This is a genomic window from Pseudomonas sp. RC2C2, assembly GCF_018390435.1.
Classification (GTDB): Bacteria; Pseudomonadota; Gammaproteobacteria; order Pseudomonadales; family Pseudomonadaceae; genus Aquipseudomonas; species Aquipseudomonas donghuensis.
The window spans coordinates 1,694,529-1,750,495 of record NZ_JAHBAX010000001.1 but is presented as its reverse complement, the minus strand read 5'-3'; the positions used below and the strand labels follow the sequence as shown (position 1 = coordinate 1,750,495).

Here is a 55,967-nt window from a genome sequence, read left to right as displayed (position 1 = left end):
GTGAAGTCGTTGGCGTCGGCTTCCCAGGCAATGGCTGACAGGCTCTCGATCAGGCCGCGGTAGTGGTACTCGCTGCTGCGCAGTTCCTGTTCCAGGGCAATGCGCCGGGAAATCTCCGAACTCAGGCGCCGGTTGACGCGGATCACGGCCGCCAGGACCGCGATCAACAGCAGCAAGGCAGGCAGGCCGTAGATCAGCAGGTCGTACCAGAGCGTGCGGTGATCGAGCACCTTGCCGACCCAGCGCTCCTGGATGTTGCTGATTTCGTTGGGGCTCATGTCGGCCATGACTTTGTCGAGGATGCTGACCAGGATTTTCTGCTCCCGCGGCACGGCCATGGCCAGCTGATAGCGGTAGGGCGTTTCGCCGCTGACGTACAGGCCTTCGAGCTTGAGCTGGCGCAGGCTCCAGATGCTCGAGGCGAGGTCGCCAACCACTGCATCCACCTCGTCGGTGGCCAGGGCCTGCAGCGCCGAGCTGACATTGGGCAGGGCTACCAGGTTGAGGTCCGGGTGATGGGTACGCAGCAGTTCATGGGGCGCGTAGTTCTCCACCACGGCGATTTTCAGGCCGTACAGGTCCTTGATGGTGCGCGGTTGCGGGCCGCCGTCATGGGCGAGGATGACGATCGGGAAATCCAGGTAGGGGCGGGTGAAGGCCAGATAGCTCTGGCGCTCCGGTGTCGACATGATGCCTGGCAACAGGTCGAGGTTGTTCTTGCGTGCCTGCTCGAGTACAGCGGTCCAACTGATCGGTTCGATCGGCTTGAACTGCACATTCAGGCGATCCTGGATCAGGGCAATGTAGTCGGCGGCCAATCCCTGGTAGCGACCATCCTGGTCCCGGTATTCGAATGGTGGCCAGGATGCATCGACGCCCAGGCGCAGCTGCGGATGCGCGCTGAGCCAGGCTTGTTCTTCGTCAGTCAGGGTCAGGGCGCCGGCCGTTGCACTCCAGACAAGCAGGAGGGCCAACAGAAGGGCCGGCATTCGGGGCATAACGGCCTCGTCACACAGGTGGATTGATTCGAGTGTAGACGGGCATTCAAGTGGCGGGGTAGTGGGCAAAGGCTTAAAAGCACCGTTCGCCGGAAAAGAAAAACCCCGGCCTGGGCCGGGGTTTGTCGTCACTCGTCGAGGAAGGAGCGCAGATGCTCGCTTCGCGTCGGGTGGCGCAGCTTGCGCAGCGCCTTGGCTTCAATTTGACGGATCCGCTCACGGGTCACATCGAACTGTTTACCGACTTCTTCGAGAGTGTGATCGGTGTTCATATCGATACCGAAACGCATGCGCAGCACCTTGGCTTCGCGTGCGGTCAGACCGGAGAGCACGTCACGGGTCGCTTCCTTGAGGCTTTCGACCGTGGCCACATCGATTGGCGACTGCATGGTGGAGTCTTCGATGAAGTCCCCCAGATGCGAATCTTCGTCGTCACCGATCGGGGTTTCCATGGAGATCGGCTCTTTGGCGATCTTCAATACCTTGCGGATCTTGTCCTCTGGCATTTCCATGCGCTCACCCAGCTCTTCCGGGGTCGGTTCGCGACCCATTTCCTGCAACATCTGCCGGGAAATACGGTTGAGCTTGTTGATCGTCTCGATCATGTGCACCGGAATACGGATGGTGCGGGCCTGGTCGGCGATCGAACGGGTGATCGCCTGGCGGATCCACCAGGTGGCATAGGTCGAGAACTTGTAACCACGACGGTATTCGAACTTGTCCACCGCCTTCATCAGGCCGATGTTGCCTTCCTGGATCAGGTCGAGGAACTGCAGACCGCGGTTGGTGTACTTCTTGGCGATCGAGATAACCAGACGCAGGTTGGCCTCGACCATTTCTTTCTTGGCACGACGAGCCTTGGCTTCACCGATCGACATGCGACGGTTGATGTCCTTGATCTCGGCGATGGTCAGGCCGGTTTCGCTTTCGAGGTCGATCAGCTTCTGCTGGCAGGCCACGATGGCGTCGCTCTTCTCACCCAGGGCGGTTGCCCATTTGGTGCTGCGCTTGGCCAGGTCGCTGGCCCAGGTCTGGTCGATTTCGTTGCTCGGGAACAGGCGCAGGAAATCGGCACGTGGCATGCGCGCGTCACGGACGCACAGTTGCATGATGGCGCGCTCTTGCTGACGCAGACGGTCCAGGGCACTACGAACGCGCTCAACCAGGGCTTCGAACTGCTTGGGCACCAGCTTGATCGGCATGAACAGCTCAGCCAGATCGAGCATCGCCTTGAGGCTGTCCTTGTGGCTGCGGCCGTTCTTCTTCAGAACCTTGAGGGTGGCGTTCAGTTGATCCTGAACGGCACCGAAGCGCTGACGAGCGACTTCCGGGTCGGGACCGCTTTCGGTCTCTTCCTCTTCCTCGTCACCTTCCTTCTCTTCGTCTTCGTCGTCAGCTTCGGCCTTGGCCGGTGCTTTCGGGTCGATCGGCGGCGGTACTTCGGCCGGCGGCGCAATGCCGTCGTCCGGGTCGATGTAGCCGCTGAGAACGTCGGACAGGCGGCCACCTTCGGTGGTGACGCGATCGTACTCGGAGAGGATGTGCTCGACAGTACCCGGGAAGTGGGCGATAGCACCCATGACTTCGCGAATACCTTCTTCGATCCGCTTGGCGATTTCGATTTCGCCTTCGCGGGTCAGAAGCTCGACGGTACCCATTTCACGCATGTACATGCGCACCGGGTCAGTCGTGCGACCAATATCGGTTTCCACAGCCGCCAACGCTGCGGCGGCTTCTTCAGCTGCGGCTTCGTCGGTGTCGGCTTCGGCCAACAAAAGGGCATCCGCATCCGGAGCACTCTCGAATACGTTGATCCCCATGTCGTTGATCATGCGGATGATGTCTTCCACCTGCTCCGGATCTGAAATATCCTCTGGCAGGTGGTCGTTGACCTCCGCGTAAGTCAGGTAGCCCTGCTCACGACCGCGGGTGATCAACTCTTTGATGCGAGACTGCTGTTGCGCTTTTCCGGACATAACACCCTATCCACTGAAGGTCTTGGCGGGCAAAAAACAAGCCGAGGATTATACCCGAGCTAGGACCTCACGCGCCAGTTGAGGTCGGGGTTTGTGCGGGAACATTACGGCTTAACAGGTCACGCAGCTGATTTTTTTCCTCTGCGCTCAAGTCACTTTGACGTGCTTTCCTGAGCAGATGTTCCAGGCTGCGCTCGCGTTGGCGAGCGGACAAGCTAGTTATAGTGTCGAAAAACTGTTGTTCAAGGTTGTCGGCATCGATCAGCCATTCCTTTTCTGCCAAGGCCCTGAGCAAGCGGCCTTGTTCGGTGCCGTGCCAGCGGGCGATCAGCTGTAGTGAGCGTAGCTCAGGATTCTTTTGCAACGCCTCCAGCAGGGCCACCAGCAACTGGGCGTAGACGTGTTCCTCGGCCGCCAGCTGGCTGGCGTCCTCGACCTTTTTCGCCAGTTGCGGGTGGTGCAGGAGGGTGCGCAAGGCGCTCAAGGTCGGCGGTTCTACCGAGGTCGGCACCCGTGGCGGGGCATCCTGGCGCTGGCCGTTGCGCTCCCAGGGCTTGCCCTTCTTGTCCCAGGGCTTGCCTTCCCATTTTTTCTTGCCGCCCTTGTTCGGTGCCCACTGCTGTTGCGGTGGTGTGTACTCGGGCTGGTGAAAATCGCCGTAGTCCGGCGTGTAGTCGGGAATGGCATCGTAATCGATGCCCGGGTCATAGCTGGGCGGTGCTTCGACCGGCGCGGAGTGCGCCAGTTGTTCGACCTGCTGGTTGTCCAGCCCGGTGATTTCCTTGAGGCGATTGCGCATCAGTGCGCGCAGGTTGGCCCCGGGCACTTTTTCGATCAACGGTGCAGCGAGGGTGGCCATGTGCGCCTTGCCCTCGAGCGAGCGTGGGTCGGCTTCTTCGGTCAGTTGCTGGAAAAAGTAATCGGCCAGCGGTTGAGCATGCTGGTTGATTCGGGCGCGGAAAGCGTCGGTGCCTTCGGCGCGTACCAGGGTGTCCGGGTCTTCGCCTTCGGGCAAAAACAGAAAGCGCGCCTTGCGCCCGTCCTGCAGGCTCGAAAGTGTTGCTTCCAGGGCGCGCCAGGCGGCGTTGCGGCCAGCCTGGTCGCCGTCGAAACAGAACAGCACGCTGGGCACGACGCGAAACAGGCGCTTGAGGTGCTCTTCGCTGGTGGCCGTGCCCAGGGTCGCCACCGCGTTGCGCAGGCCTTGTTGCGCAAGGGCGATGACGTCCATGTAGCCTTCGACCACGATGATTTCATCGAGGTTGCGGTTGAATTTACGTGCCTCGTACAGCCCGTACAGCTCCTGGCCCTTGTGGAACACCGGGGTTTCCGGGGAGTTGAGGTACTTGGGCTTGTCGTCGCCCAGCACCCGGCCGCCGAAGGCGATGACCCGGCCACGGCTGTCGCGGATCGGAAACATCACTCGGTCGCGGAAGCGGTCGTAGCGTTTGCCGGACTCGGCGTTCTCGATCAGCAGGCCGGCGTCGATCATGGCTTTTTGTTGCAGGGTATCGCTGCTCAGGTGCTTGAACAGGTTGTCCCAGCCAGGCGGGGCGAAACCGAGGCCAAAGTCGCGGGCGATCTCGCCGGACAGGCCGCGGCCCTTGAGATAGTCGACCGCCGATTTACGCGTCGGGTGGCTACGCAGTGCCTGGCGATAGAACTCGGCGGCCGCTTCAAGCAGCGGGTACAGCGGTGAATCGACCGGTTGCCGGGGCTTGTGGCCGCGCCCGCTGTCTTCGCGGGGCACCTCCATGCCGGCGGCCTTGGCCAGTTCCTCGACAGCCTGGGGGAAATCCAGGTTGTCGTGGTCCATGATGAAGCCAAGGGCGTTGCCGCCCGCGCCACAGCCAAAGCAGTAATAGAACTGTTTGTCGGGGCTGACGCTGAACGACGGGGTCTTTTCCTTGTGGAACGGGCAGCAGGCCGTGAGGTTCTTGCCAGCTTTTTTCAGCTGCACGCGCGAACTCACCACATCGACGATGTCGGTACGGTTAAGCAGGTCGTCGATAAAACTCTGGGGAATCAGCCCGGCCATGGCACTCTCATCATCAGGCGATAAGCAAGTGTAATCGCTAATGCGGCGGGAACGGCTGCGCGTTCGAGCGATGTCGAATGGCGTAACACAAAATACGGAAAGACGTGCTCGTCTGCAGCCGGTGAGGGCTCGTCAGGAAGGACGTGCACAGCTGGCGTTGCGGCCAGTTCTGACGATTCAGGCAGGTTGTCCATGTTGCAGGGCAACAGGACGCCTTGGGCCCGAAGGCCAAAGGATCAAGCAACAACTGCCGGCAGCCCGGCTTTGGGCCGGGCGAGGCAGAAGCTTGCGACGGACGTCTGTATTAGTACAGACGAACGGCGCGGCGCTGTTCGCGCTGAACTTTCTTGGCGTGACGTTTAACAGCGGCTGCTGCTTTGCGCTTACGCTCAGAAGTCGGCTTCTCGTAAAATTCGCGGCTACGAACTTCAGCCAGAACACCGGCTTTTTCGCAGGAGCGCTTGAAACGACGCAGAGCTACGTCGAAGGGTTCATTCTCTTTAACTTTGACGGCTGGCATCCAGAGCTACCTTCATTCATTACCGGGGTCAACGAACTCGTGGCAAAAATGTGCGCTGGAGAACGTCGGTTTTTAAGGGTTGCGGATGTTAACCCTTAGCCGACCGGAATGCAAAGCCTCTGATCGAAAACCGCTGGTCGGCGTCGGGAGCGGGGACTATCATGCGCGCCTTCGAATTCAGCCTCAACAAGGCACGGACCCATGCTAGTACTGGGATTGGAAACATCCTGCGACGAAACCGGCGTCGCATTATACGACAGTGAACGCGGCCTTTTGGCCGATGCATTGTTCAGTCAGATCGACCTGCACCGCGTGTATGGCGGCGTTGTGCCGGAGCTGGCCTCGCGTGATCACGTCAAGCGTATGCTGCCGTTGATCCGCCAGGTGCTGGCCGAAGCCGACTGCGTCGCCACCGAGATCGACGCCATCGCCTATACCGCAGGCCCCGGCCTGGTCGGTGCTCTGCTGGTGGGCGCCTCCTGTGCCCAGGCCCTGGCGTTTGCCTGGGGTATTCCAGCGCTGGGCGTGCACCACATGGAAGGCCACCTGCTGGCGCCGATGCTCGAAGAGCAGCCGCCGGAATTCCCGTTCGTCGCTTTGCTGGTATCGGGCGGGCATACCCAGTTGGTACGGGTCGATGGTATCGGGCGCTACGAGCTGCTCGGCGAGACCCTCGACGACGCCGCTGGCGAAGCCTTCGACAAGACCGCCAAGCTGATCGGCCTGCCTTACCCGGGTGGCCCGGAGATCGCCCGGCTGGCGACCCAGGGCGTGCCCGGGCGCTTTGTCTTCCCGCGGCCGATGACCGATCGTCCGGGGCTGGACTTCAGCTTCAGCGGTTTGAAAACCTTCGCCCTCAACACCTGGCAGCAGTGCCAGAGTGCTGGAGACGACGGAGAACAAACTCGATGCGACGTATCGCTGGCCTTCCAGCAGGCGGTGGTGGAGACTTTGACCATCAAGTGCAAGCGTGCCCTCAAGCAGACCGGCCTCAAGCGCCTGGTGATCGCTGGCGGCGTCAGCGCCAACAAGGCCTTGCGCGCCTCGCTGGAGGACATGCTGGCCGGTCTCAAGGGCAATGTGTACTACGCCCGTCCGCAATTTTGCACTGACAACGGCGCTATGATTGCCTACGCCGGCTGTCAGCGTCTGGCTGCCGGCCAGCAGGAAAGCCTGGCAATCAGCGTGCAGGCGCGTTGGCCGATGGAGCAACTGGCGCCGCTGTGAAACTGAGCGTTGCTCATGCAGTGGATTCAGAAATGCCGTTCGCGTCCGGCGAAAAGGTCGCGTAGATTGCCGCGGTGACGCCAGACGATCAGCACCGTCAGCACGCTGATCGGCAGCAGCGCTTCCGGCTCGCGCCAGGCCAACAGCGGCAGGGTCAGAGGCGTTGCGACCAGTGCCGCGAGCGAGCTGGTGCGGGTCAGGTAGAAGGTCAGCAGCCAGGCGCTGATGGCCAGCAAGGCGGCTGGCGGGTAGAGCCCCAGCAGCATGCCGGCGGCGGTGGCGACACCTTTGCCGCCGCGAAAGCGAAAGTACACCGGGAACAGATGGCCAATCACCGCGCACACGCCGATCCAGGCCTGTTGCTGCAGGTCGAGGCCAGCAAGATTGGCGATCAGCACCGGCAGCAAGCCCTTGCACAGGTCGCCAAGCAGGGTCAGGACCGCCAGTTTGCGGCCGGCCAGGCGCAGCATGTTGGTTGCACCGGCATTGCCTGAACCGCTCATGCGCGGGTCCGGGCTGCCATTGAGGCGGCTGAGGACAATGGCAAAGGACAGAGAGCCGAGCAGGTAGGCGCACAGCGCCAGTAACCAAAACATGCTAACCATTCCGGGCGAGGACGCCCTGATTCTAACGGCGCAACGCGCCCTTGTCGTGCTGTGGAGAGAAGTGCTTGGACAGAGTGTTCATCGAAGGGCTGGAAGTCGATACCGTTATCGGTGCCTACGACTGGGAGCGCGGAATCCGCCAGTGCCTGCGCCTGGACCTGAGTTTTGCCTGGGACAATCGCCCGGCCGCGGCCGGTGACGACCTGACCCTGGCCCTGGACTACGCCAGTGTCTCGGCGCGCATCCAGGCGTTTGCCGAACAGTCCGAATTCCAGTTGGTGGAAACCTTCGCCGAGCGCCTGGCGGCGGTGTTGATGAGCGAATTCCAGATTCCCTGGTTGCACCTGAAGCTGACCAAGCCGGGTGCAGTACCTGCTGCCAGTGGGGTGGGTGTGGAGATCGAGCGCGGATGTCTCTGAACAGGGTTTACCTCGGGCTGGGCAGCAATATCGAGCGTGAGCGGCATTTGACCGCCGGGCTCGATGCCCTGGCCGACGTGCTGAGCGACATGCACTGTTCGGCGGTGTTCGAGAGCCAGGCCGTGGGCATCAAGAGCGGGCCGTTCTTCAACCTGGTGGTCACCGGCCTGACCACGCTGCCGCTGATGGAGCTGGACCGCCGGCTCAAGTTCATCGAGGCCGACAATGGCCGCTATGCCCCTGAGCGCAAGGGCCTGCCGCTGGATATCGATGTGCTGATGTACAACGATCTGCATGGCAGTTTCGATGGCTTGGTATTGCCGCGGGCGGAGATTCTCAAGAACGCATTTGTGCTATGGCCGCTGGCGTTGATCGCGCCTGAGCTGATGCACCCGGGCGCCGGTAAAACCATGGGGCAGCTGTGGTCCGAGGCGCAGATCAAGCAAGTGCTGGCGCCGGTGCCGTTCGACTGGCGTGGGCAACAACTAACCAGGATTTGACCCCATCGCTGGCAAGCCAGCTCCCACAAGGTCCGGCGTAGGCAGGCCCTGTGGGGGCTGGCTTGCCAGCGATGAAGGCGACACGCATTACCGCTTGGCGTCGTCCTTGTAGGCCTTCAACGCCTTCAGCCGCTCACCCTTGAGCGCCTCACCCAGTGCCTGCCCGGTCAACCCTTTCTGCACCAGCGGCTGCACCTGCACCGCCCGCGCTGCCGCTGCCGCACCGCGCAAATAGTCCGCCTGTGGGTAATCGCGCTGCTCCAGCCCTTTGCGGCCCCGGGCGTCCATCTCGCACGCGGCGATAAACTCCTCGAAGCGCTGTGGCCGTCGATACACGTCGAAGCTCTGCAGCAATTCCAGCAAGGTCGAGGCGCGTAACTCCAGTGCCCGGTGGCAGTGGGTGTGGTACTCGCCTACCAGCAACGCCAGCTCCTGGCATTCACGGGGCGCCTTGAAGCGCTGGTTCACCGCCGTGATCAACTTCAGGCCGCGCTGCTCGTGAGCGATGTGCCGTGGCCATTGCGCTTGCGGGGTAAGGCCCTTGCCCAGGTCGTGCAGCAAACAGGCCCAGCGCACGCTCAGGGGTTGTTGGTGCAGGGCGGCTTGTTCGAGTACCGAGAGGGTGTGGATGCCACTGTCGATCTCCGGATGATGGGCCTCGGGCTGCGGCACGCCGAACAGGGCATCGAGCTCCGGCATCAACTGCTTGAGGGCGCCGCAATCACGCAGAACCTGGATGAATACCTGTGGTTGATCTTCCATCAGCGCGCGGGCAATTTCCTTCCAGCTGCGTTCGGCGGTCAGCGCCTGCAGCTCGCCGGACTCGCTGAGTTCGCGCATCAGTTCGATGGTTTCCGCGGCTACGCTGAACCCCAGGCTGGCATAGCGCGCAGCAAAGCGGGCGACGCGCAGTACTCGCAGGGGATCTTCGGCGAACGCCGGTGATACGTGGCGTAAAATACGCGCTTCAAGATCTTTTTGACCGTTGTGCGGATCGCAGACATTGCCCTGGTCGTCTTCGGCCATGGCATTGATGGTCAGGTCGCGGCGGATCAGGTCTTCCTCAAGGGTGACCTCGGGGCTGGCATGAAAAGTGAAACCGCCGTAGCCACGCCCGCTCTTGCGCTCGGTGCGTGCCAGGGCATATTCCTCGCCACTCTTCGGGTGCAGGAACACCGGGAAATCGGCACCGACTGGCCGATAACCCAGGGCTTGCATCTGTTGCGCAGTGGCGCCAACCACCACCCAGTCGATATCACTGACCGGCCTGCCGAGCAGGCGGTCGCGTACGGCGCCGCCGACTTTGTAGATCTGCATGTAAAACCTCCGTTGATGCCACAGGATAACCTGTCTGGCAGCAACGGAGGGCGCGCTAGAGGTGTACTACAGCCAGGTCCAGGCGACCGTAGTCCGCTTCGCCGTGCTCGCCTCTGGGCGGCACGTGGTGGGTTTTCATCACCTGGTCGCCCTGCAGGGTCTCCAGGTGAATATCGAAGCCCCAGAGGCGGTGCAGGTGCTTTAAAACCTCTTCTGTGGAGTCACCCAGGGGTTTGCGGTCGTGTTGCTGGTGGCGCAGGGTCAGCGAGCGGTCGCCACGACGGTCGATGCTCCAGATCTGCACGTTGGGTTCACGGTTGCCGAGGTTGTACTGGGCGGCCAGGGTTTCGCGGATGATCCGGTAGCCACTTTCGTCGTGGATGGCTGGCACCAGCAAGTCCTCGCGCTGGTCGTCATCGAGAATGCTGAACAGTTTGAGGTCGCGGATTACCGTGGGCGACAGGTACTGGAGGATGAAGCTTTCGTCCTTGAAGCTGCTCATGGCGAACTTGATCGTCGACAGCCAGTCGCTGCCGGCGATCTCGGGGAACCAGCGGCGGTCCTCTTCAGTGGGGTGCTCGCACATGCGGCGGATGTCGCGGTACATGGCAAAGCCCAGGGTATAGGGATTGATACCGCTGTAGTAAGGGCTGTCGAAGCCGGGCTGGAACACCACGCTGGTGTGCGACTGCAGGAACTCCATCATGAAGCCTTCGGTCACCAGGCCTTCGTCGTACAGGTCGTTCATCAGGGTGTAGTGCCAGAAGGTCGCCCAGCCTTCGTTCATCACCTGGGTCTGGCGCTGCGGGTAGAAGTACTGGGCGATCTTGCGCACGATGCGCACGACTTCGCGCTGCCAGGGCTCGAGCAATGGCGCATGTTTTTCGATGAAGTAGAGGATGTTTTCCTGGGGTTCGGCTGGGAAGCGCGCGTTGTCGCGTTCACTGTTCTTGTCGGTACCCTTGGGAATCGTGCGCCACAGGTCGTTGATTTGTTTCTGCAGGTGTTCTTCGCGTTCTTTCTGCCGGCGCCGCTCCTCTTCGGCAGAAATCGGGTAGGGCCGTTTATAGCGGTCGACGCCATAGTTCATCAGGGCGTGGCAGGAGTCGAGCAGGTCTTCCACAGCATCGATGCCGTGACGCTCTTCGCACTGGGTGATGTACTGCTTGGCGAAGACCAGGTAGTCGATGATCGAACTGGCGTCGGTCCAGGTGCGGAACAGGTAGTTGCCCTTGAAGAAGCTGTTGTGCCCGTAGCAGGCGTGGGCGACCACCAGCGCCTGCATGCAGATGGTATTTTCTTCCATCAGGTAGGCGATGCAGGGGTCGGAGTTGATCACGATCTCATAGGCCAGGCCCATCTGACCGCGGCTATAGGACTTTTCAGTGCTGAGGAAGTGTTTACCGTAGGACCAGTGGTGATACCCCAGCGGCATGCCGACAGAGGCATAGGCATCCATCATCTGCTCGGCGGTGATCACCTCGATCTGGTTGGGGTAGGTATCCAGGGCATAGCGCTCGGCCAGGCGGCTGATTTCCCGGTCATAGGCCTGGATCAGTTCGAACGTCCATTCGGACCCGGTAGAAATGGGGTGGCGCTTCTGCTCTCTAGCGGTCATGTCACTAACCTGCGCTGGAAGAGTTCACGGAAGACCGGATAGATATCGCCGGCCGACACCAGCTGCTGCTGGGCGAATGTATCGACAAAGGCTTCGCCGATACGCTCATACTCGTACCACAATGCCTGATGTTCGCGAGGGGTGATTTCAACGTAAGTGTAGTACTGGACGAACGGCATGATCTGATTGGAGAGGATCTCGCGGCAAATCGGTGAGTCGTCATTCCAGTTGTCGCCGTCCGAGGCCTGGGCGGCGTAGATGTTCCATTCATTGGCCGGGTAGCGTTCGGCCATGATCTCCTGCATCAGTTTCAAGGCGCTGGATACGATGGTGCCGCCGGTTTCCCGGGAATAGAAGAACTCCTCTTCGTCCACTTCGCGGGCGCTGGTGTGGTGGCGAATGAACACCACCTCGATCTTGTCGTAATTACGCTTGAGGAACAGGTACAGGAGGATGAAAAAGCGTTTGGCGATGTCCTTGGTGGCCTGGGTCATGGAGCCGGAAACGTCCATCAGGCAGAACATCACCGCCTTGGAGCTGGGGTTGGGTTGCTTGACCAGCAGGTTGTACTTGAGGTCGAAGGTATCGAGAAACGGCACGCGGTGAATACGGGCGCTCAGACGCTCGATTTCTGCTTCTATTTCCTGAATATCGCCGAAGTTATCCGGTTCTTCTCGCTTGAGTCTCGCCAGTTCCTCTTGGGCTACGCGCAATTTCGCCCGGCTGCTGCCGGACAAGGCGATGCGCCGGGCATGGGCCGAACGCAGGGTGCGGATGATGTTGATGCGTGACGGGTTGCCTTCGTTGCTGATACCGGCGCGCACGGTCTTGAAGGTGTCGGTGCCGGTCAGATGGCGTTTGACCAGGTTGGGCAGTTCGAGGTCCTCGAACATGAACTCGAGAAATTCTTCCTGGGTGATCTGGAAGACGAACTCGTCCATGCCTTCGCCGGAGTTACCGGCCTTGCCACGGCCGCCGCCCCCGCCGCCCCCTTGCGGACGGGCGATATGCTCGCCGGCAGTGAATTCCTTGTTACCCGGGTGCACCACCGTTTGCTTGCCGCCACGGCCATGGTGCAACACCGGTTCGTCGATGTCGCGACCGGGAATGCTGATCTGTTCGCCATGTTCCATGTCGGTAATGGAGCGGCGGCTTACGGCCTCCTCGACGGCTTTCTTGATGTGTTCACGGTACCGCCGCAAAAAGCGCTGGCGGTTGACCGTGCTCTTGTTCTTGCCGTTCAGGCGTCGGTCGATCACATAGCTCATAGGCCCCTCCGGGAGTAGGCGGTAGCTGCAAGCTTCAAGTTGGATCACCGCTGCACCTGCAAGCGCGACACGCATTTGACAGCCGTGCGCGGCTTGCAGCTGACAGCTTGCAGCTTGCCGCTTATTGCGATTTTCTGACCCGCAGGTACCATTCCGAGAGCAGCCGAACTTGCTTGTCTGTGTAGCCGCGTTCCACCATTCGGGTGACGAAGTCGTTGTGTTTTTGTTGATCCTCTTTGCTGGCCTTGGCGTTGAAGCTGATGACCGGCAGCAGGTCTTCGGTGTTGGAGAACATTTTCTTCTCGATCACCACCCGCAGCTTTTCGTAGCTTAGCCAGGTCGGGTTCTTGCCGTTGTTGTTGGCCCGGGCGCGCAGCACGAAGTTGACGATCTCGTTGCGGAAGTCCTTCGGATTGCTGATACCGGCCGGTTTCTCGATCTTCTCCAGCTCTTCGTTGAGGGCGATGCGGTTGAGGATCTCGCCGGTTTCCGGGTCGCGGTACTCCTGGTCCTGGATCCAGAAGTCGGCGTACAGCACGTAGCGGTCGAAGATGTTCTGCCCGTATTCGCTGTAGGACTCCAGGTAAGCGGTCTGGATTTCCTTGCCGATGAACTCGATGTAGCGCGGTGCCAGGTACTCCTTCAGGTAGCGCAGGTAGCGTTCGCGCACTTCGGCCGGGAATTGTTCCTGTTCGATCTGCTGTTCCAGCACATACAGCAGGTGCACCGGGTTGGCGGCGATCTCATGAGGGTCGAAGTTGAACACCTTGGAGAGGATCTTGAAGGCGAAACGGGTCGACAGGCCGTTCATGCCTTCGTCCACCCCGGCCGCGTCGCGGTACTCCTGGATCGACTTGGCCTTGGGATCGGTATCCTTGAGGTTCTCGCCGTCATACACGCGCATTTTCGAGTAGATGTTCGAGTTTTCCGGCTCTTTGAGCCGCGACAGCACGGTGAACTGGGCGAGCATCTTCAGGGTGTCAGGCGCGCAATGGGCCTTGGCCAGCGAACTGTTGAACAGCAGCTTGTCGTAGATCTTGATCTCGTCGCTGACCCGCAGGCAGTACGGCACCTTGACGATGTAGATCCGGTCGATGAAGGCCTCGTTGTTCTTGTTGTTGCGGAAGCTGTGCCATTCCGATTCGTTGGAGTGGGCCAGCAGGATCCCGGAGTAGGGGATCGCACCGAGGCCTTCGGTACTGTTGTAGTTACCTTCCTGGGTGGCCGTCAGCAATGGGTGCAGGACTTTGATCGGTGCCTTGAACATCTCGACGAATTCCATCAGGCCCTGGTTGGCCCGGCACAGCGCGCCCGAGTAGCTGTAGGCGTCGGCGTCGTTCTGTGGGTATTCCTCGAGTTTGCGGATATCGACCTTGCCCACCAGGGCGGAAATATCCTGGTTGTTCTCGTCACCCGGTTCGGTCTTGGCCACGGCGATCTGGTTGAGGATCGACGGGTAGAGTTTGACCACCTTGAACTGGCTGATGTCGCCCCCGAACTCGGCCAGTCGCTTGGTCGCCCAGGGCGACATGATGGTGTTCAGGTAGCGCCGCGGGATGCCGAAGTCTTCTTCGAGGATGGCGCCGTCTTCCGCGGCGTTGAACAGCCCCAGGGGCGACTCGAATACCGGCGAGCCCTTGATGGCATAGAAGGGCACCTTCTCCATCAGTTGTTTGAGCTTTTCGGCCAGGGACGATTTACCGCCGCCCACCGGGCCCAGCAGGTACAGGATCTGTTTCTTCTCTTCCAGGCCCTGAGCGGCGTGGCGGAAATAGGACACGATCTGGTCGATGCATTCTTCCATGCCATGGAAGTCTTCAAAGGCCGGATAGCGGCGGATCACCTTGTTGGAGAAGATGCGCGACAGCCTTGAGTTGTTCGAGGTGTCGACCAGTTCCGGTTCGCCGATAGCCATCAACAGGCGTTCGGCCGCCGAGGCATAAGCGCTGCGATCGCTTTTGCAGAGCTCAAGGTACTCTTGCAGCGAAAGTTCTTCCTGACGGGTAGACTCGAAACGTTGTTGGAAGTGGCTAAAAATACTCATGACGTCACCTCGCTCGATACGTGGAGCCGACGCCGGATCAGTCAGCTGATGCTGGCATGCAATCGGCGCTACCGATTGCTGTATACCCCCCAGAACACCTAGAACTCGCTACCGATGACCCGCACGCCGGTGTACCGGCTCTCCCCTTTTTGGATGGCCTGCGCTTAAGGATAGTTCGTAATCGGGGAGGTCAAGGGTGGTTGTACATGAAGTTCGCCATGACCGTTCGTCTGGTCAGGCGCGAGCCCGCGCAGGACGCGGGCTGCGGGAGATGAAAAAAATTATTCGGCGCTGCCCTGGGCGGTTTCTGCCGGGTAGGTGCCACGCCACAGCTCGAAGCCGCCGTCGAGGCTGTAGACGTCGGAAAAGCCCTGGCTGATCAGATACGCGGCAGCACTCTGGCTGGAGTTGCCGTGATAGCAGACCACGACGGTGGGGGCGTCGAGGTCGGCAGCGCGGATGAAATCCGCCACCGAATGGTTGTCCAGATGCCGGGCGCCAGTGATGTGGCCAGCGGCATAGGCTTGGGGGTCGCGAATATCGACCACGACCGCACCTTGCTCGCGCAGCGCCTGGGCCTGCTCGGGAGGGATGCGTTTGAATTCGCTCATGGGTACGGTTTCCTTCAGGACTGGTCGTTCATTCTAGCCGGTTGTGCAGGCGCAGGCTGCGCTCTGGGGGTACCTTCGTCGGTGCAGTCGCAACGATGCATGGCGCCGGTGTCGACATTGTACAGGGTCATGGCGCCACCCCAGACGCAGCCGGTGTCCAGGGCGACTACCCCGGGTTCCTTGCAGCGGCCTTCAAGGGCCGCCCAGTGGCCGAAAATGATCTTCACATGCCGTGAGCGACGGCCTTTGTGGGCGAACCAGGGCTTGTACCCGGGCGGGGCAGTATCGGCGCCTTCCTTGCCTTTGAGGTCGAGCTTGCCTTCGCTGGTGCAAAAGCGCATGCGGGTGAAATAGTTGGTGATCACCCGCAGGCGGGTGACGCCGCTCAGGTCCTTGCTCCACTTGTTCGGCTCGTTGCCGTACATGCCATCAAGGTAGAGCTTGAAGCGGTTGTCGTCGCGCAGCGCTTCCTCCACTTCGCCCGCCAGCTCCAGGGCTTTGCCCAGGGTCCACTGCGGGGGGATGCCCGCGTGCACCAGTACTACGCCGCGTTGCTCGTCGTAGTGCAGCAGCTTTTGCCGGCGCAGCCAGTCGAGCAGTTCAGCGGCATCCGGGGCACCGAGGATCTCGCGCAGGGTGTCGCTCTTTTTCAGGCGCTCGATGTTATGCCAGGCGGCCAGCAGGTGCAGGTCATGGTTGCCCAGCACGCACACCAGTGATTGGCGGATCGAATAAAGGAAGCGCAGGGTCTCCAGCGACTCCGGGCCGCGATTGACCAGGTCGCCGACCAGCCACAGGCGATCGACTGTCGGGTTGAAGGCGACCCGTTCGAGCAGGCATTTGAGTGGCTGCAGGCAGCCTTGCAAGTCTCCGACTGCGTACACCGCCATCAGTGCAGGGCCCCGGGAACCGCCAGACGAAAGGGGGCGATGACGGCGTCGAAGCGCTTACCGTCTTCAGCGAACATCTGGTAACTACCCTGCATGGTGCCGACCTTGGTGCTGATCACTGCGCCGCTGCTGTAGGTATGGCTTTGCCCGGGCTCGATCAGCGGCTGCTGGCCGATGACGCCAGCGCCCTTGACCTCCTCGACGCGGCCATCACCGTTGGTGATCAGCCAGTGGCGTGACATCAACTTGGCTGGCACGGTGCCGTTGTTCTTCACCGTGATGGTATAGGCGAAGGCGAAACGGTCGTTTTCGGGGTCGGATTGTTCTTTGAGAAAGCGGGTCACGACGCTGACGTCGATCTGGTAACGGGGATCAGACATGCAAGGGGCCTTGGCAACAGACGCGGATACGGCGATGGCGTCAGTCTAGGCTATCGGCGGGGTAGCCGGCCAGTCATGTGGGCATGACTGGCCATTGCGGCAGGATTACGCGGCGCTTTGTTGCTCGGCCAGCTTGTCGGCCAGGCGCACGAAGGCGGCCAGGTCGAGTTGCTCCGGACGCAGGCTGCCATCGACGCCGGCAGCCTCGATGGCGTCGCTGCTGAGCAGGGCCTTGAGGGTGTTGCGCAGGGTCTTGCGGCGCTGGTTGAAGGCTTCGCGCACGATGCGCTCGAGCAGGCGGTGGTCCTTGGCCGGGAACGGCAGGGTTTCGTGCGGTACCAGGCGTACGATCGCCGAGTCGACCTTGGGCGGCGGGTTGAACGCACCCGGGCCGACATTGAACAGGTGCTCGACCCGGCAGTGGTACTGCACCATGATCGACAGGCGGCCCCAGTCACCACCGCCTGGGCCCGCGGCCAGGCGCTCGACCACTTCTTTCTGCAGCATGAAGTGCATGTCGCGGATCAGCTCGGCGTTGGCCAGCAGGTGGAAGATCAGCGGTGTCGAGATGTTGTACGGCAGGTTGCCGACCACGCGCAGGCTGTTGGGCGCCGCACCGAGGCTGGTGAAGTCGAACTTCAGCGCATCGCCTTGGTGCAGGCGGAAGTTGTCGCGGCCAGCGAACTGCTGGTTGAGAATCGGCACCAGGTCTTTGTCCAGCTCGACCACGTCCAGTTGCGCGCCGCTGGCCAGCAGGCCGGAGGTCAAGGCGCCCTGGCCCGGGCCGATTTCCAGCATGCGCTCGCCCGCCTTGGCGTGGATCGAGCGCAGGATGCGGTCGATGACGCCGGCGTCGTGCAGGAAGTTCTGGCCAAAGCGCTTACGCGCCTTGTGTTGGTATTGCTCGGTCATTTTCGGGTCTCGGCCATCTGGTAGGCGGTTTCCAGGGCGACCTGCAGGCTGCCGGTGTCGATCTTGCCGCTGCCAGCCAGGTCCAGGGCAGTGCCGTGGTCGACCGAGGTGCGGATGATCGGCAGGCCCAGGGTCACGTTGACCGCAGCGCCGAAGCCTTTGTACTTGAGTACGGGCAGGCCCTGGTCGTGGTACATCGCCAGCACTGCGTCGCAGTGCTCCAGATATTTGGGGGTAAACAGGGTGTCGGCGGGCAACGGGCCGTGAAGGTCCATGCCTTCGCTGCGCAGGCGCGCCAATGTCGGTTCGATGGTGTCTATTTCTTCGTGCCCCAGGTGGCCACCTTCGCCGGCGTGCGGGTTGAGGCCGCAGACCAGGATGCGCGGGTTGGCAATACCGAACTTGTGCTGCAGGTCGGCATGCAGGATCCGCGTGACACGCTCCAGGCGCTCGCTGGTGATGGCATCGGCAACATCGCGCAGGGGCAGGTGAGTGGTCACCAGGGCTACGCGTAGGCCACGGGTGGCCAGCATCATCACCACTTGCGCGGTACCGGTCAGGTCGGCGAGGAATTCGGTATGGCCAGAGAAGGCGATACCGCTTTCGTTGATTACACCTTTATGCACCGGCGCGGTGATCATCCCGGCGAAATGCCCGTCCAGGCAGCCTTGCCCGGCGCGGGTCAGGGTTTGCAGCACGAACGCGGCGTTGGCCTTGTCCAGCTGGCCGGCCACCACCGGGCTCTGCAGCGGCGTATCCCAGACATACAGGCTGCCCGCCGGCGCGGGCTGGTCGGGGAGGGCCGCGAGGCTGACTGGCAGCAGGGTGACGGCCACGCCCAGCTGCGCGGCCCGCTCGGCGAGCAGGTCACGGCTGGTAATGGCAATCAGGGGGTGCGGCTGGGCTTGCGTGGCAAGCAGCAGGCACAGGTCAGGACCTATGCCGGCCGGCTCGCCGGGTGTGAGGGCGAAGCGCTGAGGTTTCACTGCGCGGCCTGATCGGCGCCAGGAAGCTTGATTTCGACGTAGGCTTCGTCACGGATCTGACGCAGCCAGGTCTGCAGCTCTTCATCGTACTTGCGGTTACGCAGTACGTTCATCGCTTGTTGCTCGCGAGCCTGTTCGGTGCTGTCGGTGGCGCGGCGGCCCAGCACTTCGAGCACGTGCCAGCCGTACTGGGTCTTGAACGGCTTGCTCACTTCGCCTTGCGGGGCGCTGGCCATGACTTCGCGGAACTCCGGCACCAGGGCGCTCGGGTCGATCCAGTTGAGGTCGCCGCCATTGAGGGCCGAGCCCGGGTCTTCGGAGAAGCTCTTCGCAAGTTCAGCGAAATCTTCGCCGTCCTTGATGCGTTCGTAGAGTTTCTCGGCCAGTTGCTGAGTGGCTGCTTCGCTACGGATTTCGCTTGGCTTGATCAGGATGTGACGGACATGCACTTCGTCGCGCATGGTGGCTCCGCCACCGCCACGTTTCTCCTGCATCTTGATGATGATGAAGCCGGTAGGAATACGAAGCGGCTGAGTAATGTCGCCGACGTTCAGACTGCTGAGCAACTTGGCGAAGTCAGGCGGTAGCTGACCGGCTTTACGCCAGCCCATTTCGCCGCCTTCCAGGGCGTTTTCGCTGGCAGAGTTGGCAATTGCCATCTGGCCGAAGTCGGCGCCGCTCTTCAGGCGCGTGTACAGCTCGCCGGCCTTCTGGGCCGCCGCCTGGATCTGCGCCGAGTTGGCGCTTTCCGGCGTCGGGATCAGGATGTTGGCCAGTCGCCATTCTTCCGACAGTTGCATCTGGCCCTGCTCCGAGGCGAGGAAGTTCTTCACTTCCTGCTCCGAGACCTGGATGCGTTCGGCAACCCGGCGCTGCCGCACACGGCTGATGATCATCTCGCGACGAACCTGCTCGCGGGCATCTTCATACGACAGGCCGTCACGGGCCAGGGCCGCGCGAAACTGCTCCAGGTTCATGCCATTGCGCTGGGCAATGGTGCCGATGGCCTGGTTCAGCTCTTCGTCAGTGATGCGGATACCCGAGCGATCGCCGATCTGCAATTGCAGGTTTTCGACGATCAGGCGCTCGAGCACCTGCTGGTCCAGCACCCCGGCGGGCGGCACGGAGCCACCACGCTTGGCGATGGTCTGCTGGACTTCACGCACGCGGCTGTCCAGCTGGCTTTTCATCACCACGTCGTTGTCGACGATGGCCACAACGCTGTCCAGGGGTTGCACGGCGGCGTGCGCCGTGCCGGTCAGCAATACCGCGCCCAGCAACAGCGGGCGCAGACAATCAGTAAGCTTGGTCTTCACGAGTACGATAACCTTGAATGCCCTTGTCGAGGAAAGACTCGACCTTGTTGCCCACTACGCCGCCGAGGCCTTTCAGCACAATCTGCAGGAAGACGCCGTGGTCGCCTTTTTCGTTTTGCGGAGTTGCCTGGCTGAAATCGTCGACATCGATCCAGTAACGGTTGATCAGACGCAACTTCCAGCAGCAGTTGTCATACTCGAACCCACCGAAGGCTTCCAGCGTGCGATTGCGGTTGTAGTCGTGCTGCCAGCGTGCAATCGCGGTCCACTGTGGAACGATCGGCCACATGACCGAGAAGTCATGTTGCTGGATCTTGTAGTAGTCCTTGATGAAGTTCGGGTCGCCCGGTGTCCCATAGTCGCCACCGAACTTCCATTGACCGGTTGCCTGGTCGTAAATGACCAGGTCGTTACGGTAACGGTAACCCAGGTTGACCACTTTGTTCGGGTTGTCCTCAGGCTGGTAGTGGAACATCGCGCTGCCCGAGCGGGTGCTGCGGCTGTCCGGGTCCCAGTTGAAGTCCGAATTGAAGCGCCAGTCGCGGTTGAAGCGATACTCGTATTCCAGGGCATAAGGGGAAACGTTGGACAGCGCTTCGTCACGAATGCGGTAGTCGACACCTGGCAACTGAACCTTGCGGTCCTTGAAGTAGTAAGCCTGGCCGACGCTCAGGCGCTGGCGCTCGAAACCATTCTCTTCAATCCAGCGGTTGGTCACGCCCAGCGACAGTTTGTTTTCGTCGCCAATACGGTCGGTGCCGGAGAAACGGTTGTCGCGAAAGAGTGCAGCATAATTGAACAATGTTTCGCCAGTGTCAAAGACAGGAATATCTTTCTGGTCTTCGTAAGGCACGTAAAGGTAGAAAAGCCGAGGCTCAAGTGTCTGGCGATAGTTCTTGCCGAACCACTGGGTGTCACGGTCAAAATACAGGCCGCTGTCGACGCTGAAAATCGGCACGTTGCGGTTCTGCGAACTACCGAACCTGCCGAACACTGGGTCAGCAGTTTCTGCCTGCTGCTTGCCCTGGCTGTCCAGGTCAAGCTCGTAATGGGTCGAGGCGTACTTGATCGATGGGGTCAGATAGCCATAGGTTTCTTTCAATGGCAGGCTGATCGATGGCGCTACGTGCAGGCGGGTGCCGTTTGCACGGGCCAAGCCGAACACGTTCTGGTCGATACGACCACCGTCTGGGCGAACACTGGTATCCAGGTTGCCGTTCTTGTCGAACACACTGCCGCTCTTCAGGTCACGCTCGAAGCGCACTGCTTCGGTCTCGTACTTGAAGTCCAGCCCGGCCGGATGGTACGGGAGCATGCCGTTGAAGGTGACTTGTGGCAGGCGATCGTAAGGCGTGATCTGGGAAATAGTAGCCAGTTCATACGCCTGGACATTCAAGCCGGCAGTGTAGTTGTCGCCACGCCAGGTCAGTTTGCCCTGCTGGTTGATGAAGTCTTGGCTCTCGACACCGATCTGATCCGACTCCAGGTCCTGGAAATAGAACGGGTCGCTGATATCGGTGTAGTCGACTTCAGTCATCAGGCGCTCATCAAGACCACCTTTATGCTGCCAGTTAACCATCCAGCGCTGGTCTTTGTAGTCCGTCTGCAGCTTGCGATCGTCATTCTTGTCATTCAGGTAGGCACCACCGAACTGTCCCTCGCTGGACTTGGTCAGGTAGCGGAACTCGCCTTCCATCAACAGGCCGCTTTTGGCCATGTAGCGTGGATACAAGGTGGCGTCGTAGTTAGGCGCGAGGTTGAAGTAGTACGGCGTGACCAGGGTGAAGCCGGTATCGCTGCTGGTGCTGAACGACGGCGGCAGGAAGCCGGACTGGCGACGGTCATCGATCGGGAAGTAGATGTACGGTGTGTAGAACACCGGGACATCCTTGACCCGCAGAGTGACGTTGGTCGCGGTACCGAAGCCGGTGGCCGGGTTCAGGGTGATGTTGTTGCCCTTGAGCTGCCAGGCGTTGCTGTTCGGCTCACAGGTGGTGTAGGTACCATCCTTGAGGCGAATGATGGCGTTCTCAGCACGCTTGGCGTACAGCGCGCTGCCGCGGATGCGCGATTTGTGCATCACGTATTCGGCGTTGTCGACCTTGGCTTCACCGGTGTCGAGCTGGATGTCGGCGTGATCGCCCACCACCAGCGAGCCGTTGTCGCGAATCTTCACGTTGCCGCTCAGCTCACCACGGTTCTCGGCCTGGTACAGGTTGGCCTCGTCGGCTTCGACCTGCATGCTGCCCTGGCGCATGACCACGTCACCGGCGAGGGTGGCGATCTGCTGTTCCTGCTGGTAGCGCGAGACCTTGGCTCCGATGAAGGTCGGCGACTCATCTTTTGGCGTGGTGTCGTTCATGCCCGGACGCGTCGGCTCGATGTAGGCGCCGGCGCAGTAAGGCCCGGTTTCGGCGAGCTGGGCCGGGGTCAGCTGGTCACGTGGCACCCAATCCAGGTGACTGGCATCGGGGCTACGGGATTTCAGCACACGACCCTTGGCCTCGGTGACCAGAGCAGGACCTTGAGCCTGTTCCTGGGCGACCTCGCCGGAGCCGGCTGGCGTTTCACCGGACGAGCTGGCAGCGGCACCGGCATGCACCGGGCGCGGCGGCAGTGCGGCGGCAGGGGTTTTGGGCTTGCAGTCCCAGCCTCCGGCAGCAGACACTTGGCAGTCGAACTGCTCTGCGGCGACCACGTATGGGGTTGCCAGAGGTTGCATCGCCAGCAAACCGCCGGTGACCAGCAACGGGAATTTTTTACGAAACGCGGGGGATTTCAATGCCATCTTATTAGTCCGGGCTTCCTGCGTGCCATCTGCCCGCGTGTGGGGCCGCACGCCTCTCGATGGTCTGAAAAAGATGCTGGATAATAAAGCATGACCCGCTTGACGGCTAGGGCCGTCGGAGACCCTTGTAATGCCCGATCACGATGTACGCTTGCAACACCTGAATGTCTGGCTCGCCGAGCAGCTGGCAAACCTGTTCCACAAACAGGGCTGGGGCACGGTTCCCGCGGGTAGCCTGACCGCTGCCAGCAGCGACGCGAGCTTTCGTCGCTACTTCCGCTGGCAAGCCGCAGGCCACAGCTTTATCGTCATGGACGCGCCACCGCCGCAGGAAAACTGCCGGCCATTCGTTGATATCGCCCACTTGCTGGCCACTGCCAGCATCAATGTTCCGGTTATTCATGCCCAGGACCTTGAGCGCGGCTTCCTGCTGCTCAGCGACCTGGGCACCCAGACCTACCTCGATGTGATCAACGCCGAGAATGCCGATGGCCTGTTCAACGGCGCCATCGACGCGCTGCTGGCCTTCCAGCAATTGCCGATGGACGCGCCGCTGCCAAGCTACGACGTGGCACTGCTGCGCCGCGAGCTTGAGCTGTTCCCCGAGTGGTACGTGGGCCGCGAACTGGGCCTGGGCTTCACCGACGCACAACTGGCGGCCTGGCAGCGCATCAGCAGCCTGCTGATCGACAGCGCGCTGGCCCAGCCAAAGGTGCTGGTGCACCGCGACTATATGCCACGCAACCTGATGGACAGCGAGCCGAACCCCGGCGTGCTGGACTTCCAGGATGCGGTGTACGGGCCGGTGACCTATGACGTTACCTGCCTGTTCAAGGACGCCTTCCTGAGCTGGCCACAAGCGCGGGTGCAGGGCTGGTTGAAGGATTACTGGCAACGCGCCCAGGCCAAGGGCATCCCGGTGCAGGCGGATTTCGAGGACTTCCACTGCGCCAGCGACCTGATGGGGGTTCAGCGTCACCTCAAGGTCATCGGTATTTTCGCCCGCATCTGCCATCGTGACGGCAAACCGCGTTACCTGACCGATGTGCCGCGTTTCTTTGCATATATAGATGAAGTGATCGTCCGTCGTCCGGAGCTGGCCGAGCTCGATGAATTGATCGAGAGCCTGCAGGCTGCTGCCGGAGTGCGTCCATGAAGGCGATGATTCTCGCTGCGGGCAAGGGCGAGCGGATGCGCCCGCTGACCCTGCACACGCCAAAGCCGCTGGTACCGGTGGCCGGCATGCCGCTGATCGAATACCACCTGCGTGCGCTCGCGGCTGCCGGTTTCAAGGACGTGGTGATCAACCACGCCTGGCTGGGACAGCAGATCGAAGATCACCTGGGCGATGGTTCGCGCTGGGGCCTGAGCATCCGTTACTCGCCGGAAGGCGAACCGCTGGAGACCGGCGGCGGCATTTTCAAGGCCTTGCCATTGCTGGGTGATGAGCCCTTTGTACTGGTCAACGGTGATATCTGGACCGACTACGACTTCAAGCACTTGCCACAAGCGCCGATCGGGCTGGCCCACCTGGTGCTGGTGGACAACCCCGGCCACCACGGCAAGGGCGATTTTCGTCTGCAGCATGGTCAGGTCAGTGACGGCAATGCCGATGCCGATACCCTGACCTACAGCGGTATCGCCGTGCTGGCCCCGCAACTGTTCGCCGACTGCCAGGGGGGCGGCTTCAAACTGGCGCCATTGCTGCGTCAGGCAATGGCGGGCGGGCAGGTCAGTGGTGAGCATTACAGCGGGCACTGGGTGGATGTCGGCACCCTTGAGCGTCTGGCCGAAGTCGAGCGACTGCTCGCCGAGCGCCGCTGACATGTTGTGGCCGAGCACAGTGATAGGTGCCGGAGCAGGCTTTGCCATCGCCAGTATTCCCGGGGCGTTGCTGGGGGCGTTGCTGGGCCAGGCGATGGACCGCCGTTTGCAGTTACACAGTTGGGCGCATGTGCGTGAACGCCTGGGCGGGCGACCGGTGCTACGCGACGATGAGGTGCTGTTCGTCCTGCTCGGGCGCCTAGCCAAGAGTGACGGGCGGGTGGTCGACGGGCATATCCAGCAGGCGCGGGTGGAAATGCAACGCCTGGAGATGAGCGAGCCGGCCAGGCGCCGCGCCATTGCTGCGTTCAATCGCGGCAAAAGCGGCAAGGAACGCCTGGGCGTTCATCTGCGGCGCCTGAAGCAACAGCCGCATGCCGCCGAAGGCATGTTGCGCGCTTGCTGGCGCATGGTCTGGGCCGATGGCCAGGCCGGTCGGCATGAGCGTGAGTTGCTGCTGGAGTGGGGCCAGGCCCTCGGCTGGTCGTCAGTCAAGGTCAAGGCCCTGGCGCTGGAGTATGAACCGCAGAAGGCGGCAGTGGCCGATGGCACCCTGGGGTATCCGCAGGCCTTGCGCGTGCTCGGGGTCAGCGCAGACACCGAAGCCGGGCAGATCAAGCAGGCCTATCGGCGACTGCTCAGTCGCCATCACCCGGACAAACTGGTGGGCAATGGCGCCAGCCCTTCGCAGGTCCGCGAGGCCACTGAACGTACCCGCGAACTGCATCAGGCCTACGCCGTCATTCGCAAACGCCGCGGCTTTTAGTCGAGCTTTTCCGGGCTCAGCCAGCCACGGATGCGGCGGAACAGCTGTTCCTGTTCCGCCGCGCTGTTACCTGGCATGGCGGTCAGGCTGACCTGGCGGTAGTTGGCATCCTTCAAGCGTTTACTGGCTTGCAGGCGTTGCTCGGCTGCGCGCTTGGCCTGGGGCTGGGTGGCGTAGAAAAAGTCCGCGGTGGGCACTTTCAGGGTCGGCGCCAGGCTGTCCAGGCCTTGTTCGGCCTGGGTCGGCGTCTGGGCGGCGACCATCACCAGCTTTTGTACCTGCGCCGGTTGCCGCTCGCTCAGGTAGCGGGCGGCCCAGTAGGCGCCGCTGCCGTTGCCGAGCAGGACAATGCTGCGGGCATTCTGTTGTTGGGCATAGGCGACGGCAGCGTCGAGGCGGGCGAAGATACGTTCGGCATCGGCCTTGTCATCCTCAACCGGGGCTTTTGCCTGCTCGACGCTTTCGTTGTTGTCGCTTTCCGCTGCCGTGGCCTGTTCGATACTGGCGTTGGCGTTGGCCGGGGTGTCCTTGACCGGTGCGCTTTCGCCTTGCTCGGCCTTTTTGGCTGGCGCCGGTGCGACTTCGATGCGTGCTTGCGGGCTGTTGGCCAGCAGGTCCGGCTGGGCCAGGCTCAGGCTGTGCCAACCGGCATCGGGAAACTTGCGCCGCAATGGGCCGACGGTTTTCGGCCAGTCGGCATTTTCGCCGGCACCGGCAAGAATGATCAGGGCGCCTTCAGGCTCGGCGGTGTTGGCCGGTTTCCACAGGGCCAGGAAGTTGTCGCCGCCGGCCTGCAGGGTTTGCTGTTCAGCCTGAGGCACCTGGCGCTCCAGGGCCTGGGCATCTTCCAGGCTGCGTTCGGCCAGCGGTTGGCGTTCGACAGCGGCAGGTTTGCTGTCGGCAGCAGCTTCTGGCGTTTCGCCAGCTGCCGCTTGTGCGGTACAAGGTAGTATCAGTGACAGGCATAACGCCGGCAGCGTCGTGCGATAAAGTGCGAACATGGATCGATCCAGGCCAGATTAATACCGGCAGCCTAATAGTATTTACTCGGGACGGCCATGCTCGGTGGCCGTCCTACCCTTGATGAGAGTGCAGATGAAGCGTGTGCGCTGCCTGTTGCTTATCGGCTGTTTTTGCCTGCCCTTGATCGCTTGGGCGGCTTCGGCTGCCGCGCCTGCGCAGGTTGTGCTGGAGCCTGCACAGCAGCAGTGGCTCGAGCAGCATCGCAGCCTGCGGGTCGGGCTGGTGTTGCAAGCACCCTTCGCCCAGTTCGACCGGCGCCTGCAGCAGCTCTATGGGGTTAACGTCGAGCTGATGAACTGGCTCGGCCGCTCATTGGGACTAGACCTCACCTGGCGCAACTTTCCTGACCAGGCGGCACTGGAGCATGCGTTGCTGGCTGGCGAAGTCGATCTTGCTCCGGGGCTGACCCAGACCCCTGCCAGCTTGCGCCTGTGGTTGTTCAGCGACCCTTACATGCGCGTGCCACAACTGATCGTCGGGCCACGTACCGGCGCGGTGGCGGTTGATCTGGAGAAACTCGCCAGCACTGACCGGGTCGCCGTGCGCATGCCCAGCACCGTGGCCGATTATCTGCGTGCCACCTATAGCAATCTGAACCTGCAAGGTGTGCCTCAGGAGCGCCAGGCTTTGCAATTGGTGCTCAGCGAACAAGCACGCTTTGCCGTGGTGGACGAGGCGCAATTGAGCCGCCTGTCGCGGGAAAGCGAGTTCAGTGAGCTGGTGGTGGTCGGTGATATCGGCTTGCCGCAGTTGTTGAGGGTTGGCTCGCGGCGGGACTGGCCCGAGCTGGCCAAAATTCTTGAGCGCGGCCTGCAGACCATTCCAGCCAAGGACCTGGAGCAATTGCACCAACGCTGGCTGGAGCCGAAGTATCCACGGCTCAGCGAGTCCCCGGGCTTCTGGCAGAACCTCGGCCTGCTGCTGGCGGCGCTGCTGTTGAGCTGCGTGGCCATAGTTCTCTGGCAGCGCCGGCAACTGCATCAGCTCGAACACAGCCTGCTCGCCACCCGCGACACCCTGACCCAGCGCCAGGCCCGTGAAGAAGCCTTGCGCCTGAGCCAGTTTTCCATCGATCAGAGCACGGTGGGGATCCTCTGGGTCAACTGGGACAGCCATGTGCGTTACGCCAATCGGGCCGCCGAGAGCATGCTCGGCTACGCCTCGGGGGCTCTGATCGACCGGCCGTTGATCGATTTCGAGCCGAACCTGCACATGGACCGCTGGCTCGACCTGTGGAAACGCGCCCGGGCCAGCGATGAGGCGCCACAGCATTTTGAAACCCGGTGCCTGCATGCCGATGGCAGCCTGTTGCCGGTGGATGTGTCGCTAAGCTTCCTGCGTTTTCGCGATGCCGAGTACCTGGTGGTGTTTCTCGCCGATGTCACCGAGCGCCGGCGTGCGTTGGCAGCCTTGCGCGAGAGCGAGGCGCGGCTCAAGGGCATCGCCGGCAACGTACCGGGGTTGGTGTTTCGCCTCGAACGCAACCCGGCTGAAGGCGAGCTGGAGTTCCCCTATATCAGTGAAGGCAGTGAAGCTCTGGTGGGCTACACGCCGGCCGCGCTCCAGCACCCGGACATGGGCCTGCGCAACCTGGTGCACCCGGATGACCGCGCCGATTATCACCGGGTCCAGGACCTGGCCCTGGCCAGCGACAGCGACTGGTTGTGGCAGGGGCGGATCCTGACCCGTCAGGGCGAACAGCGCTGGGCCGACATCAAGGCCAGTACCCGTACCCTGGCGGATGGCCGGGTGGTCTGGGACGGAGTGGTCTGGGATATCAGCCAGAGCAAGCGCGTTGAACTTGAGCTGGCGCGCTCCCAGGAGCAACTGCGCGAACTGTCGGCGCACCTGGAAAGCGTGCGAGAGGAAGAAAAGGCCCGTATCGCCCGGGAAGTGCACGACGAGTTGGGGCAGATGCTCACGGTGCTGAAGCTGGAAACCTCGATGTGTGAACTGGCCTATGCCGAACTGGATCCCGGTCTCAACGAGCGCCTGGGCAGCATGAAGCGCCTGATCGCCCAGCTGTTCCAGCTGGTGCGTGATGTGGCCACCGCCCTGCGCCCGCCGATCCTCGATGCCGGTATCGCCTCGGCCATCGAGTGGCAGGCCAGGCGTTTTGAAGCGCGTACGCAGATCCCCTGCCTGGTGCAGGTGCCGGAGAATCTGCCACCCTTGAGTGATGCCAAGGCCATTGGCCTGTTCCGCATCCTGCAGGAGGCGCTGACTAATGTCATGCGCCATGCCCAGGCGCATACTGTGCAGATCAGCCTGAGCCTCGATGGTCAGGCCCTGCAACTGACGGTGATCGACGATGGTGTGGGATTTGTCCTGGAGCAACATCGGCCTTCGTCGTTCGGCTTGGTCGGCATGCGTGAGCGGGTGCTGATGCTGGGCGGCCGCATGACCCTGGAAAGCGAACCGGGCGAGGGCACCAGCCTGAGCGTTGCCATCCCTCTGGATTAGGAGCATTGCGTGATTCGAGTACTGGTTGCCGAAGACCACACCATTGTCCGTGAAGGCATCAAGCAGTTGATTGGCCTGGCCAAGGACATGCAGGTAGCGGGGGAGGCTGGCAATGGCGAGCAATTGCTGGAAACCCTGCGCCATACCGAGTGCGAAGTGGTGCTGCTGGATATTTCCATGCCCGGGGTCAACGGCCTGGAGGCGATCCCGCGGATTCGCGCCTTGAACAACCCACCGGCGATCCTGGTGCTGTCGATGCACGACGAAGCGCAGATGGCGGCGCGGGCGCTGAAGGTCGGCGCTGCCGGCTATGCCACCAAGGACAGCGATCCGGCCCTGCTGCTGACCGCCATTCGTCGGGTGGCCGGTGGCGGGCGCTATATCGACCCGGACCTGGCCGACCGCATGGTCTTCGAGGTCGGCCTGACCGATGCCCGGCCGCTGCATTCATTGTTGTCGGAGCGGGAGTTTTCGGTGTTCGAGCGCCTGGCCCAAGGCGCCAACGTCAACGACATAGCCCAGCAACTGGCCCTGAGCAACAAGACCATCAGCACCCACAAGGCACGGCTGATGCAGAAGCTCAACGTGAACTCGCTGGCGGAATTGGTGAAGTATGCGATGGAGCACAAACTGTTGTGAGTGTTCCAGAAACGACATCGTGCTTACCTTCATCGCTGGCAAGCCAGCTCCCACAGAAAACCAACAGGCATGGCTCTTGTGGGAGCTGGCTTGCCAGCGATAGCGATGATTGTGGCGATGAAGTTTTCAGCGCTTATCCAAAAACGCCATCCTTGTAGGGCAATCCCTACCCCAAGCCTTCCAACGCGCTGATATCAATCTCTCTCCCCCCCCGATTTGCGCCGCTTGCCGCCTTCACTAGGCTTTGGATACAGCAGTCATCCAATAAAAAAGGTGCGGGTATGAGTGAGGTGAATTCGAGCGCTGCAACCGGCGAAGTGCTGGTCAGCTTCCGTGGTGTGCAGAAGAGCTACGACGGCGAATCGCTGATCGTCAAAGACCTCAACCTGGATATCCGCAAGGGTGAATTCCTCACCTTGCTCGGCCCGTCCGGTTCTGGCAAGACCACCAGCCTGATGATGCTCGCAGGGTTCGAAACGCCGACCGCAGGCGAGATCCAGTTGGCCGGCCGTTCGATCAACAACGTGCCGCCGCACAAGCGCGACATCGGCATGGTGTTCCAGAACTATGCGCTGTTCCCACACATGACCGTGGCCGAGAACCTGGCGTTTCCCCTGAGCGTGCGCAACCTGAGCAAGACCGACATCAGCGAGCGGGTCAAGCGTGTGCTCAACATGGTTCAGCTCGATACCTTCGCCCAGCGCTACCCCGGCCAGCTTTCCGGTGGCCAGCAGCAGCGGGTGGCCTTGGCCCGGGCGCTGGTGTTCGAGCCGCAGTTGGTGCTGATGGACGAACCTCTCGGTGCTCTCGACAAGCAGCTGCGCGAACACATGCAGATGGAGATCAAGCACCTGCACCAGCGCTTGGGCGTCACTGTGGTCTACGTCACCCACGACCAGGGCGAAGCACTGACCATGTCGGACCGCGTGGCGGTGTTCCACCAGGGCGAGATCCAGCAGATCGCCGACCCGCGCACCCTCTATGAAGAGCCGAAGAACACCTTCGTCGCCAACTTCATCGGTGAAAACAACCGCATCAATGGCCGCTTGCTCAGCCACGACGGCGAGCGCTGCCAGGTGCTGCTGCCGCGCGGCGAGAAGGTCGAGGCGCTGGCGGTCAATGTCGGCCAGGCCGGCGAGCCAGTAACCCTGTCGATCCGCCCCGAGCGCGTGCGCCTCAATGGTCACAGTGAAAGCTGCGTCAACCGTTTCTCCGGGCGCGTAGCTGAATTCATCTACCTGGGCGACCACGTGCGGGTACGCCTGGAAGTCTGCGGCAAGGCCGATTTCTTCGTGAAGCAGCCAATTGCCGAACTCGACCCGGCCCTGGCCGTGGGCGATGTGGTACCGCTTGGCTGGCAGGTGGAGCACGCCCGCGCGCTCGATCCTTTGCTGGAAGCCAATTGAAGGTTTGCTTCACCAACCCTGTACTGTGGAGAGAATAATAATGCGCAAACACTTGAAGTTGACCGCCCTGACCCTGGGCCTGTTCGCGGCAACCCAGGCCATGGCGGCGGCCGACCTGACCGTGATTTCCTTCGGCGGCGCCAACAAGGCGGCCCAGGTCAAGGCGTTCTACGAGCCATGGGAAAAGGCGGGCAACGGCAAGATCGTCGCTGGCGAGTACAACGGTGAAATGGCCAAGGTCAAAGCCATGGTCGACACCAAGAGCGTGTCGTGGAACCTGGTTGAAGTCGAATCGCCGGAGCTTGCCCGTGGTTGCGACGAAGGCATGTTCGAGGAGCTTGATCCTGCACTGTTCGGCGACGAGTCCGACTACGTTCCCGGCGCAATTCAGCCGTGTGGCGTTGGCTTCTTCGTCTGGTCCACGGTCATGGCCTACAACGCCGACAAACTGAAGACCGCACCGACCAGTTGGGCGGATTTCTGGGACACCAAGCAGTTCCCGGGCAAGCGCGGCCTGCGCAAAGGCGCCAAATACACCCTCGAATTCGCCCTGATGGCCGACGGCGTTGCGCCCAAGGACGTTTACAAGGTGCTCGCCACCAAGGAAGGCCAGGATCGCGCCTTCAAGAAACTCGACGAACTCAAGCCCAGCATCCAGTGGTGGGAAGCCGGTGCACAGCCGCCGCAGTACCTGGCCTCGGGTGACGTGGTCATGAGCTCGGCCTACAACGGCCGCATTGCCGCCGTGCAAAAAGAGAGCAACCTGAAAGTCGTCTGGAACGGTGGTATCTACGACTTCGACGCCTGGGCCATCCCCAAAGGCGCCAAGAACGTTGAGGAGGCGAAGAAGTTCATCGCCTATTCGGTCCAGCCTGAACAGCAGAAGACCTACTCGCAGAACATCGCCTACGGCCCGGCCAACTCCAAGGCGGTCGCGCTGCTGTCCGACGAGATCAAGAAAGACATGCCGACCACCCCGGAGAACATCGCCAACCAGGTGCAGATCGACGTGGCGTTCTGGGCGGACAACAGCGAGCAGCTGGAGCAACGCTTCAACGCCTGGGCTGCCAAGTAAGGGCTGCTGATGGGGCGTCGGCTTGCCGCCGGCGCTCCTTGTTCTCAAGATTTCGGAGTTCGCTATGGCCATCGCAGTGCCCCTGAATGAAGGCGCCGGTTCCAACCTCAAGCAGCGCCTCAAGCGTGCCGAGCGGGTCAACCGCTGGAAGGCGCAAGCGCTGATCGCGCCGCTGGCGCTGTTTCTGCTGCTGGTGTTCCTCGTGCCGATTGCCGCGCTGCTGTACAAGAGCGTGGGTAACCCGGAAGTGGTGGGCGGCTTGCCGCAGACCGTAACCGCCGTGGCCGAGTGGGACGGCAAGGGCCTGCCAGGGGAGGCGGTGTACAAGGCGCTGAGCGAAGACCTTGCCCAGGCGCGCAAGAACCAGACCCTGGGCGATACCTCCAAGCGTCTGAACATGGAACTGGCCGGCTATCGCAGCCTGCTGGCCAAGACCGCCCGAGCACTGCCGTTCAAGAGCGAACCGGCTTCCTATAAAGAAGCCCTACAGGAACTGGACGAGCGCTGGGGCGATCCGGCCTACTGGCAGGCGATTCGCCGTAACACCAGTAGCGTCACGCCGTTCTACCTGTTGGCGGCTCTTGATCATCGCATCGATGATCTCGGTGAGCTGGCCAAGGCCACCCCGGACCAGGCCATCTACCTGGACATCTTCACCCGTACCCTGTGGATGGGCTTCGTCATCACTGCCATCTGCCTGGTGCTGGCCTATCCATTGGCCTACCTGCTGGCCAACCTGCCGACCCGGCAGAGCAACTTGCTGATGATCCTTGTACTGCTGCCGTTCTGGACCTCGATCCTGGTGCGGGTCGCGGCCTGGATCGTGCTGCTGCAATCGGGCGGGCTGATCAACAGTGCCCTGATGGCCATGGGCATCATCGACAAGCCGCTGGAACTGGTGTTCAACCGCACCGGGGTTTACATCTCCATGGTGCATATCCTGCTGCCGTTCATGATCCTGCCGATCTACAGCGTGATGAAAGGCATCTCGCCAACCTACATGCGCGCGGCGATTTCCCTCGGCTGTCATCCGTTCGCCAGCTTCTGGCGGGTGTACTTCCCGCAAACCTACGCCGGCGTAGGCGCAGGCTGCCTGCTGGTGTTCATCCTCGCCATCGGCTACTACATCACCCCGGCGCTGCTTGGCAGCCCCAACGATCAGATGGTCAGTTACTTTGTGGCCTTCTATACCAACACCAGCATCAACTGGGGCATGGCGACCGCGCTGGGCGGCTTGCTGTTGCTGGCCACCGTGCTGCTTTACCTGATCTATAGCTGGCTGGTCGGCGCCAGCCGCCTGCGCCTGAGCTGAGGAGCGTTGTCATGCTGAGCCCCTACATGTCGCCCGTCGAGCGGGTCTGGTTCTACAGTTTGCGCATCCTTTGCGGCCTGATCCTGTTGTTCCTGGTGTTACCGGTGCTGGTGATCATTCCGTTGTCGTTCAACTCCGGCAGCTTCCTGGTCTACCCGCTGCAGGGCTTCTCGCTGCAGTGGTACCACGACTTTTTCGCCTCGGCCGAGTGGATGCGGGCACTGAAGAACAGCATCATCGTGGCGCCAGCCGCCACGGTGCTGGCGATGGTCTTCGGTACCCTGGCCTCGATTGGCCTGACCCGCGGTGACTTCCCGGGCAAATCGCTGATCATGGCCCTGGTGATTTCGCCCATGGTGGTACCGGTGGTGATCATCGGCGTGGCCAGTTACCTGTTCTTTGCCCCATTGGGCATGGGTAACAGCTTCATTTCGTTGATCCTGGTGCATGCGGTGCTCGGTGTGCCGTTCGTCATCATTACCGTCTCGGCGACCCTGCAGGGCTTCAACCACAACCTGGTGCGAGCGGCAGCCAGCCTTGGCGCCTCGCCGTTGACCACCTTCCGCCGGGTGACCTTGCCGCTGATTGCGCCGGGGGTGATTTCCGGGGCGCTGTTCGCCTTCGCTACCTCGTTCGATGAGGTGGTGGTCACCCTGTTCCTGGCCGGCCCCGAGCAGGCGACCCTGCCACGGCAGATGTTCAGCGGTATCCGCGAGAACCTCAGCCCGACCATCGCCGCAGCGGCAACCTTGCTGATTGCCTTCTCTGTGGTGCTGCTGCTGACTCTGGAGTGGCTGCGTGGGCGAAGCGAGAAGCTGCGTACCCAGCAGCCGGGTTGAGGCCTTTTCGCGGGGCAAGCCCGCTCCCACAGGAGAGCGCTTGCCCCGCGATGCGCACCCGTCGACCGCCTTGATACCGGTCAGCCCCTGAGCGTTTCCCTGAGGTACAATGCGCGCCACTGTGATTCTGCCTACAGGTGCGCCATGCAGCCCTACGCTATTGCCCCCTCGATTCTTTCTGCCGACTTCGCCCGTCTGGGCGAGGAAGTCGACAACGTCCTGGCCGCGGGTGCCGACATTGTTCACTTCGATGTGATGGACAACCACTACGTGCCCAACCTGACCATCGGCCCGATGGTCTGCACCGCCCTGCGCAAGTACGGCATCACCGCGCCGATCGACGTGCACCTGATGGTCAGTCCGGTCGACCGCATCATCGGCGACTTCATCGAAGCGGGCGCCAGCTACATTACCTTCCATCCGGAAGCCAGCCTGCACATCGATCGTTCGCTACAGTTGATTCGCGACGGCGGTTGCAAGGCCGGCCTGGTGTTCAACCCGGCGACCCCGCTCGACACCCTCAAGTACGTGATGGACAAGGTCGACATGATCCTGTTGATGAGCGTCAACCCGGGCTTCGGTGGCCAGAAGTTCATCCCCGGTACCCTCGACAAGCTGCGCGAAGCTCGCGCGCTGATCGATGCCAGCGGTCGTGACATCCGCCTGGAAATCGACGGCGGCGTGAACGTCAACAACATCCGCGAAATCGCGGCCGCTGGCGCCGATACCTTCGTCGCAGGCTCGGCGATCTTCAACACCCCGGACTACCGCGAGGTGATTGCCAAGATGCGCGCCGAACTGGCCCTGGCCCGCCCATGAGTGGCTTCGAGCAGCTGTTCCCCGGCGCCCTGCCCAAACTAGTGATGTTTGATCTGGACGGTACCCTGATCGATTCGGTACCGGACCTGGCAGCGGCGGTGGATAACATGCTGCTCGCAATGGGGCGCCAGCCCGCCGGCCTTGAGGCAGTGCGCCACTGGGTCGGCAATGGTGCGCCGGTGCTGGTGCGCCGCGCGCTGGCGGGTGGCATCGATCACGAAACGGTCGATGACGACGAAGCGCAGCAGGGCCTGGAGCTGTTCATGCAGGCCTACGCCGAAAGCCATGAGCTGACGGTGGTCTACCCCGGTGTGCGCGACACCCTCAAGTGGTTGCACAAGCAGGGTGTGGAAATGGCCCTGATCACCAACAAGCCCGAGCGCTTCGTTGCACCCTTGCTCGATCAGATGAAGATCGGCCGCTATTTCCGCTGGATCATCGGCGGCGATACCCTGCCACAGAAAAAGCCCGACCCTGCCGCGTTGCTGTTTGTCATGAAAATGGCCAGCGTTGCGCCTGAGCAGGCGTTGTTCGTCGGCGACTCACGCAGTGATGTGCTTGCGGCCAAGGCCGCCGGGGTCAAGTGCGTGGGCCTGACCTATGGCTACAACCATGGTCGGCCGATCAGCGAAGAAGCACCGTGCCTGGTCATCGACGACTTGCGCGCGCTGTTGCCTGGTTGCTTAGATCCGGCCACTGGGATAACGTTGGCGAACGTTCAATCCCCCTCAGATCGAGATTCCATCGTGGCGGTTACCGGCAAACTCTGGATGAAAGTCATCAAGGCCCTGGCCCGCTGGCGTTGGCGCGCCTGACTGCCATCTGCCGGCACATGCCGGCCTGCTTGCCTGCCTGACCCATCTGCTGCTTGCCACGAGGCTATCATGACCCGCGAAGAATTCCTGCGCCTGGCCGCTGCCGGCTACAACCGCATTCCCCTGGCCTGCGAGACCCTGGCCGACTTCGACACCCCCCTGTCGATCTACCTGAAACTGGCCGACCAAGCCAACTCTTACCTGCTCGAATCGGTGCAGGGCGGCGAGAAGTGGGGGCGGTACTCGATCATCGGCCTGCCGTGCCGCACCGTGTTGCGGGTGCACGATCACCAGGTGCGGATCACCCACGACGGTGAACTGATCGAACAGCACGAAGCAGAAGATCCGCTGGCCTTCGTCGAAGCCTTCAAGGAGCGCTACCAGGTGCCGACCATTGCTGGTCTGCCGCGTTTCAATGGTGGCCTGGTCGGTTACTTCGGCTATGACTGCGTGCGTTATGTCGAGCGGCGTCTGGGCAAGTGCCCGAACCCTGATCCGCTGGGGGTACCGGATATTCTGCTGATGGTGTCCGACGCCGTGGTGGTGTTCGACAACCTGGCCGGCAAGATGCACGCGATCGTGCTGGTCGATCCGGCCCAGGAGCATGCCTACGAAAACGGCCTGGCCCGTCTTGAAGGCCTGCTCGCGCAACTGCGCCAGCCCATCGCCCCGCGCCGTGGCCTGGACCTGGGCGGGCCGCTGCCGGCAGAACCTGCGTTCCGCTCAAGCTTTACCCAGAGCGACTACGAGCGTGCGGTCGATACCATCAAGGAGTACATCCTTGCTGGCGACTGCATGCAGGTGGTGCCATCACAGCGCATGTCCATCGACTTCAAGGCTGCGCCGATCGACCTGTACCGGGCGCTGCGCTGCTTCAACCCGACGCCGTACATGTATTTCTTCAACTTCGGCGACTTCCATGTGGTCGGCAGCTCGCCGGAAGTGCTGGTGCGGGTCGAGGACAATCTGGTCACCGTGCGCCCGATCGCCGGGACCCGCCCACGCGGCGCCACCGAAGAGGCCGACCGCGCGCTGGAAGAAGACCTGCTGTCCGACGACAAGGAAATCGCCGAGCACCTGATGCTCATCGACCTGGGCCGCAACGATGCTGGCCGGGTGTCGGAAACCGGCTCGGTCAAAGTCACCGAGAAGATGGTGATCGAGCGCTATTCCAACGTCATGCACATCGTTTCCAACGTCACCGGTGAGCTGAAGCAGGGCCTGAGCGCCATGGATGCACTGCGCGCGATCCTGCCGGCGGGCACCTTGTCCGGGGCGCCGAAGATCCGCGCCATGGAAATCATCGACGAACTGGAGCCGGTCAAGCGTGGGGTCTACGGCGGTGCGGTAGGTTACTTTGCCTGGAACGGCAACATGGATACCGCGATTGCTATCCGCACGGCGGTGATCAAGGACGGCGAACTGCATGTGCAGGCCGGTGGCGGCATCGTTGCCGACTCGGTGCCTGCGCTTGAGTGGGAAGAAACCATCAACAAGCGCCGGGCGATGTTCCGTGCGGTAGCGCTGGCCGAGCAAACGCCACGCACCTGAGCCTGACTCACGGCGCCTGCTTGCGGCAGGCGCCGTTTTCCTTCCTTAGAACTCCAGGCTCACCGCCAGGTTGAGCCCTTGCTGGGTCAGCTCGTCGCTCTTGCGCCAGTTGTAGCTGCCGCGCAGGGCCAGGCCCGGCGCCAGGGTCTGGCTCAAGCCCAGGGTTGCCCGGTTCAGGTTGCTCTGCGGGGTGTAGCCGGTCAGGGTGAAGTCGTTGCCCGGCAGGCTGTTGAGGTGAATGGTCAGGTCCTGGCGGTCGTCTTCGAACTCGTGTTCGTGAGCCACTTCGGCGAACAACAGGGTGCTTGGCCCAGCCTGGTACTTGCCCTGCAGGCCCAGGCCCAGGCGCCGCGATTCACGCTCCTGATCGTCAAAGCTCAAGGCCGTGGCGCGGGTGCCTTTCTCCGAATACCCATCGACCTTCACCCGCGCATAGTCGGCGCTGACGAAAGGCGACAGGCTCCACTGGCTGCCGGGCGCCGCCAGGTCATAACCCAGTCGCGCGGCGAACGCCCACAGCTCGCCATCGGTATCACCTTTTTCGCTGCGATCATTCACCCCCAGGGCGAAGGTGCGCTTCAGGTCGCTGTAGTCCAGGTGCCCGCCGGTCAGGGCGGCGTCGGCCCACCACTGGTTCTGCTGGAACTGCACAAAGGCGGTGGCCAGGTAGCTGTCGAGCTTGTAGTCGGAGTCTTGCTCGCCGGCTTCAAGCTTCTGTTGATAAACACCGGTAGCAACGCCAACACGCCAGGCGTCATCCAGGCGATAGCTACCGCCCAGGGTCAGGTTGTAGCCATGGCCATCGGCGCTGGCCGAACTGTGCTGGCTGTCGATATCCAGGTTCTGCCCACCAGCGGCAACGATTGCCTGCCATTGACCGACCGGTTGCCAGCTGCCTTGCCACTGATTGCGCAGTTCATCCTGGTGCGCGCGCAGGCTGGCGTGAGCCATTTCCGGTAGCAGCGTCAGCTCCCAGGGCGCCGAGAGGATCGAGAAGGCGTAGTCGGCGATGAGCTCCTGCCCAGCGGTGGTGGGATGGACCGAATCGTTGAACAGCAGCTTGCTCGGATCAGGCGTGGCACTATTGATGCCGTACGTTGCGTTCTGCACGCAGCCATTGCCGCTGAAGCAGGTACCGACCAGGTTCTGCCCGCTGGCCAGGCCGAACTGCGTCGGAGCAGCCAGGGCTTCCTGGAGCAGCAACGGCACATTGAGCGGAATGACTTGCGCGTCAATCTGGCTCAGCTGGCCGACCAGTTGCTGGTTGAAGAGGCTGCTCAGTTGCGAGGCCGGGCCTTGCATCGGCGTGCCGTTCATTGCCGGGGTCAGGCCCAGGTCGGGCAGCAACCAGACCATGATGTACTGCGCGCCGCCCTGCTGCAGAGCCTGGGCGCTGGCAGCCAGGCGATTGGCGGCGGCTGCGGCGGTTGCCGGGCTGGTGATCTGCCCCTGGAGGAAGTCGTTGCCGCCACCGGTCAGGTAATAAAGCGCGTTAGGGTCGGCGCGCAATCCGCCCGCCAGGTAGCCCGGGCGCTCACGCAGCACGGTGCCGGCACCGGGATTGCCTGGTGGAATGATCACGTCGGAAGTGCCGGTGATCGAGTCGAGAATCTGGTCGGTGCGGTAGCCGCCCACTGCCCAGTTGTTGCCGTCAGGGCGACCGAGTGCGGCATTGACCGGTGAAGTCGAAGCGCCCAGGTCGGTCGGAGCAATACCCAGCTGCGCCCCGAGCAACATGGGCGATACCGCGCCAAAGGCCTCGCCGTTGCCATAGGTCGGGCCGATACGGTTGGTAAAGCGCTGGGTAGAGCCTGGCGCACCGTTGCTGTCGGGGAATTGCCCGGCATCGGCAAGGCTGTCACCGAAGACGATCAGGGTCGAGTAGGGGGAAGGGCCGGCATAGGCACTGGAGCAGGCCAGGGCCAGCAGCGAGAATGCACAGGGCAACAGAGAACGCGCGTTCAACATCGCAAAGATCCTTTTTCGTTGTTGTTATCGGATGACGCCTTAGGACGTTAGCAAAACATTCCACGCGTCTTCCATCGCTAAAGCGTTTCGGCATGCCTCGGTCATATTGCGTGGACCGCGCCGGTAGGCTACTGTGCGGGAACGTATGAACGAGACCTACCCCGTGTTGATCGTCAGCAAACTCTTGATGCGCGTAATCAAGGCCCACGCCCGTTGGCGTTGGCGCGCCTGACTTTATCTCTTGCCGGTTAGCCGGCCCTGTACCGCTTTGCCTTTCTGAACGCTTTACCTGCTGTAGCCAGCTGTTGCTGGTGGGCACAGGCAGACTCGCACCTGTTGCCCTGCGCACAGGCACTTCGAAAGGCATGTATTCAAAGTCAGTAGATGCAAGAGGTTGAACCCAGATGTTACTGATGATCGACAACTACGACTCCTTCACCTACAACGTCGTGCAATACCTCGGCGAATTGGGTGCAGAGGTCAAGGTCATTCGCAATGACGAACTGACCATCGCCCAGATCGAAGCCCTGAACCCCGAGCGCATTGTCGTCTCCCCCGGCCCGTGCACGCCGACCGAAGCCGGTGTATCGCTGCAGGCCATCCAGCATTTTGCCGGCAAGCTGCCGATCCTCGGCGTCTGCCTGGGCCACCAGTCCATTGGCCAGGCCTTTGGCGGTGATGTGGTGCGCGCCCGCCAGGTGATGCATGGCAAGACCAGCCCGGTGTTGCACAACGACCAGGGCGTGTTCGCCGGCCTCAACAACCCGCTGACCGTGACCCGCTACCATTCGCTGGTGGTCAAGCGCGAAACCTTGCCCGAATGCCTGGAGCTGACCGCCTGGACTGCCCTTGAAGACGGCTCGGTGGACGAGATCATGGGCCTGCGCCACAAAGAGCTGAACATCGAAGGGGTGCAGTTCCACCCCGAATCGATCCTCACCGAGCAGGGCCACGAGCTGTTCGCCAACTTCCTCAAGCAGACCGGCGGCCGCCGTTAAGGATCGAACATGGATATCAAGAGCGCGCTGAGCCGCATCGTCGGTCACCTGGACCTGAGCACCGAAGAAATGCGCGACGTCATGCGCGAAATCATGACCGGCCAATGCAGCGAGGCGCAGATCGGCGCCTTCATGATGGGCATGCGCATGAAGAGCGAGAGCATCGACGAAATCGTCGGTGCCGTGTCGGTGATGCGTGAGCTGGCTGACAAGGTCGAGCTCAACACCCTCGACCAGGTGGTCGATGTGGTCGGCACCGGCGGTGATGGCGCCAACATTCTCAACGTATCCACCGCTTCGGCCTTCGTCGTCGCCGCGGCCGGCTGCACTGTGGCCAAGCACGGTAACCGTGCGGTCTCGGGCAAGAGCGGCAGCGCCGACCTGCTGGAAGCAGCCGGTATCTACCTGAACCTGACGCCGGTACAAGTGGCGCGCTGCATCGACAGCGTCGGCATCGGCTTCATGTTTGCCCAGACCCACCATAAGGCGATGAAGTTCGCCGCCGGCCCACGTCGTGACCTGGGCCTGCGTACCCTGTTCAACATGCTCGGCCCGCTTACGAATCCGGCCGGGGTCAAGCACCAGGTCGTTGGCGTGTTCACCCAGGCGCTATGCCGCCCGCTGGCTGAAGTGCTGCAACGCCTGGGCAGCAAGCATGTATTGGTGGTGCACTCGAAAGATGGCCTGGATGAATTCAGCCTGGCGGCGCCGACGTTCGTTGCCGAACTCAAGAACGACCAGATCACTGAATATTGGGTCGAACCCGAAGACCTCGGCATGAAGAGCCAGAGCCTGCACGGCCTGGCCGTGGACAGCCCGGCCCAGTCGCTGGAGCTGATCCGCGATGCCCTGGGCCGGCGCAAGACCGAGAACGGCCAGAAGGCTGCGGAAATGATCGTGCTCAATGCTGGCGCTGCGCTGTACGCGGCCGACCACGCCATGAGCCTCAAGCAGGGCGTGGAGCTTGCGCACGATGCTCTGCACACCGGCCTTGCCCGGGAAAAACTCGAAGAACTGGGCGCCTTTACCGCGGTATTCAAGCAGGAGAATGAAGGATGAGTGTGCCGACGGTTCTGGAAAAGATTCTCGCCCGCAAGGTTGAGGAAGTCGCCGAGCGCAGCGCACGGGTCAGCCTGGCGGAGCTCGAGCGTATGGCGGCAGTCGCCGATGCTCCGCGCGGCTTTGCCAAGGCCTTGATCGAGCAGGCCAGGCGCAAGCAGCCGGCAGTCATAGCCGAGATCAAGAAAGCCTCGCCAAGCAAGGGCGTGATCCGTGAAAACTTCATTCCGGCCGACATCGCCGTCAGCTACGAGAAGGGCGGGGCGACCTGCCTGTCGGTGCTGACCGATGTCGATTACTTCCAGGGCGGCGACATCTACCTGCAACAGGCGCGTGCCGCCTGCAAACTGCCGGTGATCCGCAAGGACTTCATGATCGATCCTTACCAGATCGTCGAAGCTCGGGCGCTCGGCGCCGATTGTGTACTGCTGATCGTTGCGGCGCTGGATGACGTGAAGATGGCCGAACTTGCCGCCACGGCAAAAAGCGTAGGCCTCGACGTGCTGGTTGAAGTACACGACGGCGACGAGCTGGAGCGGGCGCTGAAGACCCTCGACACACCGCTGGTCGGGGTCAACAATCGCAACCTGCATACCTTTGACGTCAGCCTGGAAACCACACTCGACCTGCTGCCGCGCATCCCCCGTGATCGCCTGGCCATCACCGAGAGCGGCATCCTCAACCGCGCCGATGTCGAGCTGATGGAAATCAACGAGGTGTATTCCTTCCTGGTCGGCGAAGCGTTCATGCGTGCCGAGCACCCGGGGCTGGAACTGCAGCGCCTGTTCTTCCCGGAGCGCGCGGTGCAGAACCCGGTGCAAGTCCTGGATTGAACCAACTCTGAAGCCGGCAATGCCGGCTTTTTTGTCTCTACAAGGTTAATGCGATGACTGATCAAGTGGTGGATGTCACTGTCGAGGCCGGGCTGCACGCCGAGCAGGAGCTGCTGGCGGCTGTGTGCAAAGGCGAAAAGGATCATGGCCTGTTGTTCTGGCGTCCGACTGACCACGCCTTGGTCATGCCCCGGCGCATGAGCCGCCTGGAAGGTTTCGAGGCCGCCTGTGCCGAGCTTGCGATTGCCGGCTGGCCGGTATTGTTGCGCGAAACCGGTGGTGAGCCGGTGCCGCAGTCGCCTGCGGTGATCAACATCGCCCTGGTGTATGTGGCACCGAAAAGCGAGGGCGACCACGGGCGAATTGAAAACGCCTACGAGCGCCTGTGCCTGCCGTTGTGTGATGTGCTGCGCGAGTGGGGCGGGTTGGCGTCGGTGGGGGAAATCGAAGGGGCGTTCTGTGATGGGCGCTACAACGTCAACCTCAACGGCCGCAAGCTGGTCGGCACCGCCCAGCGCTGGCGCCAGGGCCTGGGCGGCAAGCGTCCGGTGGTGCTGGTGCATGGTGCGTTGTTGCTGGATAACGAACGCGAGTCGATGGTGGCAGCGGTCAACCGCTTCAATGAATGCTGTGAGCTGGAACAGCGCTGCCTGGCCGACAGTCACATTGCCCTGCACGAAGTGGTGCCCCAGGCGCCGTTGCTCGAGCGCCTTGGCCAGGCCTATGCCGAGGTGATCAAGGGGATCGCCCGCGACTAGCGGGTACCGAAGACCACCATGGTCTTGCCTTTTACGTGCACCAGGCTGCGTTCTTCAAGGTCCTTGAGCACGCGGCCGACCATTTCTCGTGAGCAACCGACGATCCGGCCAATCTCCTGGCGGGTGATCTTGATCTGCATGCCGTCCGGGTGGGTCATGGCATCCGGCTGCTTGCACAACTCCAGCAGGCAGCGGGCAACCCGGCCAGTGACGTCGAAAAACGCCAGGTCGCCGACCTTGCGCGTCGTATTGCGCAGACGTTGTGCCATCTGGCTGCCCAGCGCGTAGAGAATCTCCGGGTCATGGCGGGCCAGCTCGCGGAATTTTTCGTAGCTGATTTCCGCAACTTCACACTCGCTTTTGGCCCGGACCCAGGCACTGCGCCGCTGTTCCTGGCCCGCCGGTTCGAACAGCCCCAGCTCGCCGAAGAAATCACCGCTGTTGAGGTAGGCGATGATCATTTCGTGACCATCGTCATCTTCAATCAGGATGGTCACCGAACCCTTGATGATGAACGACAGGGTTTCGGCCTTGTCGCCGGCGCAGATGATGTTGCTCTTGGCCGCATAGCGGCGGCGCTGGCAATGGACCAGCAGCTTGTCGATGTTCTTGATCTTGGCTGGAAGGGCTGATGCAACCATGGCTGGATCCCGGTCAGGAGGCGACGCTTCAATTTCTTTTATAGGTTGTCTGGCGATAAGCGCCAGTGATTTGGCGTCAGCTTATCAGACACTCGCCCCTCTATCGGCAGATTTAGTCGTGCGCTTGAGCTTTTCCACCGGGCCCGCAGGGTCTAAGCTGGCAGCCTTTTTTCGAACAAGGGAGTCCAGGTAATGAAGGCGCGTATCCAGTGGGCAGGTGAAGCCATGTTTCTGGGCGAATCGGGTAGCGGCCATGTGGTCGTGATGGACGGCCCGCCCGAGGCCGGTGGTCGCAACCTGGGTGTGCGGCCCATGGAAATGCTGCTACTGGGCCTGGGTGGCTGCAGCAACTTCGATGTGGTCAGCATCCTGAAAAAATCCCGCCAGGCGGTGGAGAGCTGCGAAGCCTTCCTTGAAGCCGAGCGCGCCAGTGAAGACCCGAAGGTGTTCACCAAGATCCACCTGAACTTCGTGGTCAAGGGCCGTGGCCTGAAAGAGGCCCAGGTCAAGCGTGCGGTCGAGCTGTCGGCAGAGAAGTACTGCTCGGCTTCGATCATGCTCGGCCGGGCTGGTGTCGAGATCACCCACAGCTACGAGATCGTCGAGCTCGGTTGATGGCCAGCCATCGCGGGGCAAGCCCGCTCCTGCGGGTTGTGGGGGCGGGCTTGACCCGCGATCAGGTTAACCGCGCAGGCGCTCCAACCCAAACAACCAGGCCAACCCTGGAACCAGCGCCACCACCAACCAATGCAGGTTAAAGCCAAGCAAGCCAAAGATTTCTGCTGTGCTCCAGGTATTGCCAAAGGCATTGGCAAACAGCAGGCATTGCAGCAAGGCAGTCAGCGCGGCGAACAGCACAAAGCCTCTACCGAGCAGTCGCCGCCTGAGGATAAAACAGCCGACCAACACGAACAGCAGTTGCCCTGGCAGTGAGAACAACAGCAGATCGACAGCACTGTTGCCATCAGGTTGGGAGATTTCTGGCAGCGTCAGGCTGAAGGGCTCCTCCCTCATGCTGGCGGTCATCAGGCACACGAACAGGTAGGCCACCAGCGCCAGACCCAGGCTTTGCAACAAGCGAACACAAAACAGCCTGAGCATCAGCGACGCAACCCTGGCAATAGATTGAGCAAACCCTCCGGCAGTTGTGCCCGTAGCCAACTGCTCAGATTCTCGCGGTGTTTCTGGTACTGCAGGCCCAGGCCAATCACGCCCAGGCCGATAAAGGTCAGCACCACCGGGAACAGCAGCGATTCGGCAAACACCTGGTAAGACAGATAGCCCAGGTACATTGCCACGCCGATGCCGCCAAAGACCATGAACAGCGGCCGGCGCAGCAGTACCGCAATGCCCATCAGGCCGAGATTGATCAGGCCGTACAGGGCTTTGTCCCATTCACTGTCGGTGTCCAGCAGCGGCAAGCCGAGCCAGAATGCCAGCAATCCGGCCAGATAACCCCAGAACGCATAGTCTTGTCGGGTGCGGCCGTCGATCACCAGGAACACCAGCAGCATCGCCAGGCCAAACCACAGCGACACCGTGCGCCGTTGAGTCCAGTCGAAGGCTTCGCCGTAGAACCATTCGCTCACGTCCATGGACATGAACCACAAGGCCACGGCGATCGGCATGACGATGAACGGGAAAGGGATCAGCCGCAGCATCAGCAAGCCGGCCAGTACTGTCGCCGCTTCCATCAGCAGCCAGCCGCCCTGCACGTAGGTGTAGTAGTGATGGTAGTTGCCCTGGGCATCGTCCAGCGGCCAGAAACCGCTGAGCCGTTCCACGGCAAACACCGCCAGCGGCACGATACTCACCGCCACCGCGGCAAGTACCCCGGCGGGGATCAGTTGGCCGCGGCGTTGCAGGAGTAAACCACCCAGGGTCAGCGCGCCGATGTACACCAGGGCAAGCAGCAGCAGGGCACTGTCACCGATGCGCATCCAGGCTTCACTGAGCAACCAGCCCATGGCGGCCATGATCAGCAGGGCGCCGAAGTAAAACGCCACATGGGCCAGCTGAAAGCTGGCCTGGGCTTGTGGCTGGCGCTTGAGAAATTCAAGCAGGGCCTGGTCCTGGCCCGGGTTCAGAACGCCGGCGCTAACTGCGCGGGCCAGGTCCTTGGCATCGAAGCGCTCTGTCATCGACTGTCCTAGATACGATAAGTGCTTTTGGTCATGACCTTGGCCATAAGGCTCATGCCGAACTTCACTGGCGCCGGGAAGCGAAAGCCGCCTGCATCCAGGGCGGACTCGGCATGTTGCTCTTCGTCGATACGCATCTGTTCAAGAATCGCACGGGACTTTTCATCTTCGGCCGGGATCTGCTCCAGGTGCTCGTCCAGGTGCTTGCACACCTGATGCTCGGTGGCGGCGACAAAGCCCAGGCTAACCTTGTCGCTGACCAGGCCGGCAAAGGCGCCAATACCGAAGGACATGCCGTAGAACAGCGGGTTGAGCACGCTGGGGTGGCTGCCAAGCTGGCGAATACGCTGCTCGCACCAGGCCAGGTGGTCGATCTCTTCTTCGGCGGCGTGCTCCATGGCCTTGCGTACCTGAGGCAACTTGGCGGTCAGGGCCTGGCCCTGATAGAGCGCCTGGGCGCAGACTTCACCGGTATGGTTGATACGCATGAGCCCGGCCACATGGCGGGTTTGCGTTTCGTCCAGGGTAACGTCCGGCTGGATGATCGCCGGTGACGGTCGGGCAGGTTGGCCGCTGAAGGGCAGCAAGGTGCGCATGGCGGTGTCGGCCTGCAGCAACAAGCGGTCGAGCGGGGAATAGTGACGTTCGGTAGCCATCGGGCACCTCCGCAAGAATGTGCCCGACAGTTTACCCCAATCGCGATGCCGGGGCTTGCCCTGGATCAGCCCGGTGGCCAGTGCATCTGACGCTGGCCAAGCACGTGCATGTGAATGTGGTAGACGGTCTGCCCACCTTGCTCATTGCAGTTCATGACCACGCGAAAGCCTTCTTCGCAGCCCAGTTCCTTGGCCAGCCGCTGAGCGGTGAAGAGGAGGTGCCCGGCCAGGCCTTTGTCTGCTTCGGTCAGGTCGTTGAGGGTGCGGATCGGTTTTTTCGGGATAACCAGAAAATGGACCGGTGCCTGCGGGGCGATATCGTGGAAGGCCAGAACCTGGTCGTCCTCGTAGATGATCCTGGCCGGGATCTCCCGGTTGATGATCTTGGTAAACAGAGTATCCACTACGGCTGCTCCATGAGAGTAATCGGACTTGAGTGTACGCAGGCCAGGCGCGTGCGCCCAGCCCTGTGCTACTAGCGGGGGCAATAGGCCTGGTTGATGGCGCCGGCCAGCTTGCGCGTTACCCAGCGCGACAACAGGCGCGGGCTGAAGGCCAGCCAGCGGTTGCGGCGGCCAGGGATGATCAGGGCGCGGTTCTTGTCCAGGGCGCGAACGGTATACAGCGCCACTTCCTCGGGGCTCAGGCTGCGCTGGCCTTTCTCCAACCGTGGGATGCGCCGCAACGGCGAGCGCACGGGACCTGGGCAGAGCACCGAAACCTTGATGCCGGTGCGCTTGAGTTCTTCACGCAGGCCTTCGGAAAAGTGCAGCACATAGGCTTTGCTCGCCGCATAGCTGCTCATCCAGGGGCCCGGGGCAAAGGCGGCGAGGGACGCAACGTTGAGGATCTGCCCGCCGCCCTGAACTGCCATGGCATTACCCAGGGCGTGGCAAAGGCGGGTCAAGGCCAGGATATTCACCTCGATCAGGTCCTGTTCATCACTCCACTCCTGGGCCAGGAAGTGGCCGTAGGAACGGATGCCGGCGCAGTTGACCAGCAGGTCGATATGCCGCTCGCTTTCTTCCAGCTCCAGCAGAAACCCCGACAGGCGCAACGGCTCGCCCAGGTCGCAGGCACGAAACAGCACTTCGACGCCAAAGCGCTGGGTCAGCTCGATCGCGATGCTTTCCAGCGGGTCACGCTGGCGGGCCACCAGGATCAGATTGCGTCCCCGACGTGCCAGCGCCTCGGCCAGTGCCAGGCCTAAGCCGCTGGAGGCACCGGTGATCATGGCGTAACGGGTCATGCAGTTCTCCAGTCGGGAAGAGTGGCCAAAGTGCGCAGTTTACAGGTAGCGGGCGTGAGGTGCTGCCGGTGTGATTCAGATACCGGGCCGGAACACGGTCAACACCACTGCGCCAACGATCACCACCAGCCACATCGAGGCCAGAATAACGACGGCCATGCTGTTGGGCGGCGGGGCAGGTCCGAAGCGATTGTTGCCTCGATTGCCAGGCATCACCAGCAGGAGCAGCAGCAGGAAATTGCCGACCCAGGGCAACAACACTGCCCAGCAGAACCAGCCACTCCAGTTCAGGTCGTGGAGGCGCTTGACGAAGAAGATCATGCTCATGATTCGAGCGATAAGGGCAGCAATCAGGAACAGTGCGGCAGCGTCTTTCCACACTGCACTGGTCACCCAACCCAGCAGCAGCGCGCAGGCTACAGTGGCCGCAATCAAACCCAGGCTCCAGGCCAGAAGGCGGAGCCGACCGATTCGGCCTTGCGGGCTCATCAGTTCGTTTGCGAAGGTGAGGGTGTTGTTCATGCGGGCTTCCTTTGCCTTGATAACGCGTGAATCAGCCCGGCCAGTGGCGGCTCAGGGCTGTGGCCGAGGCATGCGCCTGGCGGTACTCGGCATCCAGGCGGGTAATCAGTTGCTCGACCGAGCACAACTGGTCGATAGCACCGACACCTTGTCCGGCAGACCAGACGGTCTTCCAGGCCTTGGCCTCGTCGTCGATGGGTTTGAGCTTGGTTTCGGTATGGGTGCGCAGGGCGGTCATGTCGAAACCGGCGTTTTCCAGGCTCTGGCGCATAAAGCTTGCAGGTACCCCGGAAACCGCAGCGGTGTGGATGATATCGGCTGCCTTGGCTTCAAGCATCATTTCTTTGTAGGGTCCCGGCGCCAGGCTTTCATGGGTGGCGATAAAGCGCGTGCCCAGGTAAGCCAGGTCTGCCCCCAGCAACTGTGCGGCGAGCACTTCATGGCCGCGGTTGATGCAGCCAGCCAGCAACAGGGTCTTGCTGAAGAACTGACGGATTTCGGCGATCAGCGCGAACGGGCTCCAGGTCCCGGCGTGCCCGCCAGCGCCGGCGGCTACGGCAATCAAGCCATCGACGCCGGCTTCGGCGGCTTTCTCGGCATGCCGGCGCGTGGTCACGTCATGAAACACCAGGCCGCCGTAGCTGTGCACGGCATCAACTACCTCCTTGACGGCCCCCAGGCTGGTGATGACGATGGGCACCCGGTGCTTGACGCACAGCGCCAGGTCCGCCTGCAGGCGCGGGTTGCTCTGATGCACGATCAGATTGACTGCGTACGGCGCAGGCTTGTCGAGGGCCGTCAGGCCGGCTTCGATCTCCTCCAGCCAGGCCTCGAAACCGGCACTGTCGCGCTGGTTCAGCGCCGGGAAACTACCGACCACGCCGTTGGCACAACAGGCCAGCACCAGCTGCGGGTTGGAGATCAGAAACATCGGTGCCGCTACGACCGGCAGGCGCAAGCGTTGTTCGAGCAGGGCAGGCAATGACATGGCAGGTTTCCCGAGGCTGATTATGGGCTTAGGTTAGAACGGTTTGACCACCACCAGAATTACCACGGCCAGCAAGACCAGCACCGGCACTTCATTGAACCAGCGGTAGAACACGTGGCTGCGTTTGTTTTCGCCACGGGCGAAGCGTTTGAGCTGCGCGCCGCACATATGGTGGTAACCGACCAGCAACACCACCAGGGTCAGTTTGGCGTGCATCCAGCCCTGGCTGAGAAAGCCGGGCGTCAGGCTCAGCAGCCAGATGCCGAAGACCAGGCTGGCGATCATTGCCGGCAGCATGATCCCGCGGTACAGCTTGCGCTCCATGATCACGAAGCGCTCCTGGCTGGTGCTGTCCTGGCTTTGCGCGTGGTAGACGAACAAGCGCGGCAGGTAGAACAGGCCGGCGAACCAGCAGACCACGCTGACGATATGCAGCGCTTTGATCCAGAGAAAAAGCATGGGGTTGAGTTCCTTCAGGGTTCACGGTCGTCAGATAGTAGAGGCTAGGGGGCTTGCGGGCCATCGCAACAGTTGTAGGCGTGTTTCAGCACCCCTATTATCGTGGGCTTTCCTGTTGGTTCGTTGATAAGGGGCACGCGTTATGGTCAAGGTCGGTATCGTTGGCGGCACGGGTTACACCGGGGTCGAGCTGCTGCGTCTGTTGGCACAGCATCCACAGGCCGAGGTGGCGGTGATCACTTCGCGCTCCGAGGCTGGCCTGGCGGTTGCCGATATGTATCCGAACCTGCGCGGCCACTACGATGGCCTGGCTTTCAGCGTGCCAGACGTGAAGACCCTGGCCGCCTGCGACGTGGTGTTCTTCGCCACCCCGCACGGGGTTGCCCATGCCCTGGCGGGCGAGCTGCTGGCCGCTGGCACCAAGGTCATCGACCTGTCCGCGGACTTCCGCCTGCAGGACGCCGATGAATGGGCCAAGTGGTACGGCCAACCTCACGGCGCGCCGGATCTGCTCAAGGATGCGGTGTACGGCCTGCCTGAAGTCAATCGCGAGCAGATCCGCCAGGCGCGCCTGATCGCCGTGCCGGGTTGCTATCCTACCGCCACCCAGCTGGGCTTCCTGCCGCTGCTCGAAGCTGGCATTGCCGATGCCTCGCGCCTGATTGCCGACTGCAAGTCCGGTGTCAGCGGCGCCGGTCGTGGCGCGGCGGTCGGTTCGCTGTTCTGTGAGGCGGGCGAGAGCATGAAGGCTTATGCGGTCAAGGGCCATCGTCACCTGCCGGAGATTACCCAGGGCCTGCGCCGGGCGGCTGGTACTGATGTCGGCCTGACCTTTGTGCCGCACCTGACGCCGATGATCCGCGGTATCCATTCGACCCTGTATGCCACCGTCGCCGATACCTCGGTCGATCTGCAGGCGCTGTTCGAGAAGCGCTATGCCGATGAACCGTTCGTCGACGTAATGCCGGCTGGCAGCCACCCGGAAACCCGCAGCGTGCGCGGCGCCAACGTCTGCCGGATTGCCGTGCACCGTCCGCAAGGCGGCGACCTGGTGGTGGTGCTGTCGGTGATCGACAACCTGGTCAAGGGCGCGTCGGGGCAGGCGGTACAGAACCTCAACATCCTCTTTGGCCTGGACGAACGCATGGGGCTTTCCCACGCCGGCCTGCTGCCCTAAGCCTCCAACGGCAGGTTTCAAGCTGCATGTCAGAGCCGGACGCGAGCCGCTTATCGCTTGCAGCCAGCCGCTTGCAGCTTTTGTATTGTTGACCGCTTTTCTCGGAGAAGCGGATAATGCGCGTCATCACGCATTATGGCGGCATAGCGCCGGGAGATAGTCAGCATGAGCGTCGAATCCTTCACCCCCGTGGCATTGCAGTTCACTGAGGGTGCAGCGCACAAGGTGAAGACCCTGGTCGATGAAGAAGGCAATGATCGCCTGAAGTTGCGAGTATTCGTGACCGGCGGCGGTTGCTCGGGTTTTCAGTACGGTTTCACGTTTGATGAAGACGTTGCCGAAGACGACACCATCGTCGAGCGCGAAGGCGTGGCCCTGGTCGTCGATCCAATGAGTTTCCAGTACCTGGCAGGAGCCGAGGTGGATTACCAGGAAGGCCTGGAAGGCTCGCGTTTCGTCATCAAGAACCCGAACGCCACCACGACCTGTGGTTGCGGTTCTTCGTTCTCGATCTGATTGCAAGGGCAGTACCGCAAACGCCGCGCCGATGCGCGGCGTTTTGCTATCTGCGGTTTATGCCGGGTAGATCGCGCCCAGTACTCGCAGGCCACGGGCAGCAGTGACGCTGGGGCGGTTGGCGGGGATATGCTCCAGGCAGCAGTGGGCCAGCCAGGCGAAGGCCATGGCTTCAACCCAGTCAGGGTCGATGCCGCACGCCGCAGTGCTGCTGACCCGGGCGTTGGGCAGCAGGGTTGCCAGGCGCTGCATCAGCACGCTGTTGTGCGCGCCGCCACCGCAGACCAGCACCGCCTGGGTGTCGTCCTGTGCCGCCTGCAGCGAGCTGACGATGCTGCGCGCAGTCAACTCCAGCAGGGTGGCCTGCACGTCTTCATCCCTGTAGCTCGGTTGAGACGTCAGGTGCAGTTGCAGCCAAGGCAGGTTGAACACCTCGCGACCGGTGCTTTTCGGTCCGCTGCCAGCGAAGAACGGATCGCTTAGCAGAGACGCGAGCAAACCGGGGATCACCTGGCCAGTGCCAGCCCAGGCGCCATCGGCGTCATAGCTGTGCCCCTGCTTCTGCTGGATCCAGGCATCGAGCAACACGTTACCCGGCCCGCAATCGAAGCCGCTGACGGGCTTGTCCTGTTCGATCAGGCTCAGATTGCTGAAACCGCCGACGTTGAGCACTGCCAGGCGTTGACCCTGATGGGCGAACAGCGCTTCGTGGAAGGCCGGTACCAGCGGTGCGCCCTGGCCGCCGGCGGCAACATCACGGCGGCGGAAGTCGCTGACTACGCTGATGCCGGTGAGCTCGGCCAGCAGGGCCGGGTTGCCGATCTGCACGGTGAAGCCGCGCGCCGGTTCGTGACGGATGGTCTGGCCATGGCTGCCGATGGCGCGAATGGCCTCGGGCTTGAGGTTACGGGTGGCCAGCAGGTGCTGGATGCCTTCGGCTGCGAGGCGTACCCACTGGTTCTCTGCCAGGGCCGCGCGGGCGATCTCGTCAGGCCCGCTAGCGCACAGCTCCAGCAGGTCCTGGCGCAGGCTGGCGGGCATGGGGATGTAATGAGTGGCGAGCAGCGTGAGCTGCTGCTCCTGTTCGATCAAGGCGATGTCCAGGCCATCGAGGCTGGTCCCGGACATCACACCAAGATAGAGCGGCATTGCCTAGCGCTTGCTCGAGGCGAGCAGGGTGGCCTTTTCCTGGTCCATGCGCGCTACCAGCGGCTGGCTTTGCTGCAGGAAGCGCTGGCGCTCGGCCTTGGCGATCGGGTCGGCCATTGGCAGCTTCTGCCCGAGCGGATCGACGTGCACGCCGTTGACCTGGAACTCGTAATGCAGGTGTGGGCCAGTGGACAGGCCGGTAGTGCCGATGTAGCCGATGATCTGACCTTGCTTGACGGTGCCGCCGGTCTTCACGCCCTTGGCGAAGCCCTGCATGTGCCCGTAGAGCGTCTGGTAGCGGTTGCCGTGCTGGATGATCACGGTATTGCCATAACCGCCGCGGCGGCCCGCGAGCAGGACCTTGCCATCACCGGCTGCCTTGATCGGCGTGCCGCGCGGTGCTGCATAGTCGACGCCTTTGTGGGCGCGGATCTTGTTCAGGATCGGGTGCTTGCGGCCAGCCGAGAAGCGCGAGCTGATGCGGGCGAAATCAACCGGGGTACGGATGAACGCCTTGCGCATGCTGTTACCGTCAGCGGTGTAGTAGTTGGTGTTGCCTTGCTTGTTGGTGTAGCGCACCGCGGTGAAGCTCTTGCCGCGGTTGGTAAAGCGTGCGGACAGGATATTGCCGGTGCCGACGACCTTGCCGTTCATGACCTTCTGTTCGTAGATCACGTCGAATTCGTCGCCCTGGCGGATATCCTGGGCGAAGTCGATGTCGTAGCCAAAGATACGTGCCATATCCATGGTCAGGTTGTGATTCAGGCCGGCGCGCTGGGCCGAGGCCGACAGCGAGCTCTTGATCACCCCGTGAACATAGGCGGAACGCATCACCGGCTTGCTGATCTCACGGTTGAACGCGTAACCGTTTGCGCTCTTGGTCAGGCGAATGGTTTCCAGGTCGCTGAGCTTGCTGTGCAGGCTGGCCAGCTGGCCGTCCTTGTCCAGTTCGATCTGCAGCACCTGGCCATGCTTGAGTTGGCTGAACTGCTTGGCCTGCTTGTTGCTGGCCAGAACTTCGTGCACGGCGGTGGCTGGCAGGCCGACCTTGGTGAACAGGGTCGACAGGGTATCGCCACGGCTCACGGTAACTTCGCGGTGGCTTGGGTCTTTGCTGGCCGGCGCGGCTTCGGCGGCGGCCGGCGCGGGCTCGGCCTTGGCGGTTTCCTCGGTTGGCGTAGCGCTGTTGTCGATCTGCGCAAACGGCGAGGGGGCGGTATCGGTGTTCTGGGTAAGTGGGGCGTCCTGTTCCTGCTTGAGTTGCTCGGCCGGGCTTTCCAGCTCCAGGTTCAGGGTAGTCTTCTTGGCTTCGACCTCGCTGGATGGAAACACCAGCAAGGCCAGGCTGAGTAAGGCGGCGATGCCGCTGGCGGCCAACAGGTGGCTCTTCGGATAAAGCGGGGGCGCTTTAGGCGGTTCGTTGGTCATAGATGAATTGACTTTGAAATAGATGAAGTGGAAAAGATGAATGACATGATGAAGATGAAATAACTGTATAAAATATAACCAAATCCCCTTCAGCGCAAGCGCGCAGACGTCATCAGTCGGCTTCGAGGTCACACTCGGGGCAAAAACTTGTATTTGATGGCTGATCTTGTATGGTTGGGTCCCTTTGAATCTGAGCCTTACGGGTCTGTTATGAAGTCGGTTGAAGAGCAGCTAGCGCTGATCAAGCGTGGAGCGGAAGAGGTACTGGTCGAGTCCGAGTTGGTCGAGAAGCTCAAGCGCGGGCAACCGCTGCGGATCAAGGCGGGATTTGACCCGACTGCGCCTGACCTGCACCTGGGGCATACCGTCCTGATCAACAAGCTGCGTCAGTTCCAGGACCTGGGCCACCAGGTGATCTTCCTGATCGGCGACTTCACCGGCATGATCGGTGATCCGAGCGGCAAGAGCGCTACCCGTCCGCCGTTGACCCGCGAGCAGGTGCTGGATAACGCCGAGACCTATAAACAGCAGGTGTTCAAGATTCTCGACCCGGCCAAGACCGAAGTCGCGTTCAACTCCACCTGGATGGACAAGCTCAGCCCGGCCGACTTCATTCGCCTGGCGTCGCAGTACACCGTGGCGCGCATGCTCGAGCGCGACGACTTCGACAAGCGCTACACCACCAACCAGCCGATCGCGATCCATGAGTTCCTCTATCCGCTGGTGCAGGGCTATGACTCGGTAGCGCTCAAGTGCGACGTCGAGCTCGGCGGTACCGACCAGAAGTTCAACCTGCTGATGGGGCGCGAGCTGCAACGCGCCTACGGCCAGGAAGCGCAGAACATCGTGACCATGCCGCTGCTCGAAGGGCTCGACGGTGTGAAGAAGATGTCCAAGTCGCTGGGCAATTATGTCGGCATCCAGGAAGCCCCTGGGGTGATGTACAGCAAGCTCGTGTCGATTCCCGACACCTTGATGTGGCGTTACTTCGAGCTGCTGAGCTTCCGCTCCATGGAAGAGGTCGAGCAGTTCCGTGCCGATGTCGCCAATGGCGCGAACCCGCGTGACATCAAGATCAAGCTGGCGGAAGAGATCGTTGCACGCTTCCATGGTGAGGAGGCTGCCGCCAATGCTCACCGCGCGGCAGGTAACCGTATGAAAGAGGGCGAGTTGCCGGAGGACCTGCCTGATGTCGAGGTTGCTGCGGCTGAAGGCTTGCCGATCGCTGCCGTGTTGAACCGGGCGGGTCTGGTGAAGAACTCGGCGATGGCGCGGGACCTGCTCAATGGCGGCGCCGTGAAAGTCGACGGTGCGGTGGTTGATCGCGACTTCATGTTTGCACTTGGCGCGACCCATGTGTGCCAGGCGGGCAAGAAGGCATTTGCGCGCATTACTTTGAAGGCAGAGTAAGAGCTCCTTCTATATATAGGCAAAAGGCGTTTTGCGGTTGATTTGAGAAAGTTTGAAATCAACCCTTGACGCCCCTGTGGATCTGTCTATAATTCGCCCCACTTCCGGCGCAGTCGGAACTGAAAACTCCTTGAGTTTCAACGAGTTAGCAGTTTAAGGGCATTCCGGAGGGGCTTCGATCGAAAGATCGACAGCGGTGAAAAAGGCAGTTGACAGCGGTTTGAAACGCTGTAGAATTCGCCTCCCGCTGACGAGAGATCGCAGCGAGTCAAGCAGTTGAATTTGAACGAAAAACTTCAAAATAAACGCTTGACAGGCTCTGAGGGAAGCGTAGAATGCGCGCCTCGGTTGAGGCGAAAAGCTCTTAACCAACCGCTCTTTAACAACTGAATCAAGCAATTCGTGTGGGTGCTTGTGAGTTCAGACTGATAGTCAAAAAGATTATCAGCATCACAAGTGGCTACACGAAAAATCGAAAGATTTGAAAGTAAGTCATTTGAGATTGCTGAGCCAAGTTTAGGGTTTTCTCAAAACCCAAGCAGTATTGAACTGAAGAGTTTGATCATGGCTCAGATTGAACGCTGGCGGCAGGCCTAACACATGCAAGTCGAGCGGATGAGAAGAGCTTGCTCTTCGATTCAGCGGCGGACGGGTGAGTAATACCTAGGAATCTGCCTGGTAGTGGGGGACAACGTTTCGAAAGGAACGCTAATACCGCATACGTCCTACGGGAGAAAGCAGGGGACCTTCGGGCCTTGCGCTATCAGATGAGCCTAGGTCGGATTAGCTAGTTGGTGAGGTAATGGCTCACCAAGGCGACGATCCGTAACTGGTCTGAGAGGATGATCAGTCACACTGGAACTGAGACACGGTCCAGACTCCTACGGGAGGCAGCAGTGGGGAATATTGGACAATGGGCGAAAGCCTGATCCAGCCATGCCGCGTGTGTGAAGAAGGTCTTCGGATTGTAAAGCACTTTAAGTTGGGAGGAAGGGTACTTACCTAATACGTGAGTATTTTGACGTTACCGACAGAATAAGCACCGGCTAACTCTGTGCCAGCAGCCGCGG

Annotated in this window: 52 protein-coding genes and 1 rRNA gene (2 of these 53 cut by a window edge); 24 read left to right on the top strand and 29 right to left on the bottom strand. The window is 61.7% G+C overall.

Annotated features, from left to right (window positions below; translation table 11 throughout):
• From KHO53_RS08140 to rpsU, 4 genes are all read right to left on the bottom strand, one after another.
• On the bottom strand, nt 1-998 hold the 5' portion of the coding sequence (locus KHO53_RS08140; protein ID WP_213570174.1) for an EAL domain-containing protein. Its footprint begins 2,746 nt before the window's first position; the window shows 998 of its 3,744 coding nt (coding positions 1-998); it begins with the start codon at nt 996-998; its stop codon lies off the left edge, out of view.
• Nucleotides 999-1,126: 128 nt separating this feature from the next.
• Nucleotides 1,127-2,974 carry an RNA polymerase sigma factor RpoD gene (gene rpoD, locus KHO53_RS08135; protein ID WP_010221432.1) on the bottom strand — a complete coding sequence of 616 codons (1,848 nt, stop codon included), beginning with the start codon at nt 2,972-2,974 and terminating at the stop codon, nt 1,127-1,129.
• A gap of 67 nt (nt 2,975-3,041) precedes the next feature.
• The gene (gene dnaG / locus KHO53_RS08130; protein WP_010221433.1) at nt 3,042-5,012 is read right to left on the bottom strand and encodes a DNA primase; all 1,971 of its coding nucleotides are present in this window, start codon (nt 5,010-5,012) and stop codon (nt 3,042-3,044) included.
• 304 nt (nt 5,013-5,316) lie between these two features.
• Nucleotides 5,317-5,532 (bottom strand): 30S ribosomal protein S21, encoded by a 216-nt coding sequence (gene rpsU / locus KHO53_RS08125; protein WP_002551877.1) that lies wholly within the window; start codon nt 5,530-5,532, stop codon nt 5,317-5,319.
• 201 nt (nt 5,533-5,733) lie between these two features.
• On the opposite strand from rpsU, the gene tsaD reads away from it, so the two are divergent.
• The gene (tsaD, locus tag KHO53_RS08120; protein ID WP_010221434.1) at nt 5,734-6,759 is read left to right on the top strand and encodes a tRNA (adenosine(37)-N6)-threonylcarbamoyltransferase complex transferase subunit TsaD; all 1,026 of its coding nucleotides are present in this window, start codon (nt 5,734-5,736) and stop codon (nt 6,757-6,759) included.
• 26 nt (nt 6,760-6,785) lie between these two features.
• On the opposite strand, the gene plsY is transcribed toward tsaD, so the two are convergent.
• Nucleotides 6,786-7,355 carry a glycerol-3-phosphate 1-O-acyltransferase PlsY gene (plsY, locus tag KHO53_RS08115; protein ID WP_010221435.1) on the bottom strand — a complete coding sequence of 190 codons (570 nt, stop codon included), beginning with the start codon at nt 7,353-7,355 and terminating at the stop codon, nt 6,786-6,788.
• Between the two features lie 74 nt (nt 7,356-7,429).
• On the opposite strand from plsY, the gene folB reads away from it, so the two are divergent.
• Nucleotides 7,430-7,783, top strand: coding sequence for a dihydroneopterin aldolase (folB, locus tag KHO53_RS08110; protein WP_010221436.1), 354 nt, complete (start codon nt 7,430-7,432; stop codon nt 7,781-7,783).
• A complete protein-coding gene (folK, locus tag KHO53_RS08105; protein WP_036995050.1) occupies nt 7,774-8,283 on the top strand; it encodes a 2-amino-4-hydroxy-6-hydroxymethyldihydropteridine diphosphokinase in 510 nt (169 codons plus the stop codon). Before folB ends, folK begins: the two co-directional genes overlap by 10 nt.
• Nucleotides 8,284-8,370: 87 nt before the next feature.
• Here folK and KHO53_RS08100 read toward each other — a convergent pair whose 3' ends face one another.
• The 11 genes from KHO53_RS08100 to KHO53_RS08050 form a co-directional block, all read right to left on the bottom strand.
• A complete protein-coding gene (locus KHO53_RS08100; RefSeq protein ID WP_213570173.1) occupies nt 8,371-9,600 on the bottom strand; it encodes a multifunctional CCA addition/repair protein in 1,230 nt (409 codons plus the stop codon).
• A 55-nt stretch (nt 9,601-9,655) separates the two neighbouring features.
• A complete protein-coding gene (locus tag KHO53_RS08095) occupies nt 9,656-11,218 on the bottom strand; it encodes a SpoVR family protein (protein WP_010221439.1) in 1,563 nt (520 codons plus the stop codon).
• Entirely contained in the window at nt 11,215-12,486 is a 1,272-nt protein-coding gene (locus KHO53_RS08090; protein WP_010221440.1) for a YeaH/YhbH family protein, read from the bottom strand. The genes KHO53_RS08095 and KHO53_RS08090 overlap by 4 nt, the downstream gene beginning before the upstream one ends.
• Before the next feature lie 121 nt (nt 12,487-12,607).
• Entirely contained in the window at nt 12,608-14,530 is a 1,923-nt protein-coding gene (locus KHO53_RS08085; RefSeq protein ID WP_010221441.1) for a PrkA family serine protein kinase, read from the bottom strand.
• A 281-nt stretch (nt 14,531-14,811) separates the two neighbouring features.
• Complete coding sequence (gene glpE / locus KHO53_RS08080; RefSeq protein ID WP_100783179.1) at nt 14,812-15,141, bottom strand: thiosulfate sulfurtransferase GlpE; 330 nt, start codon at nt 15,139-15,141, stop codon at nt 14,812-14,814.
• 14 nt (nt 15,142-15,155) lie between these two features.
• On the bottom strand, nt 15,156-16,031 hold the full coding sequence (locus tag KHO53_RS08075; RefSeq protein ID WP_036995052.1) for a symmetrical bis(5'-nucleosyl)-tetraphosphatase: 876 nt from the start codon (nt 16,029-16,031) through the stop codon (nt 15,156-15,158).
• Entirely contained in the window at nt 16,031-16,411 is a 381-nt protein-coding gene (apaG, locus tag KHO53_RS08070; protein ID WP_010221445.1) for a Co2+/Mg2+ efflux facilitator ApaG/CorD, read from the bottom strand. Before apaG ends, KHO53_RS08075 begins: the two co-directional genes overlap by 1 nt.
• 105 nt (nt 16,412-16,516) lie before the next feature.
• Nucleotides 16,517-17,323 (bottom strand): 16S rRNA (adenine(1518)-N(6)/adenine(1519)-N(6))-dimethyltransferase RsmA, encoded by an 807-nt coding sequence (gene rsmA, locus KHO53_RS08065; RefSeq protein ID WP_010221446.1) that lies wholly within the window; start codon nt 17,321-17,323, stop codon nt 16,517-16,519.
• Nucleotides 17,320-18,309, bottom strand: a complete 990-nt coding sequence (gene pdxA / locus KHO53_RS08060; protein WP_213570172.1) for a 4-hydroxythreonine-4-phosphate dehydrogenase PdxA — start codon at nt 18,307-18,309, stop codon at nt 17,320-17,322. The genes rsmA and pdxA overlap by 4 nt, the downstream gene beginning before the upstream one ends.
• A complete protein-coding gene (surA, locus tag KHO53_RS08055; protein ID WP_010221448.1) occupies nt 18,306-19,625 on the bottom strand; it encodes a peptidylprolyl isomerase SurA in 1,320 nt (439 codons plus the stop codon). The genes pdxA and surA overlap by 4 nt, the downstream gene beginning before the upstream one ends.
• On the bottom strand, nt 19,606-22,413 hold the full coding sequence (locus KHO53_RS08050; RefSeq protein ID WP_213570171.1) for an LPS-assembly protein LptD: 2,808 nt from the start codon (nt 22,411-22,413) through the stop codon (nt 19,606-19,608). The genes surA and KHO53_RS08050 overlap by 20 nt, the downstream gene beginning before the upstream one ends.
• Nucleotides 22,414-22,543: 130 nt before the next feature.
• Here KHO53_RS08050 and KHO53_RS08045 point away from each other — a divergent pair, with 130 nt between their 5' ends.
• Genes KHO53_RS08045 through KHO53_RS08035 form a run of 3 tightly spaced genes read left to right on the top strand, consistent with a single transcriptional unit; the run spans nt 22,544 to nt 25,003 of the window.
• Complete coding sequence (locus KHO53_RS08045; RefSeq protein WP_213570170.1) at nt 22,544-23,569, top strand: aminoglycoside phosphotransferase family protein; 1,026 nt, start codon at nt 22,544-22,546, stop codon at nt 23,567-23,569.
• Nucleotides 23,566-24,237 (top strand): N-acetylmuramate alpha-1-phosphate uridylyltransferase MurU, encoded by a 672-nt coding sequence (gene murU / locus KHO53_RS08040; protein ID WP_213570169.1) that lies wholly within the window; start codon nt 23,566-23,568, stop codon nt 24,235-24,237. The genes KHO53_RS08045 and murU overlap by 4 nt, the downstream gene beginning before the upstream one ends.
• A gap of 1 nt (nt 24,238) precedes the next feature.
• Entirely contained in the window at nt 24,239-25,003 is a 765-nt protein-coding gene (locus KHO53_RS08035) for a DnaJ domain-containing protein (RefSeq protein WP_159389411.1), read from the top strand.
• Here the strand turns inward: KHO53_RS08035 and KHO53_RS08030 are convergent.
• Nucleotides 25,000-26,004: an alpha/beta hydrolase family protein gene (locus tag KHO53_RS08030; RefSeq protein ID WP_159389240.1), complete on the bottom strand. Its 1,005-nt coding sequence runs from the start codon at nt 26,002-26,004 to the stop codon at nt 25,000-25,002. The two genes, KHO53_RS08035 and KHO53_RS08030, sit on opposite strands and share 4 nt — an antisense overlap.
• A 94-nt stretch (nt 26,005-26,098) precedes the next feature.
• Between KHO53_RS08030 and KHO53_RS08025 the strand changes: the two genes are divergently transcribed.
• From KHO53_RS08025 to trpE, 9 genes are all read left to right on the top strand, one after another.
• Nucleotides 26,099-28,489 carry a PAS domain-containing sensor histidine kinase gene (locus KHO53_RS08025; protein WP_213570168.1) on the top strand — a complete coding sequence of 797 codons (2,391 nt, stop codon included), beginning with the start codon at nt 26,099-26,101 and terminating at the stop codon, nt 28,487-28,489.
• Between the two features lie 9 nt (nt 28,490-28,498).
• Entirely contained in the window at nt 28,499-29,128 is a 630-nt protein-coding gene (locus KHO53_RS08020; RefSeq protein ID WP_010221455.1) for a response regulator, read from the top strand.
• A 281-nt stretch (nt 29,129-29,409) separates the two neighbouring features.
• The gene (locus KHO53_RS08015) at nt 29,410-30,534 is read left to right on the top strand and encodes an ABC transporter ATP-binding protein (RefSeq protein WP_010221456.1); all 1,125 of its coding nucleotides are present in this window, start codon (nt 29,410-29,412) and stop codon (nt 30,532-30,534) included.
• Between the two features lie 40 nt (nt 30,535-30,574).
• The gene (locus KHO53_RS08010) at nt 30,575-31,609 is read left to right on the top strand and encodes an ABC transporter substrate-binding protein (protein ID WP_036995061.1); all 1,035 of its coding nucleotides are present in this window, start codon (nt 30,575-30,577) and stop codon (nt 31,607-31,609) included.
• A gap of 64 nt (nt 31,610-31,673) precedes the next feature.
• Nucleotides 31,674-32,921, top strand: a complete 1,248-nt coding sequence (locus KHO53_RS08005) for an ABC transporter permease (protein WP_010221458.1) — start codon at nt 31,674-31,676, stop codon at nt 32,919-32,921.
• An 11-nt stretch (nt 32,922-32,932) separates the two neighbouring features.
• Nucleotides 32,933-33,760, top strand: coding sequence for an ABC transporter permease (locus tag KHO53_RS08000; protein ID WP_010221459.1), 828 nt, complete (start codon nt 32,933-32,935; stop codon nt 33,758-33,760).
• Between the two features lie 144 nt (nt 33,761-33,904).
• Nucleotides 33,905-34,579 (top strand): ribulose-phosphate 3-epimerase, encoded by a 675-nt coding sequence (gene rpe / locus KHO53_RS07995; protein ID WP_010221460.1) that lies wholly within the window; start codon nt 33,905-33,907, stop codon nt 34,577-34,579.
• Nucleotides 34,576-35,394: a phosphoglycolate phosphatase gene (locus KHO53_RS07990; protein ID WP_010221461.1), complete on the top strand. Its 819-nt coding sequence runs from the start codon at nt 34,576-34,578 to the stop codon at nt 35,392-35,394. The genes rpe and KHO53_RS07990 overlap by 4 nt, the downstream gene beginning before the upstream one ends.
• 69 nt (nt 35,395-35,463) lie before the next feature.
• Nucleotides 35,464-36,945 carry an anthranilate synthase component I gene (gene trpE / locus KHO53_RS07985; protein WP_213570167.1) on the top strand — a complete coding sequence of 494 codons (1,482 nt, stop codon included), beginning with the start codon at nt 35,464-35,466 and terminating at the stop codon, nt 36,943-36,945.
• A gap of 45 nt (nt 36,946-36,990) precedes the next feature.
• On the opposite strand, the gene estP is transcribed toward trpE, so the two are convergent.
• Nucleotides 36,991-38,913: an esterase EstP gene (gene estP, locus KHO53_RS07980; protein WP_213570166.1), complete on the bottom strand. Its 1,923-nt coding sequence runs from the start codon at nt 38,911-38,913 to the stop codon at nt 36,991-36,993.
• A 404-nt stretch (nt 38,914-39,317) separates the two neighbouring features.
• Here estP and KHO53_RS07975 point away from each other — a divergent pair, with 404 nt between their 5' ends.
• The 4 genes from KHO53_RS07975 to KHO53_RS07960 are packed head-to-tail and all read left to right on the top strand — an operon-like array spanning nt 39,318 to nt 42,561.
• Complete coding sequence (locus KHO53_RS07975) at nt 39,318-39,911, top strand: aminodeoxychorismate/anthranilate synthase component II (protein ID WP_010221464.1); 594 nt, start codon at nt 39,318-39,320, stop codon at nt 39,909-39,911.
• A 9-nt stretch (nt 39,912-39,920) separates the two neighbouring features.
• A complete protein-coding gene (gene trpD, locus KHO53_RS07970) occupies nt 39,921-40,970 on the top strand; it encodes an anthranilate phosphoribosyltransferase (protein ID WP_213570165.1) in 1,050 nt (349 codons plus the stop codon).
• Nucleotides 40,967-41,803 (top strand): indole-3-glycerol phosphate synthase TrpC, encoded by an 837-nt coding sequence (gene trpC / locus KHO53_RS07965; protein WP_213570164.1) that lies wholly within the window; start codon nt 40,967-40,969, stop codon nt 41,801-41,803. The genes trpD and trpC overlap by 4 nt, the downstream gene beginning before the upstream one ends.
• A 53-nt stretch (nt 41,804-41,856) precedes the next feature.
• Entirely contained in the window at nt 41,857-42,561 is a 705-nt protein-coding gene (locus KHO53_RS07960; RefSeq protein ID WP_213570163.1) for a lipoate--protein ligase family protein, read from the top strand.
• On the opposite strand, the gene crp is transcribed toward KHO53_RS07960, so the two are convergent.
• Nucleotides 42,558-43,202 carry a cAMP-activated global transcriptional regulator CRP gene (gene crp / locus KHO53_RS07955; RefSeq protein WP_010221468.1) on the bottom strand — a complete coding sequence of 215 codons (645 nt, stop codon included), beginning with the start codon at nt 43,200-43,202 and terminating at the stop codon, nt 42,558-42,560. The two genes, KHO53_RS07960 and crp, sit on opposite strands and share 4 nt — an antisense overlap.
• A gap of 192 nt (nt 43,203-43,394) precedes the next feature.
• Here crp and KHO53_RS07950 point away from each other — a divergent pair, with 192 nt between their 5' ends.
• The gene (locus KHO53_RS07950) at nt 43,395-43,817 is read left to right on the top strand and encodes an OsmC family protein (protein WP_010221469.1); all 423 of its coding nucleotides are present in this window, start codon (nt 43,395-43,397) and stop codon (nt 43,815-43,817) included.
• Nucleotides 43,818-43,883: 66 nt separating this feature from the next.
• Here KHO53_RS07950 and KHO53_RS07945 read toward each other — a convergent pair whose 3' ends face one another.
• The 8 genes from KHO53_RS07945 to hemJ all read right to left on the bottom strand — a co-directional run bounded on the left by KHO53_RS07945 (nt 43,884) and on the right by hemJ (nt 49,217).
• A complete protein-coding gene (locus tag KHO53_RS07945) occupies nt 43,884-44,303 on the bottom strand; it encodes a hypothetical protein (RefSeq protein WP_010221470.1) in 420 nt (139 codons plus the stop codon).
• The gene (locus tag KHO53_RS07940; protein WP_010221471.1) at nt 44,303-45,343 is read right to left on the bottom strand and encodes a DUF2157 domain-containing protein; all 1,041 of its coding nucleotides are present in this window, start codon (nt 45,341-45,343) and stop codon (nt 44,303-44,305) included. The genes KHO53_RS07945 and KHO53_RS07940 overlap by 1 nt, the downstream gene beginning before the upstream one ends.
• 8 nt (nt 45,344-45,351) lie before the next feature.
• Entirely contained in the window at nt 45,352-45,999 is a 648-nt protein-coding gene (gene coq7, locus KHO53_RS07935; RefSeq protein WP_010221472.1) for a 2-polyprenyl-3-methyl-6-methoxy-1,4-benzoquinone monooxygenase, read from the bottom strand.
• 65 nt (nt 46,000-46,064) lie between these two features.
• The gene (locus KHO53_RS07930) at nt 46,065-46,403 is read right to left on the bottom strand and encodes a histidine triad nucleotide-binding protein (protein WP_010221473.1); all 339 of its coding nucleotides are present in this window, start codon (nt 46,401-46,403) and stop codon (nt 46,065-46,067) included.
• Between the two features lie 71 nt (nt 46,404-46,474).
• Nucleotides 46,475-47,248, bottom strand: coding sequence for an SDR family NAD(P)-dependent oxidoreductase (locus KHO53_RS07925; protein WP_010221474.1), 774 nt, complete (start codon nt 47,246-47,248; stop codon nt 46,475-46,477).
• Nucleotides 47,249-47,323: 75 nt separating this feature from the next.
• A complete protein-coding gene (locus KHO53_RS07920; protein WP_010221475.1) occupies nt 47,324-47,770 on the bottom strand; it encodes a DUF805 domain-containing protein in 447 nt (148 codons plus the stop codon).
• A gap of 31 nt (nt 47,771-47,801) precedes the next feature.
• Nucleotides 47,802-48,758, bottom strand: a complete 957-nt coding sequence (locus KHO53_RS07915; RefSeq protein ID WP_010221476.1) for an NAD(P)H-dependent flavin oxidoreductase — start codon at nt 48,756-48,758, stop codon at nt 47,802-47,804.
• Between the two features lie 33 nt (nt 48,759-48,791).
• A complete protein-coding gene (gene hemJ / locus KHO53_RS07910; protein ID WP_010221477.1) occupies nt 48,792-49,217 on the bottom strand; it encodes a protoporphyrinogen oxidase HemJ in 426 nt (141 codons plus the stop codon).
• 142 nt (nt 49,218-49,359) lie between these two features.
• On the opposite strand from hemJ, the gene argC reads away from it, so the two are divergent.
• Together argC and erpA are read left to right on the top strand one after the other, a co-directional pair.
• Entirely contained in the window at nt 49,360-50,394 is a 1,035-nt protein-coding gene (argC, locus tag KHO53_RS07905; protein ID WP_010221478.1) for an N-acetyl-gamma-glutamyl-phosphate reductase, read from the top strand.
• A gap of 165 nt (nt 50,395-50,559) precedes the next feature.
• Nucleotides 50,560-50,910: an iron-sulfur cluster insertion protein ErpA gene (gene erpA, locus KHO53_RS07900; RefSeq protein WP_010221479.1), complete on the top strand. Its 351-nt coding sequence runs from the start codon at nt 50,560-50,562 to the stop codon at nt 50,908-50,910.
• 57 nt (nt 50,911-50,967) lie between these two features.
• Here the strand turns inward: erpA and KHO53_RS07895 are convergent, their stop codons facing one another.
• Complete coding sequence (locus tag KHO53_RS07895) at nt 50,968-52,059, bottom strand: anhydro-N-acetylmuramic acid kinase (protein ID WP_036995073.1); 1,092 nt, start codon at nt 52,057-52,059, stop codon at nt 50,968-50,970.
• Nucleotides 52,060-52,062: 3 nt separating this feature from the next.
• Nucleotides 52,063-53,487 carry a peptidoglycan DD-metalloendopeptidase family protein gene (locus tag KHO53_RS07890; RefSeq protein WP_010221481.1) on the bottom strand — a complete coding sequence of 475 codons (1,425 nt, stop codon included), beginning with the start codon at nt 53,485-53,487 and terminating at the stop codon, nt 52,063-52,065.
• A 210-nt stretch (nt 53,488-53,697) separates the two neighbouring features.
• Between KHO53_RS07890 and tyrS the strand changes: the two genes are divergently transcribed.
• Together tyrS and KHO53_RS07880 are read left to right on the top strand one after the other, a co-directional pair.
• Nucleotides 53,698-54,897 carry a tyrosine--tRNA ligase gene (tyrS, locus tag KHO53_RS07885; protein WP_213570162.1) on the top strand — a complete coding sequence of 400 codons (1,200 nt, stop codon included), beginning with the start codon at nt 53,698-53,700 and terminating at the stop codon, nt 54,895-54,897.
• A gap of 546 nt (nt 54,898-55,443) precedes the next feature.
• Nucleotides 55,444-55,967, top strand: a 16S ribosomal RNA gene (locus tag KHO53_RS07880); it runs 1,013 nt beyond the window's last position.

Excerpts from the sequence above, each read along its gene's own strand:
- rpoD (WP_010221432.1), bottom strand. The coding sequence starts at position 2,974 with ATGTCCGGAAAAGCGCAACAGCAGTCTCGCATCAAAGAGTTGATCACC.
- dnaG (WP_010221433.1), bottom strand. The coding sequence starts at position 5,012 with ATGGCCGGGCTGATTCCCCAGAGTTTTATCGACGACCTGCTTAACCGT.
- rpsU (WP_002551877.1), bottom strand. The coding sequence starts at position 5,532 with ATGCCAGCCGTCAAAGTTAAAGAGAATGAACCCTTCGACGTAGCTCTG.
- tsaD (WP_010221434.1), top strand. The coding sequence starts at position 5,734 with ATGCTAGTACTGGGATTGGAAACATCCTGCGACGAAACCGGCGTCGCA.
- plsY (WP_010221435.1), bottom strand. The coding sequence starts at position 7,355 with ATGTTTTGGTTACTGGCGCTGTGCGCCTACCTGCTCGGCTCTCTGTCC.
- folK (WP_036995050.1), top strand. The coding sequence starts at position 7,774 with ATGTCTCTGAACAGGGTTTACCTCGGGCTGGGCAGCAATATCGAGCGT.
- KHO53_RS08100 (WP_213570173.1), bottom strand. The coding sequence starts at position 9,600 with ATGCAGATCTACAAAGTCGGCGGCGCCGTACGCGACCGCCTGCTCGGC.
- KHO53_RS08095 (WP_010221439.1), bottom strand. The coding sequence starts at position 11,218 with ATGACCGCTAGAGAGCAGAAGCGCCACCCCATTTCTACCGGGTCCGAA.
- KHO53_RS08090 (WP_010221440.1), bottom strand. The coding sequence starts at position 12,486 with ATGAGCTATGTGATCGACCGACGCCTGAACGGCAAGAACAAGAGCACG.
- KHO53_RS08085 (WP_010221441.1), bottom strand. The coding sequence starts at position 14,530 with ATGAGTATTTTTAGCCACTTCCAACAACGTTTCGAGTCTACCCGTCAG.
- glpE (WP_100783179.1), bottom strand. The coding sequence starts at position 15,141 with ATGAGCGAATTCAAACGCATCCCTCCCGAGCAGGCCCAGGCGCTGCGC.
- KHO53_RS08075 (WP_036995052.1), bottom strand. The coding sequence starts at position 16,031 with ATGGCGGTGTACGCAGTCGGAGACTTGCAAGGCTGCCTGCAGCCACTC.
- apaG (WP_010221445.1), bottom strand. The coding sequence starts at position 16,411 with ATGTCTGATCCCCGTTACCAGATCGACGTCAGCGTCGTGACCCGCTTT.
- rsmA (WP_010221446.1), bottom strand. The coding sequence starts at position 17,323 with ATGACCGAGCAATACCAACACAAGGCGCGTAAGCGCTTTGGCCAGAAC.
- KHO53_RS08050 (WP_213570171.1), bottom strand. The coding sequence starts at position 22,413 with ATGGCATTGAAATCCCCCGCGTTTCGTAAAAAATTCCCGTTGCTGGTC.
- KHO53_RS08045 (WP_213570170.1), top strand. The coding sequence starts at position 22,544 with ATGCCCGATCACGATGTACGCTTGCAACACCTGAATGTCTGGCTCGCC.
- murU (WP_213570169.1), top strand. The coding sequence starts at position 23,566 with ATGAAGGCGATGATTCTCGCTGCGGGCAAGGGCGAGCGGATGCGCCCG.
- KHO53_RS08035 (WP_159389411.1), top strand. The coding sequence starts at position 24,239 with ATGTTGTGGCCGAGCACAGTGATAGGTGCCGGAGCAGGCTTTGCCATC.
- KHO53_RS08030 (WP_159389240.1), bottom strand. The coding sequence starts at position 26,004 with ATGTTCGCACTTTATCGCACGACGCTGCCGGCGTTATGCCTGTCACTG.
- KHO53_RS08025 (WP_213570168.1), top strand. The coding sequence starts at position 26,099 with ATGAAGCGTGTGCGCTGCCTGTTGCTTATCGGCTGTTTTTGCCTGCCC.
- KHO53_RS08015 (WP_010221456.1), top strand. The coding sequence starts at position 29,410 with ATGAGTGAGGTGAATTCGAGCGCTGCAACCGGCGAAGTGCTGGTCAGC.
- KHO53_RS08010 (WP_036995061.1), top strand. The coding sequence starts at position 30,575 with ATGCGCAAACACTTGAAGTTGACCGCCCTGACCCTGGGCCTGTTCGCG.
- KHO53_RS08005 (WP_010221458.1), top strand. The coding sequence starts at position 31,674 with ATGGCCATCGCAGTGCCCCTGAATGAAGGCGCCGGTTCCAACCTCAAG.
- KHO53_RS08000 (WP_010221459.1), top strand. The coding sequence starts at position 32,933 with ATGCTGAGCCCCTACATGTCGCCCGTCGAGCGGGTCTGGTTCTACAGT.
- rpe (WP_010221460.1), top strand. The coding sequence starts at position 33,905 with ATGCAGCCCTACGCTATTGCCCCCTCGATTCTTTCTGCCGACTTCGCC.
- KHO53_RS07990 (WP_010221461.1), top strand. The coding sequence starts at position 34,576 with ATGAGTGGCTTCGAGCAGCTGTTCCCCGGCGCCCTGCCCAAACTAGTG.
- trpE (WP_213570167.1), top strand. The coding sequence starts at position 35,464 with ATGACCCGCGAAGAATTCCTGCGCCTGGCCGCTGCCGGCTACAACCGC.
- estP (WP_213570166.1), bottom strand. The coding sequence starts at position 38,913 with ATGTTGAACGCGCGTTCTCTGTTGCCCTGTGCATTCTCGCTGCTGGCC.
- KHO53_RS07975 (WP_010221464.1), top strand. The coding sequence starts at position 39,318 with ATGTTACTGATGATCGACAACTACGACTCCTTCACCTACAACGTCGTG.
- trpD (WP_213570165.1), top strand. The coding sequence starts at position 39,921 with ATGGATATCAAGAGCGCGCTGAGCCGCATCGTCGGTCACCTGGACCTG.
- trpC (WP_213570164.1), top strand. The coding sequence starts at position 40,967 with ATGAGTGTGCCGACGGTTCTGGAAAAGATTCTCGCCCGCAAGGTTGAG.
- KHO53_RS07960 (WP_213570163.1), top strand. The coding sequence starts at position 41,857 with ATGACTGATCAAGTGGTGGATGTCACTGTCGAGGCCGGGCTGCACGCC.
- crp (WP_010221468.1), bottom strand. The coding sequence starts at position 43,202 with ATGGTTGCATCAGCCCTTCCAGCCAAGATCAAGAACATCGACAAGCTG.
- KHO53_RS07950 (WP_010221469.1), top strand. The coding sequence starts at position 43,395 with ATGAAGGCGCGTATCCAGTGGGCAGGTGAAGCCATGTTTCTGGGCGAA.
- KHO53_RS07945 (WP_010221470.1), bottom strand. The coding sequence starts at position 44,303 with ATGCTCAGGCTGTTTTGTGTTCGCTTGTTGCAAAGCCTGGGTCTGGCG.
- KHO53_RS07940 (WP_010221471.1), bottom strand. The coding sequence starts at position 45,343 with ATGACAGAGCGCTTCGATGCCAAGGACCTGGCCCGCGCAGTTAGCGCC.
- coq7 (WP_010221472.1), bottom strand. The coding sequence starts at position 45,999 with ATGGCTACCGAACGTCACTATTCCCCGCTCGACCGCTTGTTGCTGCAG.
- KHO53_RS07925 (WP_010221474.1), bottom strand. The coding sequence starts at position 47,248 with ATGACCCGTTACGCCATGATCACCGGTGCCTCCAGCGGCTTAGGCCTG.
- KHO53_RS07920 (WP_010221475.1), bottom strand. The coding sequence starts at position 47,770 with ATGAACAACACCCTCACCTTCGCAAACGAACTGATGAGCCCGCAAGGC.
- KHO53_RS07915 (WP_010221476.1), bottom strand. The coding sequence starts at position 48,758 with ATGTCATTGCCTGCCCTGCTCGAACAACGCTTGCGCCTGCCGGTCGTA.
- hemJ (WP_010221477.1), bottom strand. The coding sequence starts at position 49,217 with ATGCTTTTTCTCTGGATCAAAGCGCTGCATATCGTCAGCGTGGTCTGC.
- argC (WP_010221478.1), top strand. The coding sequence starts at position 49,360 with ATGGTCAAGGTCGGTATCGTTGGCGGCACGGGTTACACCGGGGTCGAG.
- erpA (WP_010221479.1), top strand. The coding sequence starts at position 50,560 with ATGAGCGTCGAATCCTTCACCCCCGTGGCATTGCAGTTCACTGAGGGT.
- KHO53_RS07895 (WP_036995073.1), bottom strand. The coding sequence starts at position 52,059 with ATGCCGCTCTATCTTGGTGTGATGTCCGGGACCAGCCTCGATGGCCTG.
- KHO53_RS07890 (WP_010221481.1), bottom strand. The coding sequence starts at position 53,487 with ATGACCAACGAACCGCCTAAAGCGCCCCCGCTTTATCCGAAGAGCCAC.
- tyrS (WP_213570162.1), top strand. The coding sequence starts at position 53,698 with ATGAAGTCGGTTGAAGAGCAGCTAGCGCTGATCAAGCGTGGAGCGGAA.